Here is a 54,605-nt window from a genome sequence, read left to right as displayed (position 1 = left end):
GCCCGACCGGTGGTCGGGCACCGCCCGTCGGACGGGGCTGCCGCGGCTCAGTGCTCGAGGCGGTCCTTCTCGTCGCCGATGAAGTCCGTCACGTTGTCGGGGAGGTCGTCGCGGTTCATGTCGTTCGTGCGGGCACGCTTCGCGTCCCAGCGCAGCGTGAGCGCGGCGAGCACGGCGGCGAGGGTCGACGCGACGAGGATCGCGATCTTCGCGCCGTCCGTGTGGATCGCGTCGGGGTAGGACAGCTCCGCGATGAGGAGCGACACGGTGAACCCGATCCCGGCGAGGAACCCGACCGGCAGGAGGTCGCGCACACCGATGCCGGCAGCGAGGCGCAGCGGCGTCACGCGCGTGACGAGGGCGGTCACGCCCAGCACGCCGACGAGCTTGCCGAGCACGAGGCCGAGCACGATGGCGAGGACCACGGGCTGGGCCAGGATCCCGGACAGGCCCTCGTCGCCCCCGACGAACGTCACGCCCGCGGCGAAGAACGCGAACACCGGCAGCGCGATCCCCTGCGAGACGGGCCGGATCGCGGCCTCGTACCGGTGCGTGCGGGAATCGGCCTCGCCGTGCACCGCGACCGCCGGCACCATGAAGCCGAGCAGCACGCCCGCGATCGTCGCGTGGACCCCCGACTCGTGCATGAACGCCCACGCGACGAGCGCGACCGGGAGCAGGAACCACCAGCGCGGGCGGCGCGAGCGCACCAGCAGCGCGTACAGCGCGACGGCGGCGAACGACAGGCCGAGGAACGTCCAGTCCAGGTCGGCCGTGTAGAAGATCGCGATGATGATGATCGCGAGCAGGTCGTCGACGACGGCCAGCGTGAGCAGGAACGTGCGGATCGCCGCCGGCAGACCACGGCCGAACACCGCGAGCACGCCGAGCGCGAACGCGATGTCCGTCGCGGTGGGGATCGCCCAACCGTGCAGCGCGGAGGAGTCGCCCGTCACCATGAGGACGACCACGAAGATCAGCGCGGGCACCGCCATGCCGCCCACTGCCGCGAGCATCGGCACGCCCGCCTGCTTCGGGTTGCGCAGGCTCCCCGCGACGAACTCGTGCTTGAGCTCCAGCCCGACGACGAAGAAGAAGATCGCGAGCAGGCCGTCGGCCGCCCACGCCTCCAGGCTCAGGTCGAGGTGCAGCGGGGACGACGGTCCGACGACCGTGTCCGAGAGGGTGATGTAGGCATCGCGCCACGGTGAGTTCGCCCACACGAGCGCGAGGATCGCCGCGCCGATGAGCAACGCGCCGCCCGTCGTCTCACGGCTCGCCCACCGGCGGACGCGCGCCAGGGCGGAGGGCGGGGTGGAAGGTGCAGGGGCGTGGGACATCGTGCTCCTGGGGTCGGGGAGAGCATGGCACGGCCCGGCGTCGCGGGGTCCGTGGCCGACCAGACTTCCCGGCACACCGGTGCTCGATCTTACCGGTCCGACGCCGCCCGCCGCCGACGTGTCCGGCGTCCGCGAGGGAAGACCCTGGTCGCGCGAGGTAGTACCGGGGTTGGCCGGGGGAGTACCGGGGTTCTCGTGCCCGACGGCGCGTGGTCGCCTCGGGTGTCGGGGTGGGTGGGGCGCCGCGTCTTCCCTCCGCCGCTCGTTCCTCGCGGCTCCCGCCAGACCCGCCACGACGCGGCGCCCCACCGACCCCTCCCGGTGCCGTCCCACCCTGGTGACTGCTCGCCGTCGGGCAGGACCGACCAGGGACTGGGCCGTTGCCGGCGCACCTGGGTACTCCCTCGGCGGACTGCGGTGCTCCCTCGCGGGCGGGGGCGGGGTCAGGTGTCGGCGAGCTCGTCGGCGAGGGCGAGGAGGCGGGTGGTGGTGTTCCAGTTGCGGCCGGTGACGGGGGTCCCGGCGGCCCGGGTGAGGGTGGCGGTGGTGAGCGTCGAGCGGCCGACGCCGTCCGGATAGGCGACGTAGAGGACGCCGTTCGCGACGGCGGCTCGCTCCTTCCCCGGGCGCGCGTCGATCGCCGCGGCGGCGTCCGGGTCGACGGGGAACTCGCCGACGTGGACGAGCAGCGCCGCGGGGCGGTCGCGCGCGTCGTCGGGCAACGGGTTGCCGAGCACGACCTTGCGCAGGCGCTCCGCGGTCAGGACGGCGACGGCCGCGTCGACGCCGAAGCGGTCGGCGACGCCGCCGCGGACGAGGCGCGCGACGTCGTCGGGCCCGGTGACGCCCGACGTGCCCGGCGTGACGACGAGGTTGCCGCTGTTGACGACGGTGCGGGCGTCCCCGAGGCCGAGGTCGCCGGCGAGCTCGCGCAGCCTGGTCGACGGGACCTTCCGGCCGCCGACGTTGACCGCGAACAGGAGCGCGACGTAGACGGTCACGGTGTCGGCCCCGGGCGGCGGTCGGCCCACGGTGCGGCGTCCTCCAGTCGCGCTGCGAGGTCGAGCAGGAGCGCGTCCTGGCCGTGGTCGGCGCCGAGCATGACGCCCACGGGCACGGTCCGGCTCGTGTGACCCCGGCCGGCGACCTGCGCCTCGCCGAGGGGGAGGGAGATCGCGGGGCGGCCCGTGAGGTTCCACACGCTCGTCCAGGGCGTGAACGCGGTCTGCGCGGCGAAGTCGGCGGCGGGGTCGGCGTCGTCGCGCTGCGTGCCGACGAGCGCGGGCGGCTGGGCGAGGGTGGGGGAGAGCACGACGTCGAGCCCCTCCCACGCGGCGGCCACGTCGCGGGTGAGCCGCTGCACCTCGACGAGCGCGGTCGCGTGCTCGAGCCCGGTGGCGCTGCGACCGCGCTCGCGCAGCCAGCGGGTCAGGGGGACGAGGAGGTGCTCGCGGTCGGCGGGGACGGGTGCCTGGAGCGCGCCGACGGACCACAGCGCCGCGAAGGCGTCCCACCGGTCCGCGCCGAACGGCGGGGGGATCTCGACGACGTCGTGGCCGAGGTCCTCCAGGAGCGTCGCTGTGGCTCGTGCCGCGCCGGAGCAGTCGGGGTGCACGGGCGCGTCGGCGGAGATGACGGGGTCGAGCAGCAGGCCGACGCGGAGCGGGCGCCCGGCGGGCGGGGCGTCGAGCCGCGCGGTGAAGGTGTCGCCGGGCCACGGCCGGGCGAGGACGTCGAGGAACGCCGCGGTGTCGCGCACGGAGCGGGTGAGGACGCCGTGGGTGGCGAGCCCCGCGCCGTCGACCCCGTGCGGGCCGGGGCTGACGAGCCCGCGGGACGGCTTGAGCCCGACGAGCCCGCACGCGCTCGCGGGGATGCGCAGCGACCCGCCGCCGTCGCTCCCGTGCGCCACGGGGACGACGCGCGCCGCGACGGCGGCCGCGGCGCCCCCGCTGGACCCGCCGGCGGACCGGTCGAGGTCCCACGGGGTGCGGGCGGTGGGGCCGACGTCGGGCTCGGTGTAGCAGGGCAGGCCGAGCTCGGGCGTCGTCGTCTTGCCGACCATGACGGTCCCGGCGGCACGCAGGAGCGTGACCACCCCGTCGTCGACCGGGGCGAGGAACGCGTCGATCGCGGCCGAGCCGGCGCGCATCGGCACGCCCTCGACCATGGTCAGGTCCTTCACCGGGCACGGCACGCCGAGGAACGGCGGCAGGGCACCGGGGCTCGTGGCGGGGGAGCGCCCGACGTCGCCCGCTCGCCGTGCCGCGACGAGCGCGGCTTCGGCGGTGCTCGCCTGCGCGCGGGCGTGCTCGGCGGCGAGGACCGTGAACGCGCCGACGGCGGCGCCCACCTGCGCGGCGGCGTCCAGCGTGGCGTCGAGCACCTCGGTCGGAGAGGTGTCGCCGGTGCGGAGCGCGGCGGCGAGCGCGGTGGCGTCGAGGTCGAGCAGGTCGGTGACGCTCATGTCCGGTGAACCTACGCGCGTGGCGTCGGGGGTGCGAGCGGGGTCGACGGGCCCGCCGTCGCGGGCGTATATTCCGAACTGAATATTCCGCACGGGGCCTTGTGGGACCGTCCGGTCCTGCGCCCCCGCGATGCGCTGGCGCCACCTGTCCTGCCTCGTCCCCCTCCGGAGACCGCCGTGCCCGCCCCTCGCCTCAGCCCCACGGCGACCCTCGTCCTCGCCGTCCTGCGCGAGCAGCCCATGCACCCCTACGAGATGCTGTGCCGCCTGCGCAGACGCCGCGACGACCGCCTCGTTCGGCTCAACCCCGGCGCCGTCTACCACGCCGTCGACCGGCTGGAGCGCGACGGCCTCGTCGAGCGCACCGGGGTGCACCGCGACGGCAACCGGCCCGAGCGGACCGTCTACGCCATCACCGCCGCCGGGCGTGCCGCGCACGAGTCCCGCACCCGCGACCTCGTGCGGCAGACCCCGTCCGAGTACCCCGTGTTCCCCGTCGGTCTCGCGCTCCTGCACGACCTGCCGCGCGACGACGCCCTCGCCCTGCTGCGCGAACGCCGCGCGGCGCTCGCCGCGGCTGTCGACGGCGTGCGCGAACGGCTCGACGCCGTCGTCGCGCGCGGCCTGCCCCGCCGGTACCTGCTCGACGCGTCGTACGAGCTGCACCAGGTCGAGGCGGAGATCGCGTGGCTCGACGCGACCACCGGGGCGGTCGCGTCCGGAGACCTGAGCTGGACCGAGGCGCCCGCCGCGGAGTTCCGCCCCACCCTCGACGCCCTCACGCTCCCCGACGACGCGCCCCACCACGACGCGACGCACGCACGCCCACCCCAGGAGACCCCGTGACCACTCCCACCCCGGGCGCCGAGCCCCGCACCACGGACGCGCCCGGCTCCGGCTCGCGCGTCGTGCCGCTCGTCGACCTGCACGGCCGCAGCGCGTGGAGCGTCCTGCCGCCGCTCATCCTCGGCTTCTTCATGATCATGGTCGACACGACGATCGTGAACATCGCCGTGCCCACCCTCCAGCGCGAGCTCGACGCGTCGCTCGTCGCCGTCGGCTGGGTGAACAGCGCCTACCTGCTCTCGTTCGCGGTGCTCCTGCTGCTGTCCGGGCGGCTCGGCGACCGGTTCGGCCCCGGGCGCGTGTTCGTCGCGGGTCTCGCCGTGTTCACGCTCGCGTCCGCGTGGTGCGGGCTGTCCGGGTCGATCGGCACGCTGATCGCCGCGCGCGTCGTCCAAGGCGTCGGCGCCGCCCTCATGACGCCGCAGACCATGGCGATGATCACGCGCGTGTTCCCGCCGCGTCAGCGCGGCGCCGCGATGGGGCTGTGGGGCGCGACCGCGGGCGTCGCGACCATCGCGGGCCCCCTGCTCGGCGGCGTGTTCGTCGAGACGTGGGGCTGGGAGTGGATCTTCTTCGTCAACGTCCCCGTCGGCGTCGTCGCGCTCTGGCTCGCGCTCTCCCGGCTCCCGCGCCTCGCGACGAACCGGCGACCGTTCGACGTCGTCGGCGTCGTGCTGTCCGTCGTCGGGCTCTTCGCCGTCGTGTTCGGGCTCCAGGAGGGTGAGACGTACGACTGGGGGACGATCGCCGGCCCCGTCACCGTCTGGGGTCTCGTCGTCGTGGGTCTCGTCGTGCTCGTCGGCTTCGTCCTGTGGCAGCGCCGGCTCGGGGACGACGCGCTCCTGCCGCTGCGGCTCTTCCGCTCGCGGAACTTCTCCCTCGCGAACGTCGCGGGCATGTCCGTGTCGTTCGCGATGATCGGCATCTTCTTCCCGCTGACCCTCTTCCTGCAGTCGATCCTCGGCCTGTCGCCGCTGCACGCCGCCCTCGTGAACCTGCCGGGCTCGCTCGTGTCCGGGGTCGTCGCGCCCCTCGCCGGGCGGCTGTCCGACCGGATCCCGCCGAAGTGGGTCGTCGCGACGGGATTCGCGGTGCTCGCCGTGGCGATCGGGTGGCTCGCGGCGGTCGTCGCGCCCGGCGTCGCGGTCACGACGATCGTGGCGCCCATGGCCCTGTTCGGCCTCGGCACCGGGTGCGTCTTCTCGCCCCTCGCGAACCTCGCCACGTCCGGGCTCGACCACGCCACCGCGGGCGCGGGTGCGGGCGCCTTCAACACGACCCGCCAGGTGGGCGGCGTCATCGGGTCGGCGGCGGTCGTCGCGACGCTCACCGCACGCCTCGCCGTCGAGCTGCCCGCCGCTGCGCGCGACGCCGCGGCCACCCTGCCCGCCGCGTTCCGGCAGCAGTTCGTCGACGCCTTCGCGGGCGCCGGGTCCCTGCAGGGCGCCCAGAGCGGGTCGTTCGAGCTCCCGCCCGGGGTGCCCGACGACGTCGCGCGCCAGGTGACCGACGCCGCCACGGTCGCGGTCCACCAGGGGTTCGCCACCGCCGTCGGGCAGACGCTCGCCGTCACCGCAGCCGTCCTCGTCGTGGGACTCGTGTGCGCCCTGGCCATGTCCGCCCGGCGCCCCGAGCACTGAGAGGCCCCCGCCCGACGTCTCCGGCGTGCGTGAACGGCGGGTTAAACCTCGGCGACACGGGCACGCAGGGCTGGTGATCCGAATCACACGGGCGTAGTTTCGCGAGGGACGGACGGCACCACCGCCGTCCTCCGGGAGGCCAGCCGATGGGGTTCACGCTCCGCTCAGGAGGGCCGGCACCGGCGCTGCTGAGCCGCGGCACCTGCGGCTCATCGGCCGGTCGCCTGCCACGCCCTGGAAGAGCACGGCGTTCGCGCGCCGGAGGGGAGCCCCCGTGGTCCACACCTCACCCACCCCCAGCACCACCCCCGACGGCGGTCCGGCCGACGGGCTCCGGACGTTCGTCGTCGACACCTCGGTCCTGCTGAGCGACCCGCGCGCCATCGGCCGCTTCGCCGAGCACGACGTCGTGCTGCCCGTCGTCGTCGTCACCGAGCTCGAGGCCAAGCGCCACCACGCCGAGCTCGGGTACTTCGCCCGCAGCGCGCTGCGCATGCTCGACGACCTGCGGGTGAAGCACGGGCGCCTCGACGCCCCCATCCCCGTCGGCGACGCCGGCGGCACGCTGCGCGTCGAGCTCAACCACACGGACCCCGCCGTGCTGCCCGCCGGCTTCCGCCTCGGCGACAACGACACGCGCATCCTGTCCGTCGCGGCCAACCTCGCGTCCGAGGGTCACGACGTCACCGTCGTGTCCAAGGACCTGCCGATGCGCGTCAAGGCGTCCGCCGTCGGACTGCGCGCCGAGGAGTACCGGCACGAGCTGGCCGTCGACTCCGGGTGGACCGGGATGAGCCAGGTCGACCTCACCGACGAGCAGATGGCCGCCCTGTGGGAGCACGAATCCGTCGAGGTCGCGAGCCTCGACCCCGCCGTCGCGGAGGCGGCCGGCCCGCTGCACTGCCACACCGGCCTCGTCGTCCACTCGCCGCGCGGCTCCGCGCTGGGCCGGGTCACCGCCGACAAGCACGTCCAGCTCGTCCGCGGCGACCGCGAGGTGTTCGGGCTGCACGGGCGGTCCGCCGAGCAGCGCGTCGCCATCGACCTGCTGCTCGACGAGAGCGTCGGCATCGTCTCCCTCGGCGGCCGCGCCGGGACCGGCAAGTCCGCGCTCGCGCTCTGCGCCGGCCTCGAAGCCGTCATGGAGCGCCGCCAGCACCGCAAGGTCGTCGTGTTCCGGCCCCTCTACGCGGTCGGCGGGCAGGAGCTCGGCTACCTCCCGGGCTCCGAGGCCGAGAAGATGAACCCCTGGGCGCAGGCCGTCTACGACACGCTCGGCGCGCTCGTCTCCCCGTCCGTCCTCGACGAGGTGATCGACCGCGAGATGCTCGAGGTGCTGCCGCTCACGCACATCCGCGGCCGGTCCCTGCACGACGCGTTCGTCATCGTCGACGAGGCCCAGTCGCTCGAACGCAACGTGCTCCTCACGGTGCTGTCGCGCATCGGGCAGTCCTCGCGCGTCGTCCTCACGCACGACGTGGCCCAGCGCGACAACCTGCGCGTCGGCCGGCACGACGGCGTCGCCGCCGTCATCGAGGCGCTCAAGGGCCACCCGCTGTTCGCCCACGTGACGCTCACGCGGTCCGAGCGGTCGCCCGTCGCGGCGCTCGTCACCGAGATGCTGGAGTCGATCGAGGTCTGAGACCGGCGCCCCGCCCCGTCCCTCACCCCGCGCCTCGCCCGGCCGTCGCCTCGAGAACGGACCCGCTCGCCGTCGAGCACGAGGTTGCTGTCGTCAACGAGCCGAGAACGACAGCAACCTCGTGGTCGGGGGCGGCCCGGCCGGCGTGGGCGGAGCGGTCAGGCCTGGGGCGGGCGCGTCATCGACAGGACGTCGAGGGCGGCGTCGAGCTGGGCCTCGGTGACCTCGCCGCGCTCGACGAACCCGAGGTCGATCACGGCCTGACGCACCGTGACGCCCTCCTGCACGGAGTGCTTCGCGACCTTCGCAGCGGCCTCGTAGCCGATGACGCGGTTGAGGGGCGTGACGATCGACGGCGACGACCCGGCGAGGGCGAGGGCGCGCTCGACGTTCGCGGTGATCCCGGCGACGGTCTTGTCGGCGAGGACGCGCGAGGCGTTGGCGAGGAGGCGGACCGACTCCAGCACGCCCTGGGCGATGACGGGGATCTGCACGTTGAGCTCGAAGGAGCCGCTCGCACCGGCCCAGGCGACCGTCGCGTCGTTGCCGACGACGCGCGCCGCCACCATGAGGACGGCCTCCGGCACGACGGGGTTGACCTTGCCCGGCATGATCGAGCTGCCCGGCTGCAGGTCGGGGATGAAGATCTCGCCGAGGCCGGTGTTCGGGCCGGAGCCCATCCAGCGCAGGTCGTTGCAGATCTTCGTCAGGGACACGGCGACGGTGCGCAGCGCGCCGGAGAGCTCGACGAGCCCGTCGCGCGAGGACTGCGCCTCGAAGTGGTCGCGCGCCTCGGTGATCGGCAGGCCCGTGTCCTCGACGAGGAGGGCGATGACGCGCTGCGGGAAGCCCGCCGGGGTGTTGATACCCGTGCCGACGGCCGTGCCGCCGAGGGGGACCTCCGCGGCGCGGGGGAGGGCCGCCTGCAGGCGCTCGACCCCGTAGCGGATCGCGGCGGCGTACCCGCCGAACTCCTGGCCGAGCGTCACCGGGGTCGCGTCCATGAGGTGGGTACGACCCGACTTCACCACCGTCGCGAACTCGCTCGCCTTCGCCTCGAGCTCGCCCGCGAGGTGCTCCAGGGCGGGGACGAGGTCACGCACGACACCTGCGGTCGCGGCGACGTGCACCGACGTCGGGAAGACGTCGTTCGACGACTGCGACGCGTTGACGTGGTCGTTGGGGTGCACGTCGCGACCCAGCGAGCGGGTCGCGAGCGTCGCGAGCACCTCGTTGGTGTTCATGTTCGACGACGTCCCGGAGCCCGTCTGGAACACGTCGACGGGGAAGTGCTCGTCGTGGACGCCGGAGGCGACCTCGTCGGCGGCGGCGACGATCGCGGCGGCGACGTCCTCGTCGAGGACGCCGAGCTCGGCGTTGGCGCGCGCGGCGGCCTTCTTCACGCGGGCGAGGGCCTCGATGTGGCCGCGCTCGAGCGGGGTGCCGGAGATGGGGAAGTTCTCGACGGCGCGCTGCGTCTGCGCGCGGTACAGGGCGTGCGCGGGGACGCGCACCTCACCCATCGTGTCGTGCTCGATCCGGTACTCGGGCGTGGCGTCGCCGGCCGCGGCGTCGCGGGCCTCGGGGGTTGCAGTCATGGGGCCATCCTGCCGCACGGCAGGAGGCCGTCCGCAACCCGCCCGGCCCGCGACGGCCGGGACGCTCAGGCGTCCTGGACGGGCGCCTCGCCCACCTCGCCGACGACGTCGACGAGCCGGGCCCGACCCTCCGCGAGGTCGTACTCGACGCCGACGATCGCGCAGCGTCCCTCGGCCACGGCGGCGGCGAGCCCCGCCGAGTAGGAGTGCAGCATGTCGACCGTGTTGCGCACGTGCTCGCGTCGCAGGACGTCGGGGTCGATGCTCTCCAGCGACCCGCCGCCCGCGCTCGTGATCTTCGCGATCGACGGGATGACGCGGTCGACGACGGCACGCACGAACCCGTCCGCCTGCGCCCCCGTGGTGAGCGTGTTCACCGCCGCGCCCACCGCGCCGCACGAGTCGTGACCGAGGACCACGACGAGCGGGGTGCCGAGCACCTCGACGCCGTACTCGATGGAGCCGATGACGGTCGTGTCGACGACGTGGCCCGCGGTGCGGACCACGAACGTGTCGCCGAGGCCCTGGTCGAAGATGATCTCCGCGGCGACGCGCGAGTCCGAGCACCCGAACACGACGGTGTGCGGGTGCTGCCCGGTCGACGTCTCGCGGCGTCGGTCCGCGCCCTGGGAGGGGTGCAGGGGAGCGTCCGCGACGAACCGGTCGTTGCCGGCCCGCAGGGTCGCCCAGGCGTCGGTCGGGGTCAGGGGGCGCTCGTTCGCCGTCGCAGTCATGGTGCCCATCATCGCGCACCGCGACGCCGCAGGTGAGAGCCGTTCGCGTGGCGAGCCGACCCGGTCGGGTGTAGCCATGGGAGGAGCGGCTCCGGCCGCCGAGCCGATGAGCCCGCGACGAAGGGAGCCGCCCGTGCGTCGACGCACCCGCCCGCTCGCCGCCCTGGCGGCACTCGCGGTCCTCGCGCCGCTCGCCGCCTGCGGACCGGGGGACTCCGGCACGCCGGTGCTCACGTGGTACATCAACCCCGACGCCGGCGGGCAGGCCGAGATCGCGGCCCGCTGCACCGAGGAGGCCGACGGCGCCTACCGGGTCACCACGGAGCTCCTGCCGCGCGACGCCGCGTCGCAGCGCGAGCAGCTCGCGCGCCGCCTCGCCGCCAAGGACGGCTCGATCGACCTCATGAGCCTCGACCCCGTGTTCATCGCCGAGTTCGCCGAGGCGGGCTTCCTCGCACCGGTCCCGCAGGACGTCGCGGACGCCACGACGCAGGACGTCGTGCAGGGCGCGATCGACGCGTCGACCTGGAAGGAGGAGCTCGTCGCGATCCCGTTCTGGGCCAACACCCAGCTCCTCTGGTACCGCAAGTCCGTCGCCGAGGCAGCGGGACTCGACATGTCCGGCCCGGTCACGTGGGAGCAGATCACGCAGGCCGCGCAGGACCAGGACGCGCTGCTCGCCGTCCAGGGCGCCAAGGCCGAGTCCCTGACGGTCTGGGTCAACGCGCTCGTCGCGGGCGGCGGCGGCCAGATCATCGAGGACCCGGAGGCCCCCGCGGACGAGCTGCAGCTCGGCCTGGAGTCCGAGGCCGGGGAGGCCGCGGCCGCGATCGTCGGCGAGATCGGCACGTCCGGCGTCGGCGGGCCCGGCCTGCCGAGCGAGGACGAGCCCGCGTCCCTCACCCTCTTCCAGGGGGACCGCGGGTCGTTCATGGTCAACTGGCCGTTCGTGTGGTCGTCCACCGCCACCGCCGTCGACGACGGGTCGCTCGACCAGGGTCTCCTCGACGACATCGGGTGGGCGCTCTACCCGCGGACCGTCGAGGGCGAGGAGTCGCGCCCGCCCTACGGCGGCATCAGCCTCGGCGTCGGGGCGTTCGGCGCGCACCCCGATCTCGCGTACCAGGCGACCGAGTGCATCGTCAGTCCCGAGAACCAGGCCGAGTACTTCGTGACGAACGGGAACCCCGCGTCGAACACCGAGGCGTACGAGGACCCCGACGTCCAAGAGGCGTTCCCCATGTACGACGTCATCCGCGAGTCGCTCGACCAGGCCGCGCCCCGCCCGCAGACGCCGTTCTACAACGAGGTCTCGACCGGCATCCAGCAGACGTGGTACCCGCCGTCCGACGTCGACCCCGACACCACGCCACAGCAGTCCACCGAGTTCATCACCGCCGTGCTGCGAGGGGAGCGACTGCTGTGAGCACCACGATCCCGGGAAGTGCCAGGGACGTCGGGCTCGACGACGGTTCCGAAGAACGCGCCGCCAAGGCTGCGCGCAGCGACAGGGCGCGCGCCGAGGCCCGCCTCGGCTGGTACCTCGCCGGGCCCGCGTTCGTCGTCATGCTCGCCGTCACCCTCTACCCGATCCTCCAGGCGTTCTACGACTCGCTGTTCAACTACAAGCTCACCGCGCCCGACGACCGCGCGTTCGTCGGGCTGAGCAACTACGTCGTCATCCTCACCGACCCCGTCTGGTGGCGGGACCTCGGGGTCACCCTGTTCATCACGGTCGTCACCGTCGCGATCGAGCTCGTCCTCGGCTTCGCCCTCGCGCTCGTCATGCACCGCGCGATCAGGAGGCTGCGCGGGCTCCTGCGCACCGCGACCCTCGTCCCCTACGGCATCATCACCGTCGTCTCGGCGTTCGCGTGGTTCTACGCCTTCGACATCACCACGGGGTACGTCAACAACTGGTTCGACTGGGTGCCTGGCGTCGGGCCCGACCTCAACTGGTTCGCCCAGCAGGGCACCAGCCTCTTCGTCATCATCGCGTCCGAGGTCTGGAAGACCACGCCCTTCATCTCCCTGCTGCTCCTCGCCGGCCTCGCCCAGGTCCCCGGCGACCTCGAGGAGGCCGCCAAGGTCGACGGCGCGACGGCCTGGCAGCGGTTCACCCGTGTCATCGTGCCCAACATGAAGGCCGCCATCATGGTCGCCGTCCTCTTCCGGGCGCTCGACGCGTTCCGCATCTTCGACAACGTCTTCATCATGACCAACGGCGCGAACAACACCGAGGTTCTCTCCCTGCTCGCCTACCGCACGTCCATCGGCCAGCTCCAGATCGGCATGGGATCCGCGATCTCCGTCCTGCTGTTCCTGTGCGTCGTGCTCATCTGCTTCGTGGCGATCAAGCTCTTCAAGGTCGACCTCGCCGGCGCGAGAGGGGAGAAGTGATGGGCAGCGTCCTGAGCACCCGGGCCAAGATCTGGTGGGCCGTCATCACCGTCGTCGTGCTCGTCGGTGCCCTGTTCCCCGTCCTGTCGATCTTCATGACGAGCTTCAAGTCGTCCTCCGACCTCAACTCCGGGACGTTCCTGCCCCCACGGTGGAGCACCGACAACTACGAGCAGATCCTCGCCACCGGAGGGTCCGCGCAGGACCTCTTCCTCTCCGCCCTGCGCAACTCCATCGGCATCTCCCTCATCGCGACCGTCATCGCCGTCGTCCTCGCCACCCTCTGCGCCTACGCGATCGCCCGGCTCGACTTCCCCGGCAAGCGGCTCATCCTCACCACCGCGCTCGGCGTCTCGATCTTCCCCGTCGTGTCGATCGTCACCCCGCTGTTCAACCTCTGGCGCAACATCGGGCTCTACGACACCTGGATCGGCCTGATCATCCCCTACCTGTCGCTCACCCTCCCGATCTCCATCTGGACCCTCGCCGCGTTCTTCCGGCAGATCCCCTGGGAGCTCGAGCAGGCCGCCCAGGTCGACGGCGCCACCCCGTGGCAGGCGTTCCGCAAGGCCATCGTGCCCCTCGCCGCCCCCGGGGTGTTCACCACCGCGCTCATCGCGTTCTTCATCGCGTGGAACGACTTCGTCTACGGCATCTCGCTCACCTCCACCAACGCCGCCCGGCCCGTTCCCGCCGCGCTCGCGTTCTTCACCGGCGCGTCCTACTTCGAAGAACCCACAGGCGCGATCTCCGCCGCCGCCGTCGTCGTGACGATCCCCGTCGTCGTGCTCGTCGTGCTGTTCCAGCGCCAGATCGTCTCCGGACTGACCCAGGGAGCGGTGAAGGGATGAGCACCCCGCACCCGCCCCGCCCCCGCCGACACCGAGGAGAGCCCTGATGGCGTCGATCACCCTCACGGACATCGTCAAGCGCTACGGAGACGGCTTCCTCGCCGTCGACAAGGTCAACCTCGACATCGCCGACGGCGAGTTCGTCATCCTCGTCGGACCCTCCGGGTCCGGGAAGTCGACCGTGCTGCGCATGATCGTCGGCCTCGAGGACATCACGTCCGGCGAGCTCGAGATCGACGGCACCCGCGTCAACGAGAAAGCGCCGCGCGAGCGCGACCTCGCCATGGTGTTCCAGAACTACGCCCTCTACCCGCACCTCACCGTCGCCGAGAACATCGCCTTCCCCCTCCGGCTCGCGAAGGGCAGGCACAGCGAGGAGGAGATCCGCGAGAAGGTCGAACGCGCCGCCGCCATGCTCGACCTGCGCGAGCACCTCGACCGCAAGCCCGCCAACCTGTCCGGCGGCCAGCGCCAACGCGTCGCCATGGGCCGCGCGATCGTCCGCGACGCCAAGGCGTTCCTCTTCGACGAACCCCTCTCGAACCTCGACGCCAAGCTCCGCGGACAGACCCGCACCGAGATCGCCCGCCTCCAGCGCCGCCTCGGCACCACCACCGTCTACGTCACCCACGACCAGACCGAGGCCATGACCCTCGGCGACCGCGTCGCCGTCCTGCGCCGCGGCGTCCTCCAGCAGGTCGCGAGCCCCCGCGGGCTCTACGAGCAGCCCGTCAACCTGTTCGTCGCCGGGTTCATCGGCACACCCCCCATGAACTTCCTTCCCGGCGAGGTCTCCGGAGGACGCATCACGCTCCCCTTCGGCGAGTTCGACCTCCCCGACGCCGTGCGCGACGCCGTCGGCGACCGCGAGCTCGTCATCGTCGGCCTCCGCCCCGAGCACTTCGAGGACTCACGCCTCGTCGACCCGTCGAAGAAGGACCGCGGGCACACCTTCGAGGCGCAGATCGACGTCACCGAGTGGCTCGGTGCCGAGCTCTACGCGTACGTCCCCTTCGACATGCACGAGTCCGTGAAGGGCCAGCTCGAGGAGCTCGACCGCGAGCTCGACGGCGAGGGGCTGCGCACGCAGTTCGTCGTCGCCCTCGACTCCCAGTCCCGGGTGCGCGACGGCGACACCACCGAGCTGTGGTTCGACCCCACCAAGATGCTCGTGTTCGATCCCGAGACGAGCGAGAACCTCACCCGCGACGAGGACGAGGCGCAGCGGATCGAGGACGAGAACGTGGAGGACCGCAAGCGCTCGATGGAGCGGGCGCAGAAGCAGGACGCGCAGGTCTGAGCCTCGTCCGGGCGCGGGCTTGACTGGTTCGGGCCGGGTTCGGGCGCGGGCCGGGTTCGAGGGCGCGGGTCTCCCATCCGCCCGCTCGTCCCTCGCGGGCTCCCGCCAGACCCGCCACGACCCGCGCCCTCGAACCCTGCCCACGCCCTCCGTGACGGCCGCACCTTCTGCGCGTGGTGCTACGACCCGCGCTCGCGCACCCAGCCCACGCCCTCCGCGACGGCCGCACCTTCGCGTGGCGACGCGACCCGCGCCCGCGGCGACCTGCCCTATGGGTCCTCAGTTCATCAGGCTCGGTCGCTGTGATGCCTTACGGGTCGCGGTCAAGCGGGGGGCAGCTCGGCGCGGCGCGGGGGGTTGGCGCCGGCGCGGGAGACCGTGACGGCGGCGACGGCGACGCAGCGCTCCAGGACGGTGCGCAGGGTCGTGGGGTCGACGGCGCGCAGGGCCTCGCGGCGGTCGGCCCCCAGGAGCCCGGCGTCGCCCAGGCCGTCGACGAGGGCACCCATGAAGGAGTCGCCCGCGCCGACGGTGTCGACGACGCGCACGCGCGGCGCGGCGACACGCTGCTCGTCGTTCGCGGTGACCGCGACGGCGCCCTCGCCGCCGAACGTCACGACGACGACGGCAGGGCCGAGGGCGCGCCACGCGCGTGCGACGTCGAGAGGGTCGGTCCCGGGGACGAGCCACGCGAGGTCCTCGTCGCTGACCTTGACGACGTCGGCGAGCGCGACGAGCTCCTCGATCCGTGCGCGGGCCGCGACAGGGTCGCCCATGAGCGCGGGGCGCGCGTTCGGGTCGTAGGTGACCGTCGCCGTCGACCGGGCCTCCGCGACGAGACGACGGACGGCGGACGCCCCGGGTTCGAGGACGGCCGCGATCGACCCGGTGTGGACGGCGACGGTTCCCGTCGGGACGACGGTCGGGTCCGGCAGGTCCCACCCGAGGTCGAACTCGTAGGTCGCCGCGCCGTGCTCGTCGAGGTGCGCGGTGGCGACGCTCGTCGACGGCGCCGCGGTGCTTCCGGGGGTGAGCACGACGTCCGACCCGGCGAGCCAGGTCCGCAGGACGTCGCCGCGGTCGTCGTCGCCGACCCAGGTCGCGAGGCGGACGGGCCGCCCGAGGCGACCGAGGGTGAGCGCCACGTTGGCGAGGCTGCCGCCGGGCAGCTCGTCGACGCTGCCGTCGGCGCGGTGCACGACGTCGATGAGCGCCTCCCCCACGACGAGCACGGTCCCCTCGGGGGCGCGTCGCGGGTCGTCGGTGGTCGTGGTGGTCATCGGTCCGTCTCGGTCCTCTCGTCGGGGGCGTCTGCGGGCTCGGCGTCGCGGGCGCGGGCGGCGTCGAGGCGGTCGCGCGCGCCGTCGAGCCACTCCTGGCAGCGCGCGGCCAGCGCCTCGCCGCGCTCCCAGAGCGCGAGCGAGTCCTCGAGCGGTTCCCCGCCGGTCTCGAGCCGGGCGACGACCTGGACGAGCTCGTCCCGGGCCTGCTCGTACGACAGCGCGGAGACCTCCGGGCTGACAGCGTTGTCGGAGTGAGTCACGGCGTCATTCAACCTCATCTGGACGGGAACGTCGCCCGGCGGTCGCCGGGCGGGACGGGTCGGGCACGGTGGTCGTCTCGACCCGGGCGCCCAGCTCGCCGGCGGCGAGACGCACGCGCAGCGCGTCACCGGCCGCGACGTCGCCGGGCGCGCGGACCACGTGGCCGTCGGCGCGCTGGACCACGGCGTACCCCCGGTCGAGGGTCGACGCCGGGGAGAGCGCACGCACCTGCGCCTCCAGCCGCCCGACGTCCCCGGTCGCCCGGACGAGCCGCACGTCGAGCGCGCGCCGCGCGCGGTCCCGCAACCCGGCCACGCGCTCGGCGCGGTCGTCGAGCATCACGTGGGGCGCGGCGAGCACGGGTCGCGACCGGACGGCGTCGAGCAGGGCCTGCTCGCGGTCCACCCGGGTGGCGACGGCGGTCCGCAGCCGCACCCGGGCCTGGCCCAGCCGGGCGCGTTCCTCCGAGACGTCCGGCACCACCCGCTTCGCCGCCGCCGTCGGCGTCGACGCACGGTGGTCCGCGACGAGGTCCAGCAGCGGGCAGTCCGTCTCGTGGCCGATCGCGCTCACCAGGGGAGTGCGGCACGCCGCCGCGACCCGCACGAGCGCCTCGTTCGAGAACGGCAGGAGGTCCTCGACCGACCCGCCGCCGCGCGCCACGACGATCACCTCGACCTCGGCCCGCGCGTCGAGCTCCCGGATCGCGTCGCCCACCTGCTGCACGGCGTGCACGCCCTGGACCGCGACCTCGCGGATCTCGAACCGCACCTCGGGCCAGCGCGCCCGGGCGTTCACCACGACGTCGTGCTCCGCCTTGGACTCCCGCCCGCAGACGAGGCCGACGACCCGGGGGAGGAACGGGAGGGGGCGCTTGCGGTCGGCGTCGAACAGCCCCTCGGCCGCGAGGACGCGGCGGAGGTGCTCGACCCGGGCGAGCAGCTCGCCCACGCCCACCGGCCGGATCTCGCTCGCGCGCAGCTGGAGCACGCCCCGCCTGCTCCAGAACTCGGGCTTGGCGTGGACGACGACGTGCGCCCCCTCCTCCAGCGGCGTCCCGTCGAGGACGCGCGCGGCCGCGGAGACGGGCAGGGACAGGTCCTGGTCGGTGTCGCGGAGCGTGAGGAACGCGGTGGGCGTGCCCGGTCTCCGGTTGAGCTGGACGACCTGGCCCTCGACCCAGACCGGAGGCATCTTCTCGATGTACTGCTCCATCTTCCGCGAGAGCAGGCGCACGGGCCACGGGTGCTCGGCCGACGTCTCCAGCGCCCGGGCGGGGAGCGCCTGTCGCGCGGGCGCGGCGTCCGCGGGCAGGCCCGCACCGGGCGAGGCGGGGCCCGCGGGCGGGGACGAGGGGAGTGCCACGCCCCCAGCCTGCCCCATGCCGCCCACGCGGGCAGGAGTGTGACGGTCCTGTGCAGGCCGGGGGTGCGTCGAGCACCGGCCGGGACAGCGGGCCGGGCGGGCCGGGCCCGGCCACCTAGACTGGTCGCGTGAGCGCCTCTCCCGCCCCCACGTCCGACGCCGCGACCACCGTCCCGCACCCCGGCGCCAAGCGCGTCCTGCTCGCTGCGCCGCGCGGCTACTGCGCGGGGGTCGACCGCGCGGTCGTCGCGGTGGAGAAGGCCCTCGAGCACTACGGCGCCCCCGTGTACGTGCGCAAGGAGATCGTGCACAACAAGCACGTCGTCGAGACGCTGCGCGAGCGCGGCGCGATCTTCGTCGAGGAGACGGACGAGGTGCCCGAGGGCGCGCGCGTCGTCTTCTCCGCCCACGGCGTCTCGCCCGCGGTCAAGGCCGCGGCCGCCGCGCGCAACCTCGACACGATCGACGCGACGTGCCCGCTCGTGACGAAGGTGCACAAGGAGGCCGTGCGCTTCGCCAAGGACGACTACGACATCCTCCTCATCGGCCACACCGGCCACGAGGAGGTCGAGGGCACCGCCGGCGAGGCGCCGGACCACGTGCAGGTCGTCGACTCCCCGGACCACGTCGACGACGTCGTCGTGCGCGACCCCGACAAGGTCGTGTGGATCTCGCAGACGACCCTGTCCGTCGACGAGACCATGGAGACCGTGCGTCGCCTGCGGGAGAAGTTCCCCACGCTCCAGGACCCGCCGAGCGACGACATCTGCTATGCGACGCAGAACCGTCAGGTCGCCGTGAAGAAGCTGGCGCCGGACGCCGACGTCGTCATCGTCGTCGGCTCCGCGAACTCCTCGAACTCGGTGCGTCTCGTGGAGGTCGCGCTCCAGGCGGGCGCCCGCGCGTCGTACCGCGTGGACCGCGCCGCCGAGGTGGACCCGGCGTGGCTGGACGGCGCGACGAGCGTCGGCGTGACCTCGGGCGCCTCGGTGCCTGAGATCCTCGTCGACGACGTGCTGGCCCTCCTCGCGTCCCACGGGTTCGACACGGTCGAGGAGGTGCGCACCGCGACGGAGGACCTCATGTTCTCCCTGCCGCGCGAGCTGCGCACGGACCTCGCGGGTGCGGGCGGCGCCCGGCCCGCGCGCGGCGGTCGTCGCTCGCTGTCCGTCGAGCCCGTCTGACCGGTCGCCCGGGTTTCCGGTCGCCCGAGGCTCAGGCGAACGCCTGCTGCGGGTCCTCGCGGTCGTCGTCCGAGGACCGGTCGTCGATCGCGACGACGGCGTCCGCGGCCGCCGCGACGAGCTCGGGCTGCGTGAGCGGGCGCGGGACCTCCTCGACGACGCGCACCCGTTCGATGCGCTCCGACTCGTCGACGACGTCGAGGTCCACCATGCGCCGGGCCTGTGGCAGCACCCGGGTCTCGAGCGACCCGACGAAGACGTTGAAGTCCTTCGTCGCCGTGCTCAGGGACCGGCCGAGCTTGGTCACGTGCCGCGCGGTCGTCACGAGCCGCGAGTGGAGCTCCTTGCCCGCGCGCAGGACCTCGTGCGCGTTGTCGGTGACGGCCTCCTGCTGCCACGCGTACGCGACGGTCCGCAGCAGGGCGACGAGCGTCATCGGCGTCGCGACGATGACGTTACTGCGCATCGCGTACTCGAGCAGGTCGGGGCGTCGCTCGACGGCCGCGGCGAGGAAGGGTTCGGCGGGCACGAACATCACCACGAACTCGGGCGTCGGGCTGAACTGCGACCAGTAGCGCTTGGACGCGAGGTCGTCGACGTGCTTGACCATGTGCCGCACGTGCGCGTCGAGGCGCGCCTCCCGCACGGTGGCGTCGGTCGCCTGCTGGGCCTCCAGGTAGCCGAGGAACGCGACCTTCGAGTCGACCACGACGTTCTTGCCGCCCGCGAGGTGCACCACCATGTCCGGTCGCAGGGCGCCGTCCTCGGTCGTCACGTGCGCCTGCTCGGTGAAGTCGACGCGGGAGAGCATGCCTGCGGCCTCGACGACCCGCCGCAGCTGCAGCTCGCCCCACGCGCCGCGGGTCTGGGAGGAGCGCAGCGCGGTGACGAGGTCGTGGGTGCCGGTGCGCAGCTCGGCGCTCGCCTCGGAGAGCTGGCGCAGGTGCTCCGAGAGCGCCGAGTGGCCCGCCGCGCGCGCCTTCTCCGCGGCCGCCACCTCCGTGCGCATCTGCTCCAGGGTGCGTGACAGCGGCTCGACGAGGGTGCGCACGGCCTGCTCGCGCTTCGCGAGCTCGGCCGCGCCGGTCTCGTGGCTGCGGCGCAGCCGCTCCTCCGCGTGCACGAGGAACTGCTCCGAGGTGGCGGCGAGCGCACGCTGCGACAACGCCTCGAACTGGGCCTCGAGCCGGCGGTGGTCGCCCGTGACCTCGGCGACCCGCCGCTCCGAGGCGCGGCGCAGGTCCTCGAGCTGCTGCTCGTGGGCCGCGCGTGCGGCGTCCAGGCGTTCGTCGGCGCTGCGCTCGGCCGCGGCGAGCTGGCGCACGAACGCCTCGCGCTCCGCGCCGATCTGGCGCTCGTACCCCTCCCGCTCGGCCTCGAGCCGCTGGGCGAGGCCCGCACCGCGCGCGGCCTCGTCCTGCGCCCGCCCCAGCAGGTCGGTGAGCCGGCGGACCTCGGCGGTCGCGGCGTCGGGCGACGCGCGGCGGACGGCGAGGACGAGCACCGCGCCGACGACGAGCCCCAGCACGAGTCCCACGGAGAAGAGCGCCCAGGAGTCCATGTCGGCACCCTCCCACGGCGCACCGACACGACCGCGGCACCCACGCCGGGACGGTCCGTGACAAAACGCACCCCGCGGCGTCGGACCTCACCGTTAGGTTGGACGCCATGGCCGACCCCACGCACGTCCCACCGGGCACGCCGCCGACCTCCCCGGTCGCGGGCGCGGTCCCCGCCCCCGCGGCCCAGGTGCCCGCAGCGGCGCCCGGCGCAGCGCCCGCCGCCCCGCCGGACCTCGCCGCCGCCCTGTCCCTGCGCGGGCTGTGGAAGCGGTTCGGCGAGAAGGTCGCCGTCTCGGGGGTGGACCTCGACGTCCCGGCGGGCTCGTTCTACGGCCTCGTGGGGCCCAACGGCGCCGGCAAGACGACGACGCTCTCCATGGCGACGGGTCTCCTGCGCCCCGACTTCGGCTCGGCGCACGTGCTGGGCACGGACGTCTGGGCCGACCCGGCCGCGGGCAAGCGACGCCTCGGCGTCCTCCCCGACGGGGTGCGCCTGTTCGACCGTCTCACCGGCGCGCAGCTCATCACCTACGCGGGCCTGCTGCGCGGCATGGACCGCGACACCGTGGCCGAGCGCACGACCGAGCTGCTCGCCGCGCTCGACCTCGCGAAGGACGCGAACACGTTCGTCGTGGACTACTCGGCGGGCATGACGAAGAAGATCGCGCTCGCCACCGCGCTCATCCACGCGCCGCAGGTGCTCGTGCTCGACGAGCCGTTCGAGGCCGTCGACCCCGTCTCCGCGGCCAACATCCGCGACATCCTCGCCGACTACGTGCGCTCCGGCGGCACGGTCGTCGTGTCGTCGCACGTCATGGACCTCGTGCAGCGCATGTGCGACCACGTCGCGGTGGTCGCGGGCGGGCACGTGCTCGCCGCGGGCACCGTGGACGAGGTGCGCGGAGCGCAGAGCCTCGAGGACCGGTTCGTCGACCTCGTCGGCGGTCGCCAGAGCACGGAGGGGCTCGCATGGTTGCGCAGTTCGTCAGGCTCAAGCTGACCCTCATGGCCAACGCGTTCCGCCGGAGCGCGTGGCAGACGATCGGGTTCGTCCTCGGCGCCCTCTACGGGCTGTTCGTCGTGGGCATGGTCGTCGTGGGGATGGTCGTCCTCGGGACCGAGGACCCCGTGCTCGCGGGCGCGGTCACCGTCCTCGCGGGCGCCGTCGTGGTGCTCGCGTGGTGGGTCGTCCCGCTCTTCGCGTTCGGCGTCGACGCGACGCTCGACCCGCAGCGGTTCGTGCTGTTCGGCATCCCGCAGCGCCGGCTCCTCGCGGGCCTCGCCGTGGCGGGCACGATCTCGATCCCGGGCATCGCGACCGGGCTGTCGGCCCTCGGCGTCTCGCTCGCATGGTGGCGCACGCCGCTCGCGCTCCTCGCGGCGCTCGTCGGCGCGGTGCTGGCGCTCGCGCTGTGCGTGGTCGGGTCGCGCGCCACCACCACGGCGCTCGCGCCCCTGCTCGAGTCGCGCCGCTACCGCGAGGTCGTGACGATCGCCGCGTTCGTGCCGCTCGTGCTCGTCGGCCCCGCGTTCGGGTGGTTCGCGTCGCGGATGGGCGACGGCCCCGTGGACGGCGACGCCGTGCGCGAGCTCGTCCTCGGTCTCGCGGACGTCGCGGCCTGGACGCCCTTCGGCGCACCGTGGGGGATCGGGGCCGCGGTGCACGACGGCGCGTGGGGCCTCGCGCTCGCCCGCCTCGCCGTCGCGCTCGGGACCCTCGCGGTCGCCTGGGTCGTGTGGGACCGCGCGCTCGCGCGCGCCCTCGTGACCCCGCCGACCTCGGGCGGCGGAGGCCGGGGCAAGGGCCTCGGTCTCTTCTCCCGGTTCCCCGCGACGCCGACCGGCGCGGTCGCCGCGCGGACGGCCACCTACTGGTTGCGCGACCCGCGCTACTCCGGCTCGATCGCCGTCGTCCCGCTCATCCCCGTCGTCCTCTTCGTCCTCGGCGGTGGCTCCGGGTCGGACGTGCTCCTCGTCCTGGGCCCCCTCACGGCATGGATCCTCGGGTTCGCCATCTCGGCCGACGTCGCCTACGACCACACCGCGTTCGCGCTGCACGTGTCGACGGGCGTGAGCGGGCGTGCGGACCGCTGGGGTCGTGCGATCCCCGTGCTCGTGGGCGGTGTCCCGGTGACCGTGGCGTTCGCCCTCGCGTCGGTCGCGGTCGCGGACCGCTGGGACGCGCTGCCTGCCCTGCTCGGGCTCACCCTCGGCACGCTGCTCGTGTCCACGGGAGTCTCGAGCGCGTCGTCGGCCCGCCTGCTGTACCCCGTGCCGAAGCCCGGCGACAGCCCGTTCAAGCAGCCCCAGGGCGCGGCGATGGCGACGCTCGTCGCCCAGGGCGTCGCCATGGTCCTCGTCCTCGCCCTGACCCTGCCGTTCCTCGTGCCCGGCGTGCTCGCGGTCGTGCTGCCCCAGGCGGTCCTCGGCTGGGTGACGCTCGTCGTCGGCCCGGTGCTCGGGGTCGTCGTGCTCGTGCTGGGCGTGCGCTGGGGGGCACGGGTCTACGACCGACGCGCGCCCGAGCTGCTCCAGCGCGTCGTGTCCTACGCCTGAGTCGATCGGGGGCCCGGTCGCCGGGCCCCCGTAGGATGGTGGCCCGTGGCTCTCACTATCGGCATCGTCGGCCTGCCCAACGTCGGCAAGTCCACCCTCTTCAACGCCCTCACGCGCAACCAGGTCCTCGCGGCGAACTACCCGTTCGCCACGATCGACCCGAACGTGGGCGTCGTGCCGCTGCCCGACGCGCGGCTCGACAAGCTCGCGGAGATCTTCGGCAGCCAGAAGATCCTGCCCGCGACGGTGTCGTTCGTCGACATCGCGGGCATCGTCAAGGGCGCGAGCGAGGGGGAGGGGCTCGGCAACAAGTTCCTCGCGAACATCCGCGAGGCCGACGCCATCTGCCAGGTGACCCGCGTGTTCTCCGACCCGGACGTCGTGCGCGTCGAGGGGTCGGTCGACGCCGAGGGCGACATCGAGACCATCAGCACCGAGCTCGTGCTCGCCGACCTCCAGACGCTCGAGAAGACGCTGCCGCGCCTCGAGAAGGAGGTCAAGATCAAGAAGGGCGACGCCGCGCTGCTCGCCGCGGCGCAGAAGGCGCAGTCGGTCCTCGAGCAGGGCACCACCCTCTTCCAGGGCGCGGCAGCCGCCGGGCTCGACCTCGCGGACGTCGCGAGCCTGCAGCTCCTCACCGCCAAGCCCTTCATCTACGTCTTCAACACCGACGACGCCGGGCTGGCCGACGACGCCATGCAGGACCGGCTGCGCGCGCTCGTCGCGCCCGCGCACGCGATCTTCCTCGACGCGAAGTTCGAGTCCGAGCTCGTCGAGCTCGAGCCCGACGAGGCGCGCGAGATGCTCGCGGAGACGGGCCAGACCGAGGCCGGGCTCGACCAGCTCGCCCGCGTCGGCTTCGACACCCTCGGACTCCAGACCTACCTCACCGCCGGCCCCAAGGAGTCCCGCGCGTGGACCATCCGCAAGGGCTGGACCGCCCCGCAGGCGGCGGGCGTCATCCACACTGACTTCGAGCGCGGCTTCATCAAGGCCGAGGTGGTCTCCTTCGACGACCTCGTCGAGACAGGGTCCGTCCAGGCCGCCCGCGCCGCGGGCAAGGCGCGCGTCGAGGGCAAGGACTACGTCATGGCCGACGGTGACGTCGTGGAGTTCCGCTTCAACGTATGACGCTGCCGCTCCGCTCCGAAGCCGTCGCCGGTGGAGCCGGGTCGGTGGGCGCGTGACCACGACCCAGACGCTCAGAGCGCTCCTCTCCGCCGGCCAGCGCGACGAGCTCGTCGCTGTCCTCGTGGCTGCCGACCCGCACGCGCGCCCCACGCTCTGCGCGCCGCTCGTGGCGCAGGCCCGAGCGATCCTGAGCGTGCAGTTCGGGTCGACGGCGTCGGGCTGGCTCCGCACCCTTCGCGAGGACTACCCCGGCGGCCACGCGCAGTTCGTCGACGCGTGGGACGGTGCGATCACCATGGGGCACTGGGATTCCGCGACGACAGTTCTGCTCGCAGCACGACCACCCGCCCGGGCAGCGAAGGTCTGGCCGATTCCTCTGGGCAAAGGCTTCGCCCGGTCGGTGTACCCGGCGCTGTTCCGAGAGGACCTGTCGGTGTTCCTCGAGCAGTGGTCGGCGGACTTCCGGTCCAACCCGAAGCACTGGGACCGCAACGCCGGTCGGGGAGTGATGTACGAGTGGGTCGAAGAAGGTCTCGTCGATCCTCCGCGTCACGACGGCGCGGTCCTCATGCTCTTCAGCGGCTTGACGGCCGATCCGGGCCGGCCGTTGCTTCGATGGCTGCTCGCGCGGCCGAAGGTGACGGATGAGCTGTTTCGCCGCATCTTCACCACGCCGGGCGTCGACGGAGCGTCGCTGGCCCAGCGTGATCGACACGAAGGCGACCGTCCGCTTCGAACCGTCGTCGTTCCCGGGCTCGTGACAGCGGGCGTATGGAGCCGCGACTTCGTCGTGCAGGGCACCGAGTTCGCACTGCGAAGCGACCTGCCCGAGTATCAGAAGCGTTGGTTCGAGGGGCTCGCGCGCGACCTGGGGCTCTGATCAGGTCCCGGCCTCCTTCGACTGCGCGCACACTGCCGCACGCCGACGCGATCCGGTGAATGAACCCCCACGTCCTCGGGACCGGCGCCGGGGTCCGCAGGGCTCCCGAGCGCTCGTCGCATGGTGAGACGTGAGGTGGGTCACGCCGCCGCGGGGGCCGCGTAACCGCGCTGTTTCGGCCGGATATCCGCTCGGAAACGGCCCGTACCGGCCAGTATCAACTCGGTAACGATCGACCTCCGCAAGGGGGCACTCCGGAGATCCTTCGCAAGTTGGTAGGTACCGTTGCCTGAAACCGTGGTGGGCGTGCCCGACCGCGTGCGCCGGCTCACATCCGGGACGTGCGCGTCGGGGCGGGCGGGGGGCGATCTGACGCCCTGCGACCGTGCCCACCATCCCTTGGAGGAGGAACATTGAAGATCAGGCGCACGAGCGCCGCCATCGCGGTGGCGGCCACGGGGGCACTGCTGTTCTCAGCGTGCACGAGCCCCGCGGGCAACGACGAGGAGCCGGAGTCGACGGAGACCACCTCGGCTGCCGAGGCGGACCCGGACGACCCCTGCAAGCAGGACACCGGTGTGACGGAGACGGCGGCGGACACCGTCTCGTTCTCCGTGGGTGAGGACGAGTTCCTCGGCTACAACACCGTGACCCCCGAGACGTACTCGACGTACAACAGCGTCGTGACCGAGCGCATCCTCGGCGGTTTCTGGTACTTCGGTGTCGACGGCACCATCTGCCACGACGAGTCCTTCGGCTCGTACGAGGTCACGAACGAGGACCCGCTGCAGGTCACCTACACGATCAACGACGACGCGAAGTGGTCCGACGGCACCGACGTCACCGTGGCCGACTTCGTGCTGAGCTGGGCCGCCCAGGCCGTCCCCACCGAGGACGACGAGGCGACGCCGCTGTTCAACCACGTCTCCGGCCTGACCTACGGCGAGTACGTCCCCGAGGGCCCGCAGGGTGACGCCGAGGGCAAGCAGTTCACGCTCGACTACCCCGTCGTGTACGCGGACTGGGAGATCCAGGTCGAGGCGCCGATGCCGGCGCACGTGGCCGCCGAGCAGGCGGGCATGACGACCGAGGAGCTCGTCACGGCCGTCCGTGACCTCGACTACGCGAAGCTCGGCCCGCTCGCCGAGTTCTGGAACACCGGCTGGCTGTCGCCGACGCCGGGCGAGCTGCCCGACGCGGCGCTCGTGCCGTCGTCCGGCCCGTACACGTTCAAGGAGAACGGCTGGACCGCCGGCCAGTCCCTGACCCTCGTCGCGAACGAGAACTTCTGGGGCACCCCTGCCGCGACGAACGAGCTGACGTTCCGCTTCACCGCGGCCGACACGCACGTCCAGGCCCTGCAGAACGGTGACCTCGACGTCATCGAGCCGCAGGCCACGGTCGACACGCTCGGCCAGCTCGAGGCGATCGGCGACTCGGTCACCGTCGTCACGGGTTCGTCGCTCACGTGGGAGCACCTCGACTTCAACTTCCGCGAGGGCAACGTCTTCGCGGACAGCCTGCCGCTGCGCGAGGCGTTCGCCATGTGCGTGCCGCGCCAGCAGATCATCGACAACCTCATCGCGCCGATCAACCCCGACGCCGAGGTCATGAACGCCCGCGAGGTCTTCCCGTTCCAGGAGGACTACGCCGAGGTCGTCGAGGCGTCGTACGACGGCCGCTACGACGAGGTCGACATCGAGGGTGCGCAGGCGAAGATCGAGGAGGCCGGCGTCGAGACGCCCGTCCAGGTCCGCATCGGCTACTCGGCGCCGAACCCGCGCCGCAGCGACGAGGTCGCCCTCATCAAGTCGAGCTGTGACCAGGCCGGCTTCGAGATCCAGGACATCGGCGCGGAGGACTTCTTCGACAACGTCCTGCCGAACGGTGACTACGAGGTCGCGCTCTTCGCGTGGGCCGGCTCGGGCCAGATCGCGTCGGGCCAGAACATCTACGCGACGGGTCAGCCGCAGAACTACGGCGAGTACAGCGACCCGGTCGTCGACGAGGCGTGGGACGCTCTCGCGTCGTCCGTCGACCCCGAGGTGCACCTCGAGCAGACGAAGATCATCGAGAAGCAGCTCTGGGACACGCTGTTCGGCATCCCGGTGTTCGCGCACCCGGGTGTGGTGGCGTACAACTCGCAGCTGCAGAACGTCCGCGACACCGCGACGCAGAGCACGGTCGTCTGGAACGCGGAGCAGTGGGTCCGCGCCCAGTGAGCGTGACCCGCTCCCGGTAGCACACGCTCCGTGAGCTCGTCCTGAACGGGCACCCTGTGGGGCAGGAGGCCAGTCCTCCTGCCCCACAGAGGTGCCCGGACAGGACGTGATGCAGGAGTCCGTCATCCGGTGGCATACAGTGATCTGCTGTCCCACACGGAGCAGGCGCCCGACCGGCGCCAGGCTTGAAGGGTTAACCCGTGCTCAGATTCATCCTGCGGCGCATCGGGATCTCGTTCCTGGTGCTCCTCGGCGCGTCGTTCCTGCTGTACTTCATGGTGGTCCACTCGGGTGATCCCCTCGAGGACCTCCGGGAGTCCAACGCGCAGAACCGCGAACAGCTCATCGCGTCGCGCATCGAGTTCATGGGGCTCGATGACCCCTGGTGGGTCCGGTACTGGAACTGGCTGCGAGGTGTCGCAGGGTGCTTCGCCCTCAACTGCGACCTCGGGGTCGACCGGACCAACCGTGACGTCGGAAGCCTCCTCACCCAGGCCGCAGGCTCGACGCTGCGCCTCGTCGTCCTGGCCACCGTCCTCGCGATCGTCGTCGGCGTCGCGCTGGGCATCCTCACCGCGATCCGCCAGTACTCCGGCTTCGACTACACCGTCACGTTCGGTGCCTTCCTCTTCTTCTCGCTCCCGGTCTTCTGGGCCGCGGTGCTGCTCAAGGAGTACGGCGCGATCCGCTACAACGACTGGATCGCCGAGGGCTGGGTGAGTCCACCGGCCATCCTGCTCATCGCCGCGCTGCTCGGCTTCGTCGTGCAAGCGGTCCTGGGTGGGGACGCACGACGCCGTCTCCTCACCGCGGGCGCGACGTTCGTCTTCGCCGCCGTCGTGATGTTCGTCTTCAACGCGCTCGACTGGTACCGCAACCCCTTCATGGGTCCGGTCCTCGTGACGCTCTTCGGCGCCGGCGCCGCGGTGCTCGTCACGTCGCTCGTCACCGGTCTGGCGAACCGTCGCGTGCTCTACGCGACGCTCACGACCGTGGTGGTCGGCGTCGTGTCGTACTTCGCCTTCGCCGGGGTGCTCGCCGAGCCCAGCGGCTGGTGGGTGCTCATCGGCCTCTTCGCCCTCGCGATCGGGCTCTCGCTGCTCGTCGGCTACCTGTGGGGCGGGTACTCGCGCCGACAGGCGATGTTCGCCTCGACGATCACGGGCGTGCTCATGAGCCTCCTCATCGTCGCGGACATCGCGATGGCGCACTTCGCGAGCTTCCTCGACCTCAAGCCGCGCCCGATCTCCACGATCGGCGCCGAGACGCCCAACTTCACCGGCGGGTTCTGGGAGTCGTTCCTCGACAAGGGCGCGCAGCTCATCCTCCCGACGATCCTGCTCACGCTCATCTCGGTCGCGTCGTACAGCCGTTACACGCGGTCGTCGATGCTCGAGGTCATGGGACAGGACTACGTGCGCACCGCCCGGTCGAAGGGCCTGTCGGAGCGCGCGGTCATCACGAAGCACGCGTTCCGCAACGCGCTCATCCCCATCACGACGATCGTCGCGTTCGACTTCGCCGGCCTCATCGGCGGCGCGGTCATTACGGAGACGGTGTTCGGCTGGAAGGGCATGGGTGAGCTGTTCAAGACGGGCCTCGACAACGTCGACCCCAACCCGGTCATGGCGTTCTTCCTCGTGACGGGCATCGCGGCGATCATCATGAACATGCTGGCCGACATCGCGTACGCCTACCTCGACCCGCGGATCCGGCGGTGACGGGGATGAGCGACACGACCCGGGCCCGTACGCCCCAGCCGGCGGACGCCGGCACCCAGACATCGACGAGCGCGACGCACGACCTGCACGAGCGCGCAGCGACTCCCGGAGGCGGGGATGAGTAACGACGACAAGCGCACCCAGCAGGGTGACGAGTCCTTCGAGCCGATCGTCGGCCCGACCGGCACCGACCCGGTGGGCGCGAAGCCGACGGGCATCGCCGTCGAGAACGAGCCGAACGACGACAAGTCCTACAGCCAGGGGCAGCTCGTCCGGCGCCGCTTCTTCCGCCACAAGGGCGCGATGGCGTCGCTCGTGGTGCTGGCCGTGATCACGGTCGTGGCGTTCACGTCGATCGGCATCGGGCCGATCCCGGGGTGGTGGCCGCACGACTACACCCTCGCCGGGAACGTGGTCAACGGCGGCCGCCCCTCGTGGGAGCACCCGTTCGGCCAGGACACGATCGGCAAGGACTACTTCGCGCTCGTGATGCGCGGCACGCAGCAGTCGCTGATCATCGCGATCGGCGTGGGGATCGTCTCCACGTTCCTCGGCACCCTCATCGGCGCGCTGGCGGGCTTCTACCGCGGCTGGCTCGAGGCGCTGCTCATGCGTCTGACGGACCTGTTCATCATCATCCCGCTGCTCGTCTTCGCGGCGGTGCTCGGCGCGATCGCGAGCGACTGGGGCATCTGGGGCCTGACCCTCGTCCTCGGTGCGGTGACCTGGACGGGCCTGGCGCGTCTCGTGCGCGGAGAGGTGCTGTCCCTGCGCGAGCGCGAGTTCGTCACGGCCGCCCGCGCGGTCGGCACGGGCGCGAGCCGCATCATCACCAAGCACATCCTGCCGAACGCGATCGGCGTCATCATCGTCTCCGCGACGCTCGCGATCGCGCAGGCGATCCTCCTGGAGACCTCGCTGTCGTACCTCGGGTTCGGCGTGCAGGCGCCGGACACGTCTCTCGGCCTGCTCATCTCGCAGTACCAGAACTCGTTCACGACGCGACCCTGGCTCTTCTGGTGGCCGGGCATCATGATCCTCGCGATCGCCCTCGCGGTGAACTTCCTCGGCGACGGTCTGCGCGACGCGTTCGACCCCCGCCAGAACAGGAGCAAGGCCTGATGACGACGGTCGACATCACCACCGAGGACGGGGCGGGCTTCCGCTCGGACGCCGTGCTCGCGTTCGAGGACCTCGACGTGCGCTTCGGCACGGAGTTCGGCACGGTCCACGCGGTCAAGGGCATCACCCTCGACGTGCGGCCGGGCGAGGTCGTCGCGCTCGTCGGCGAGTCCGGCTCGGGCAAGTCCGTCACCTCGATGACGGCGCTCGGGCTGCTCCCGAAGAACGCGACGGTGTCCGGCACCGTACGCGTGGGCGACAAGGTCGTCGGGTCGCTCGACTCGCGCGGCCTGCGCCGCATGCGCGGCAACGACGTGGCCATGGTGTTCCAGGAGCCCATGACGGCGCTCAACCCGGTCCTCACCATCGGCGACCAGCTCACCGAGGCGCTGCAGCTCCACGGCATCGCGTTCGGCAAGCAGGCCGACGCCCGTGCGGCCGAGCTGCTGCGCATGGTCGGGATCCCGGAGCCCGAGCGACGTCTCAAGCAGTACCCGCACGAGCTGTCGGGCGGCCAGCGTCAGCGCGTCGTCATCGCGCTGGCGATCAGCTGCGACCCGAAGGTGATCATCGCGGACGAGCCCACGACGGCGCTCGACGTGACGGTGCAGGCCGAGATCCTCGACCTGCTGCGCTCGCTCAAGGACAAGCTCGACACGGGCATCCTGCTCATCACGCACAACATGGGCGTCGTCGCCGACATGGCCGACCGCGTCGCCGTGATGCTCAAGGGCGACCTCGTCGAGATGGGCACCGCGGACCAGGTGCTCAACCACCCGCAGCACGAGTACACGAAGCGCCTGCTCGGCGCGGTGCCGCACCTCGGGTCCGGTCCGGGCCAGTTCGGCACGGCGACCGAGGACGTCATCGACCACCCCGACGTCGCCGAGGCGCCCGCGCTCGACCTGCGCAACCTCGTCATCGAGTACCAGCGTCTCGGCAAGCCGCCGTTCCGCGCGGTGGACGACGTGTCGTTCCAGGTGCGCAAGGGCGAGATCGTGGGCCTCGTGGGCGAGTCCGGGTCGGGCAAGTCGACCATCGGTCGGTGCGCGCTCGGGCTCATCCCGGCGGCGAGCGGCTCGGTGTCGATCTTCGGGAACGACTTCGGGGCGCTGCGCAAGAAGGAGCTCAAGGACCTGCGCAAGCGCATCGGCGTCGTGTTCCAGGACCCGGCGGCCTCGCTCAACCCGCGCATGCCCGTCGGTGACTGCATCGCGGAGCCGCTGGTGGTCCACCAGGTCGGTGACGCGAAGTCCCAGCAGGCGCGCGCGTACGAGCTGCTCGACGCCGTCGAGCTGCCCCGCAGCGCCTTCAACCGGTACCCGCACGAGCTCTCGGGCGGTCAGCGCCAGCGCGTGAGCATCGCCCGTGCGCTGACGCTCGACCCGGAGCTGCTCGTCGCCGACGAGCCGACGTCGGCCCTCGACGTCTCCGTCCAGGCGGCGGTCCTGCAGATGTTCACGCACCTGCAGGAGCGGTACCAGTTCGCGTGCCTGTTCGTCAGCCACGACCTCGCGGTCATCGACCTGCTGGCGCACCGCGTCGTCGTGCTGCAGAACGGCAGGATCGTGGAGCAGGGGCTGCGGGCCGACGTGCTGCACGACCCGCGCGAGGAGTACACGCGCCGGCTCATCGCCGCCGCGCCGGTGCCCGAGCCCGGTGAGCAGCGGCGTCGCCGCGAGGCGCGGTACGCGCTCCTCGCGGAGCTCGGCGACCAGCGCACCGAGCTGCAGCTGCAGGACCCGCTCCCGCGCGGCTAGCCGGGCGGGAGTTCGGCAGAGGGGCGGCGTGCCACCGGTGCGCCGCCCCCGGCCAGGGCCCAGGGCCGGGCCCCGGCACGTCCACGCGTCCGAGGGGGGAGGCACCGGGCAGTGAGACCGACGGTGCTCGCGCTGCGTCGCTCGGGCGCGCAGACCGGTCTCCTCGTGACCGTCCTCCTGCTCGCGGCGACGATCGTGGCGACGGTGGGGGCGACCGTGGGCTACGTGCAGTCCGCAGCGACGACGGGCGCCCGGGACGCGCTGGGCTCGGCGGCGACGACGGCGCGTGCCGTGCAGGTGCAGACGCGTCTCGCGGACGACGCGCAGGCGCAGGACGCCCGGGTGCGCGAGGTGGTCGAGGCCGAGCTTCCCGGCGTCCCGCTGGACGTGCACCGCACGGTGCGGACGGAGCCGTTGCGCCTGGAGGTCCCGGGCTCCCCGGACGCCGCCGCGGCGGCCGACCGGGCGGTGCTGGAGGTGGACCCGTCGGTCGCGGAGGTCGCCGAGGTCGACGGCGCGTGGCCGACGGCGGGCGGCGAGACCGCGCTGCAGGCGTCCGCGGCGCAGGCCCTGGGCGTCGCCGTGGGCGACGTCGTCGTGGTCGACCGGTCCGCGAGCGACCCCGAGGACGCACCGGGGACGGAGCTCACGGTGGTCGGCACGTGGCACCCGACCGGCCCGGACGACCCGCGCTGGTTCGACGACCCGCTCACGACGGCGGGGTCGGACGGCGGCGTCGCGGGGCCCTTCCTCGTGACGGACGCGACGCTCGCGGGACTCGACACCGACCCGTTGGTCCGGTGGACCGTCGTCCCGGACGCGGCACGCGTCGACGCGGCCGACCTCGACGCCGCGGCCGGTGCCGCGTCGGTCCGTGACCGGCTGCGCCAGGACGACCTGGTCGCGGTCCGCGGGATCACCGTCGCGGGGGACCTCGCGACGACGGCGACCGAGGCGCGCACGGCGTTGCGGGCCGCCGCCGCGGTGACGCTCGTCCCGGTGGCGCTGCTCGTCGTCGTGAGCGTCGTCGCGCTCGTCCAGGTGGCGCGGCTCCTCGCGCAGACGCGCGCGTCGGAGGTCGCGCTGCTCGTCGCGCGCGGGGCGCGCACCGACCAGCTCGGCGCCTGGGCCGCCGCGGAGGGCGCCGTGGTCGTCGGCGCGGGGGCCCTGCTGGGGGCCGGGGGCGCACAGGTCCTGCTCGCCGCGACGGCGAGCGGTGTCCGTGAGGTCGCGGTGCCGTGGCTGGTCGCGGGGGCCGCGGCGGTCGTGGGGACGCTGCTCGTCACGGCGGTCGCGTGGCACCAGGCGCGGACGGTCGCCCGTCGTCAGGTGTCGGACCGCTCGGGTCGTGCACGGACCGCGGCGGCCGTCGGCACGCTCGTGCTCACGGCCGCGCTCGCGGGGCTGTGCCTGTGGCAGCTGCTGCGGTACGGCTCCCCGGTCGTGACGACGGGCGGGGCGGCGCAGGTCGACCTGCTCGCGGTGCTCGCCCCTGCGACGGTGCTCGTCGTGCTCGCCCTCGTCACCACCGCGGTGCTCGGCCCCGTGTCCGCGCTCGCGGAGCGGCTGGCGGCCCGCGGTCCCCGGCTGACCGCGGTGCTCGCCGCGCGGCAGGTGGCGCGGCGCCTCGTCGTGGTCGCGGTGCCCGTCGTCCTCGTGGTGCTCGCCGCGGGGTCGGGGACCCTCGCGGGCGTGTACGCGGGCACCACGGTCGCGTTGCGCGACGCGGTCGCCGAGCTGCGCACGGGGGCGGACGTCCGCGTGGTGGTCGGGGGCCCTGTCGGCGTCACGGGCACGGCGGACCCGCCGGTCGTCGCCCGGTACGCCGACCTGGACGGGGCCTCGGGGGCGACGACCGTGCTCGACCGTCCCGCCGTCCTCGGGGAGGATCCCGTCGCGCTCCTCGCCCTCGACGCGGGCGCGGCGCAGGACGTGCTCACGGCCCCGGCCGGCACGGTCGACGAGCTCGCGGACGGGCTCGCCGGAGGGACGACCGACGCCGGCACCGCCCTGCCCGACGACACGACGGGCATCGTCCTGGACGTCACGGCGTCCGCGGCGCTCACGGTCGAGGTGACGCCCGACATGCCGTGGTACTGGTACGACGTGCAGCAGCCGCGCACGCTGCGGACGGTCGCGTGGGTCGCGGACGAGGCGGGCGCGCTGAGCCGGGTTCCCCTGACCGCCCTCGACCTGTCCTACGCTCCCGACGGCGACGCGCAGGTGGGCGCGGCGCCGTCGTCGCACAGGGTCGAGGGAGAGCTCCCGGGGCCCGGACGCTGGCGGCTCGTGGGGTTCGACGTCGAGGCCGGGACGCCCGCGATGCCCGCCCGGGTCGAGCTCACGGTCGACGCGGTGGCCGCCGCGACGGCGTCGGGGGAGGAGCAGGTCGGGCTCGGGGACGGCTGGGGCCCGGTCGCGGGTCTCGTCCGCGAGGAGCTCGCGGTCGTGGAGGGGGCGGGCGGCGCCGGGTTCGCGGCGGACCTCACGGCGAACGGCCTGCCGCTCACCTTCCGGGTGCTGCCCGCGACCGAGGCGGGCGAGCCGGTCCCGGTCTCGCTCCCCGCCCCCCTGGCCGAGCGGTACGACCTCGCCCCCGGCGACGAGACCGAGCTGACGCTCGCCGGGGTCGACGTCCCCGTGCGCGTCTCCGCCGTCGTCGACGCCCTGCCCGGCGCGGTGGACCGCCCGGCGGTGCTCGCGGACCAGGGCACGCTCCTGCAGCACCTGCTCCGCACGCTCCAGGCGGTCCCGCGCCCGGACGAGGTGTGGCTGGGCGCGCAGGACCCGACGGGGCGCGACGCGCTCGGCACGGCGGCGGCAGGGCTCGCGCGCGACGAGGGCGCGCAGGACGTCGAGGTCACCGTCGCGGGGGCCGACGCCGGCCCCGACGTCTCCGCGCCGGTGCGGGTCGCGTTCTGGCTGGCCGCGGCGGGCGCCGTCGTCCTCGCGCTCGCGGGGGTGCTGGCGGTCGCCTCCGCCCTGCTCCGGTCGCGCCGCGCCGAGGTCATGGTGCTGCGCGCGCTCGGCACCCCGGCGTCGGCCCAGGCCCGCGGGCGCGCGCTCGAGCTCCTGGCGGTGACCGTGGCGTCGCTCGTGCTCGGCGTGCTCGTCGGGGCGGGGGTCGCCGCGCTCACCGTCCCGGCGCTCGCGCGCGCGACGCTGGGCGAGGCGGCGCAGGTGCTGCCCGTGCCGCTCGCCGCGGCGGTGGTCCCGACCGCGATCGTCGTCGTGGCCCTCCTCGTGGGGCTCGTCGCCGTGGCGGGCGTGGTCGCGGGGCGCGTGCGCGCGCAGGCGCTGGACGGCGAGTACCGGGAGGAGACCCGATGACGCTCGCACGCCTCGCGGCGCGCCAGTTCGCGGCCCACCGCTCCGTCTCGGTCGCGCTCGCCGTGGTGGTGCTGCTCGTCGCGGCGGTGGTCACCGCCTGGCCGCGCGCGGTCGCCGCGACGGACACGGCGCAGGTGGAGCACGTCCTGTCGACCTCCACGGCGCTGCAGCGCGACGTCGTCGCCGTGAGCCAGACGGTGCCCGACGTCGGCCCCGCCGACCCCGCGGGCGTCACCGGGCTCGACCCGGACGTCGAGGCGACGTGGGGAGCCTTCGCGCAGGGACTCGCGCAGCTGCGCGACGACCAGGCGGAGCCGCTGCGCACCGCGCTCGGGGACCCGGCGTTCACGGTCGAGGACGAGGCACGGACCCTGCCCGAGATCCCGGGCAACGACGTCCGCTTCCCCTCCGGGGCGCTCAAGGTCGACCCGCACCTCGCCGAGCACGTCACCCTGGTCGACGGCGCGTGGCCGGGTCCGGTGACCGAGGCGTCGGCGACACCCGGGGCGGCGGCGGGCGTCGACGCGTCCGGCGAGGTGCGCGCCGTGACGGCCCAGCAGCTCGACGTCGTGACGTCCGCCGAGGCGGCCGAGGTGCTCGGCTGGTCGGTGGGCGACGTGCACGAGATGGACGCGCTCACCGCGGTGCGCCTCACGGGCGTGTTCGAGGCCGACGACCCGGAGGCCGAGTACTGGCAGCACAACCCGTACTCGGCCGCGCCGCAGGTCGTCGACGACCTCAACCTGGGACGGTCCGCGCGCACCGCCCTGTACCTCGACCCGGCGTCGGCCGACGCCGCGTTCCTCCTCGACCCGACGACGCGCGTCTGGTACCCGGTGACGGGCGCGGGCGTGGAGGCGTCGGACGTGTCCCTGCTGCTCGCCCAGCTCCGCGGCTTCACCGCGACGCCCCACCCCGTCGTCGAGGGGGGTGCGTTCACGCTCACCCCCGCGAGCGAGATGACGGACGTCCTCGAGTCGCTGCTGGCCCAGCAGCGCGCGTCGTCGGCGGTGCTGGCGGTCGTCGCGGTGGGACCGCTCGGCGTCACGGTCGCCGTGCTCGCCCTCGGAGCGCGGCTCGTGGTCTCGCGACGGCGACGCTCGCTCGCCCTGCTGCGGGCGCGCGGCGCGTCCGGGGTCCAGCTGCGCGGCCTCATGGGCGGCGAGGGGCTGGCGCTCGGCCTGCCCGCGGCCGCGCTGGGCGCGGTGCTCGCGGTCGTCGCGACCCCGCCGTCCGCCGGGGGCGGCGCGGTCGGACTCGCGACGTTCGTCCCGGCCCTCCTCGCGGCGCTCGCGCCCGCGGCGGCGTTCGCGCTGACGACGTCGCCCGCGGGCCTGCGCGAGACCCGTTCCGACCTGGGGACGTCGCCCGGGCGCCGGCGGGCCCTCGTCGACGTCGTCGTGGTCGCCGCCGCGGCCGTCTCGGTCGTCCTGCTGCTGCGCCGCGGCGTGCTCCTCGGCACCGACGCGCAGGCCGCGGGCGCGGGCGTCGACCCGCTGCTCGCCGCCGCGCCGCTCCTGCTCGCCCTCGCGACCAGCGTCGTCGCGCTCCGCCTGTACCCGTGGCCGGTGCGGGCCCTCGAGCGGGCGTTCCGCGCGCGGCGCGACCTCGTCCCGTTCCTCGGCGCGGCGCGGTCCGTGCGGGACCCTGCGGGCGGCGTCGTGCCCGCGCTGGCGCTCGTGGTCGGCGTCGCCGTCGCCGTGTCCAGCGGCGTCCTCTTCTCGACGGTGCGCTCGGGCGTGCAGACGCTCGCATGGGACACCGTCGGTGCCGACGTGCGCGTGAGCGGGCCCGTCGCCGACGACGACGCGGTGGAGCGGCTGCTCGCGGTCGACGGGGTCGAGCGGGTCGCGACGGTCACGGACGCGGGCGAGCTGCCGCTGCGCCGGGGCGTCTCGGGCGAGCGCGTGACCGTCCTCGCGGTCGACGCCGCCGAGCTCGCCGCCGTCCAGGACGACGTCCCCGGGGCCGTGACGCTGCCGGGGTCGCTCGCCGACGACGGGTCGACCCTGCCGCTCGTCGTGTCCGCCGACCTGGGCGTCGCCCCGGGCGCGAGCGACGTCACGCTCGTCGCGTCGCAGTCGGCCCCCGTGGACGTCGTCGCGACCACCGGGCCCGTGCCCGGCCTCGGGCCGACCCGCCAGTTCGTCGTCGTCGACCGCGCGCTCGCCGCCGAGGCGCTCGACGTGACGTTCCGGCCCCGCGTCGCGCTGCTGTCCCTGGAGGACGACGCCGACCCGGCCGCCGTGCGGGCCGCCGTCGCCGACGTGCTGCCGCCGTCGTCGATCACGAGCCCGGACGAGATCTCCGCCGAGCTCGTGGACTCGCCCGCGGCGCGCGGGATGAGCACGGCCTTCGTCGTGGCCGTCCTGCTCTCGGCCCTGCTGTGCGCGGGAGCGGTGGTCATGACGCTCATGATCGGGGCGCCCGCGCGCGCCGCCCTGGTCGCGGTGCTGCGCACCCTCGGGCTCGACGCGCGCCGCACGCGCGGGCTCGTGGCCTGGGAGATCGGCCCGTGGGCGGTGACGGCGCTCCTCGTGGGCGGTGTGCTGGGCGTCGCCGTCCCGGCGCTCGTGCTCGCGAGCGTCGACCTGACGCCGTTCACCGGGGGCGCCGCCCAGCCGGCGCTCGCCGTCGACCCGCTCCTGCTCGGCGTGGTCGTGGGCGCCTTCGTGGTCGTGGTGGCCGCCGCCGTCGGCGTCTCCACGGCGCTGAGCAGGCGCACGAACGTCGCGGCCCAGCTGCGCATCGGTGAGGAGAGATGACATGACGGCCAGCACCCCCGCGCCGGCGACCGAGCCGGACATCCGCTGCCAGGACCTCGTGCGGATCTTCTCCGCCGACGGCATCGAGGTCCAGGCGCTCCAGGGCCTGAACCTGCGCGTCGACCCCGGCGAGCTCGTCGCCGTCGTCGGCGCGTCCGGGTCGGGCAAGTCGACGCTGCTCACCATCCTGTCCGGGCTCGACCGGCCCACCGGGGGCTCGGCCGTCGTCGCGGGGACCGACCTGCTCACCATGGGGCGGTCCGAGCGCGTGCGCTACCAGCGCCACACGGTGGGGTTCGTCTGGCAGCAGACGAGCCGCAACCTGCTCCCGTACCTCACCGCCGCGGAGAACGTGGCGGTGCCGCTCACCCTGGCGCGCGACCTCGGCACGCGCGAGCGCCGCGCCCGCGCGGATGCGCTGCTCGAGCTGCTCGAGATCGGCCATGTGCGCGACCGTCGCCCGGACCAGATGTCGGGGGGCGAGCAGCAGCGCACGGCGCTCGCCGTCGCCGTCGCGAACTCCCCGCGCGTGCTGCTCGCGGACGAGCCGACGGGCGAGCTGGACGAGGCGACGTCGGTCGAGGTCCTGGAGGCGATGCGGGGCGTGAACGCCGAGCTCGGGGTCACCACGCTCATCGTCACGCACGACCCCACGGTGTCCGACCACGTCCTGCGCACGGTCCAGATCCGCGACGGGCGGACCTCCACGGAGGTGCTGCGCCGCACCGAGGTCGACGAGCACGGTTCGGAGCGGCACGTCGCGGAGGAGTTCGCGGTCCTGGACCGGGTGGGGCGCCTCCAGCTCCCGCCCGACTTCGTCGCGAGCCTCGACCTGCGCGACCGCGTGCGTCTCGCGCTGGAGACGGACCACGTGGGCGTGTGGCCGGACGCGCCGCGGGCGCAGGACGAGGGGAGCAGGCAGTGAGCGCCACGAACGGCACGGACCCGTCGTCGACGACGGCGTCCGGGGCAGGGACCTGGGCGCTGCGGGCGGTCGGTGTCGGGCGCGTGTTCGGCGACGGGGCGACCCAGGTGCACGCCCTGACCGAGGTGAGCCTGGAGGCCTACCCGGGGGAGCTGCTCGTCGTGCGCGGCCCGTCGGGCTCGGGCAAGACGACGCTCCTCAACATCCTCGGCGGGCTGGACCGGCCGACGACCGGCCGCGTCCACCTCGCGGGGGAGCGGGAGCTGTCGACCATGCCGGAGAAGGACGTCCTCGCCGTGCGGCGGAGCGAGATCGGCTACGTGTTCCAGTCGTTCGGGCTGGTCCCGGTGCTCTCGGCCGCGGAGAACGTCGAGGTGCCGCTGCGGCTGCAGGGCGTCGACCCGGGCGAGCGGTCGGAGCGCGTCGAGCGTGCTCTCGAGCTCGTCGGGCTCGACGGGCACGCCGCGCAGCGCCCGTACGAGCTCTCCGGCGGGCAGCAGCAGCGCGTCGGGATCGCCCGCGCGCTCGTCGCCGAGCCGGCGATCCTCGTGGCCGACGAGCCCACCGGGCAGCTCGACAGCGGGACCGCGGCCACCGTGATGGACCTGCTGCGCGACGTCGTCCACCGGCGCGGCGTCGCGGCCGTGGTGTCCACGCACGACCCGATCCTCATGCAGCGCGCGGACCGCGTCGTCGAGCTGCACGACGGCAGGGTGGTCCCCGCGACCTGACGGGCCACGAGTTGCCGCGTGGCACCGACGGGGGAAGCCTGGTCGCATGACCAGCACCGACGGTACTGCTCCTGACGACGGCCCGACCTCGACGGCGACCGCACCGCACGAGGGCGCGGCGCCGAGCGGCGGCCGGACGCCCCGCGAGGAGTCCGAGCGGTCGGGCCGGCCGTACGGACCCGTGTTCTACCCGGCGGCGGGCCTCATCCTGCTCTTCGTCCTCACGACGGTGCTGTTCACCGATGCCGTCACGTCCGTCATGGAGACGCTCCAGCAGGACGTGATCGGGGTCTTCGGGTGGTACTACGTGCTCATCGTCGCGGCGTTCGTCGTGTTCTCCGTGTGGATGGGGGTGAGCCGGTTCGGTGACATCATCCTCGGCAAGGACGAGGAGGAGCCGCTGTTCCGGCTGCCCGTGTGGTTCGCGATGCTCTTCGCGACGGGCATGGGGATCGGGCTCGTGTACTGGGGCGTCGCGGAGCCGCTCTCGCACTACGTCAGCCCGAAGCCCGGCGTCGAGGGCAGCGACGCCGTGCTCGCCCAGGCGGCGATGGGGCAGAGCTTCCTGCACTGGGGCATCCACGCGTGGGCCATCTACGTCGTGGCCGGGCTGGCGCTCGCGTACGCGATCCACCGCAAGGGACGCCCCGTGTCGATCCGGTGGGCGCTCGAGCCGCTCCTCGGCGACCGGGTCAAGGGGTGGCTGGGCAACGTCATCGACGTGGTCGCCATCATCGGGACCGTCTTCGGCGTCGCGACGTCGCTCGGGTTCGGCGTGCTGCAGATCGCGGCCGGCCTCGGGTACCTCGACGTCGTCGAGCCGGGCCTCGCCCTCGAGATCGGGCTCATCGCGGCGATCACCGCGGTCGCCACGCTCTCCGTGGTCTCGGGCCTCGGCAAGGGCATCAAGTGGCTGTCGAACGGCAACATGATGCTCGCGGGCGCCGTCGCGGTCGTCGTCCTGGTCCTCGGGCCGACGCTCTTCCTCCTGCGCGAGTGGGTCCAGTCGCTCGGGTACTACCTGCAGAACTTCGTGCGCCTCACGTTCGACACGACCGCCTTCCAAGGGGACGTCGGTCTCGAGTGGCAGTCGTCGTGGACGATCTTCTACTGGGGCTGGTGGATCTCCTGGGCGCCCTTCGTCGGTGTCTTCATCGCGCGGATCTCCCGAGGACGCAGCGTGCGCGAGTTCGTCCTCGGCACCCTGCTCGTCCCGACCATCGTCACGACGCTGTGGTTCGCGATCTTCGGCGGCTCCGGCCTGGAGCGGGAGATCACCGAGCCGGGATCGATGCTCGACGACGGCGCGGTCAACCAGGACACCGCGTTGTTCCAGCTCCTCGGGGACCTGCCGCTCGGCACGCTGCTGTCCGTCGCCGCGATCCTCCTCATCGTCGTGTTCTTCGTCACGTCCTCCGACTCGGGCTCGCTCGTCGTCGACATGCTCGCGTCGGGGGGGAACCCGAACCCTCCCACCTGGAGCCGGGTCTTCTGGGCCGTCGTCGAGGGCCTCCTCGCCATCGCCCTCCTGCTCGCGGGTGGGCTCGAAGCCCTCCAGACCGCCGCGATCCTCATCGCGCTGCCGTTCTCCGTCGTCCTGATCGGCATGGCCGTGTCCACCATCAAGGCCTTGCGCGTCGAGCACGCGGCGATGCTGCGCGTCGAGAGGCGCCAGGCCCGCGCGGCCCTGGCCGAGCAGGTCACGGACCGCGTCACCGAGACCTTCTCGGAGCAGTGGGAGGAGCTGTACCCCGACCGGCCCAACCGGTGGAGGGCGCTGCGGCGCCGGCCCGGCGGACGGGGCGGCCAGGCGCCGCACTGAGGGGCCGTCGCGACGAGGACCCGCGCCGACGGGCGGGGCCCGTGCGGTGCCGACGGGCGGGACCCTGCACCCGACCCGGTAGGATGGTCGCGCCCGGGCGAGACCCGTGCGTCGAGCAGCGCCCGCGACCCGTCCGGTCGCGGCGTCGCCGAGACGCCGGACGCACGTCGCCCCCGTCGACCCCATGAAATGAGAACCGTAGATGTCTGTGCGCTCCGACCTGCGCAACGTGGCGATCGTCGCCCACGTCGACCACGGCAAGACCACGCTCGTCGACGCCATGCTGCGCCAGTCCGGCGCGTTCTCGGCACACCAGCAGGTCGACGACCGCGTCATGGACTCCGGTGACCTGGAGCGCGAGAAGGGCATCACGATCCTCGCGAAGAACACCGCGGTCCGGTACGCCGGGCCCGCGGCGGCCGCGGCGGGCGAGCCCGCGGGCATCACCATCAACGTCATCGACACCCCGGGTCACGCCGACTTCGGCGGCGAGGTCGAGCGCGGCCTGTCCATGGTCGACGGCGTCGTGCTCCTCGTCGACGCGAGCGAGGGCCCGCTCCCGCAGACCCGCTTCGTGCTCCGCAAGGCGCTCGCGGCCAAGCTGCCCGTCATCATCGTCGTCAACAAGGTCGACCGCCCCGACTCGCGCATCACCGAGGTCGTCGCCGAGGCGACGGACCTGCTGCTGGGTCTCGCGAGCGACCTCGCCGACGAGGTGCCCGACCTCGACCTCGACGCGATCCTCGACGTGCCCGTCGTCTACGCCTCGGCGAAGGCGGGCCGCGCGTCGCTCGACCAGCCCGTGGACGGCCAGCTCCCGGCGAACGAGGACCTCGAGCCGCTGTTCACCACGATCCTGTCGACGATCCCCGCGCCGACCTACGACGACGGCGCGCCGCTCCAGGCGCACGTGACGAACCTCGACGCGTCGCCGTTCCTCGGGCGTCTCGCCCTCCTGCGCGTGTTCAACGGGACGCTGCGCAAGGGCCAGGTCGTCGCGTGGGCGCGCCACGACGGCTCGATCCAGAACGTGAAGATCACCGAGCTGCTCGAGACGAAGGCGCTCGACCGGGTCCCGACCGACTCGGCGGCGCCCGGCGACATCGTCGCCGTCGCAGGCATCGCCGACATCACGATCGGCGAGACGCTCACCGACCCGGACGACCCGCGCCCGCTGCCGCTCATCACGGTCGACGACCCGGCCATCTCCATGACCATCGGCATCAACACGTCGCCGCTCGCGGGCAAGGGCGGCAAGGGCCACAAGGTCACCGCCCGCCAGGTCAAGGACCGCCTCGACTCCGAGCTCGTCGGCAACGTGTCGCTGCGCGTCCTGCCGACGGACCGCCCCGACGCGTGGGAGGTCCAGGGCCGCGGCGAGCTCGCGCTCGCGATCCTCGTCGAGCAGATGCGCCGCGAGGGCTTCGAGCTCACGGTCGGCAAGCCGCAGGTCGTCACGCGCACGATCGACGGCAAGACCCACGAGCCGATGGAGCGCATGACGATCGACGTCCCCGAGGAGTACCTCGGCGCGGTCACGCAGCTCATGGCGCAGCGCAAGGGCCGCATGGAGACGATGGCCAACCACGGCACCGGCTGGATCCGCATGGAGTTCATGGTCCCGGCGCGCGGGCTCATCGGCTTCCGCACGCGCTTCCTCACGGAGACCCGTGGCACCGGCATCGCGTCGTCCATCTCGGAGGGCTACGAGCCGTGGGCCGGCCCGATCGAGACCCGCACGACGGGCTCCCTCGTGGCCGACCGCGCGGGCAAGGTGACCCCGTTCGCGATGATCAACCTCCAGGAGCGCGGCTCGTTCTTCGTCGACCCCACGCAGGAGGTCTACGAGGGCATGATCGTCGGCGAGAACTCGCGCAACGAGGACATGGACGTGAACATCACCAAGGAGAAGAAGCTCACGAACATGCGGTCCTCGACGGCCGACAACTTCGAGAACCTCATCCCGCCGCGCCACCTCACGCTCGAGGAGTCGCTGGAGTTCGCGCGCGAGGACGAGTGCGTCGAGGTCACCCCGGAGGTCGTGCGCATCCGCAAGGTGCTGCTGGACCAGACCGAGCGCGCCCGCGCGGTCTCGCGCGCCAAGCGCGCCTGACGGTCCCGGTGGCGGCCCGGGGCGGCGTCGGCGCCGCGGACGGCACGTGGGGGGCGCTCGCGGGCGCCGTCGCCGTCGTGCCCGACGGCGGCCTGCTCGCCGTGCACGCCCACCCGGACGACGAGACGCTCGCCTCGGGCGCCCTCCTCGCGACGTGGGCGGCCGCCGGCCAGCGGGTCACGGTCGTGACGTGCACGCGGGGGGAGCGGGGCGAGGTGATCGACACGCCCGCGCACCCGACCGGCGTCGGGCACCTGGAGGGCGACGGTCCGCGGCTCGCCGCGCACCGCGAGGGCGAGCTCGCCCGCGCGCTCGCCGCCCTGGGCGTGCGGGACCACGTCTTCCTCGACACGTCGGCCGCGCGGGAGCACCCCGCGGCCGACGGCGTCCCGGCCGCGCGGTACACCGACTCCGGCATGGCGTGGGCGGCGCCCGGGATCGCCCGCGCGGCCGCGGAGGCCGAGCTGCCGGACGGCGCGTTCGTCGCGGTCCCGCTCGACGAGGCGGCCCGTCGACTGGCGGCGGTCGTGCGCGACCGGCGACCGGCCGTCGTCGTGACCTACGAGTCCGGCGGCGGGTACGGGCACCCCGACCACGTGCGCGCGCACGAGGTGACCGTCCGGGCCCTCGCCCTGCTCGTCGCCGACGGCACCGCGGTGCCGCCGCTGTGGACGGTCGTCGCGCCCGAGGGTGCGGTCCGCGCGGCCCGCCGTGCCCTGCCCGGTCTCGCGGGGGTGCGCGACCTGCTCGCCCGCGCGCCCGTCGCGCTCCCGGACCCGGACGAGCAGCTCCCGCCGCTGGTCGTCCCGGACGCGGCCGAGCGCGCACCGGGCGCGCGCCAGGTGCCCGTCGCGCCCGTCCTCGACGCCGTCGTGGCCGCCCTGCGCGCGCACGCCACCCAGGTCCAGCACGTCGGCGTCGCGGACGAGCCGGCCGACGCTCTCGTCGGGTGGTACGCCCTGAGCAACGACGTGCTGGCGCCCCTGCCTTCACACGAGTTCTACCTCCCCTCCCGAGCGGCTCTCCCTGGCTCCCCGGATCCGGGCCCACCGGGGCAGTAGCCTTTCCCGGTGGACACCAGCACCGGACGCCTCGTCGCCCGAGCCGTGACGTGCGGCCTCGTCGGGTCCGTCGTCGGACTCGTCGGCACCGTCGCGCACCGCGCGCCGGTCGTCGACCTGCGGGTACTCCACCTGGGCCTCGTGCTCGCGCTGCTCGCCGTCCTCGCGGGCGGGGTGCTCGCCCGCGCCTGGTCCGGCCTCGCCGGGCTCGTCGGCTACGGCGTCGGATGGGTCGCCGTCGTCCAGCTCCTCGCGCTCGAAGGGCCGGGCGGGGACGTGCTCGTGCCCAGCCAGGTCGTCGGCTACGTCTGGATCTACGGCGGGATGCTCGTCGTGGCGGTCGCCGCGTTCCTGCCGCGCTCGTGGTTCAGCGAGCGACCGGTCCGGACCGCGCTCCACGAGCGGCCGGCCGGGCAGAGCGGACATCAGGTATAGATCGGCCCGGATAGACTGGGCCCGCGGGCCACCGCACACCCCACTCGTCGTCGCGCGGACGCCGCGCGCCTGTCGTCACGGAGACTGTTGGATGGGTCAGCCGACCGAGCGAGACGAAGCTCTCGACACGACCGCAGAGGTCCCCGGGGAGACCCCTGCGGTCGACGCGTCCTCGGCGGAGGACCGGACGACGGCACCCGACCCGGCGACGGACGCCGGACCCGTGGAGGAGACCGCGGCCCCCGGAGCTGCGGCACCCGAGGGGCGCGACGACGCGGACCTCCCCGACGAGGCCGACCAGAACTCCGCCGACGAGAACTCTGCCGACGAGAACTCTGCCGACGGGACGCCTGACGACGAGACGCCGTCCGACGACCCGGGTGCTGCCGGGGGCGACTCCGGCTCCGACGGTGTCGACGCTCCGACCGCCACCACGACCGCCACCGCGGCCGTCGAGACGGCCGGGGAGCCGGAGACGGACGAGCCCGCCGAGCGTGCGGCGACCGGTGCGCCGGTCGCCTCCGACGACGCAGCACCGAGCGGTCCGGACGAGACCGCCCCCGTCACGAGCGAGGGCGACGAGTCCGCGCCGGCCGAGTCCGCGCTGGCCGAGACCGCGCCGGCCGAGACCGTGGCGGCCGACACTGCGTCCGCCGCGAGCGAGCCGGGTGACACCGAGCCTGCCGACGCTGCGCCCGACGAGACGGAGCCTGCCGACACCGAGCCTGCCGTGGACGAGCCCGCCGACGCCGGGGCTCCCGCGGGCGAGGGTGCCGGGCACGGACAGGGCGTGCCCGCGGCGTCGGGCACGGACGGGGACGACGACGCGCCCTACGTCCCGCGCGTCTTCGCGTTCGACCCGAGCGTGTCCGCGGTCGTGCGCCCGGACGACGCGGACGGACCGCGCGACCCGCAGGCCGAGGCCGCCGCGACGCCGCCCGACGTGGACGAGGCGGACGAGGCGGACGAGGCGGACGACGACACCCGGGTGATGCCTGTGGTGGCGCTGCCCGACGGCGAGGCCGCGCCCGACGCCGCGGAGCCGGCCGCCCCCGTGACGTCGCCCGACGGCGGCCCGACCCCGGCACCCGCGGACCCCACGCCCACCGACCCCGCACCCTCCGAGCCCGCACCCACCGAGCCCGCACCCACCGAGCCCGCACCCACCGAGCCCGCACCCACCGGTCCTGCGCCCGCGGACGAGACGCAGGTGCTGCCGCCGGTCGCGCCGTGGGAGCGGCCTGCTCCGGTGCGGGTGTCGACGCGCGAGGGCGCCGCTCCGGCCGCCGCCGCTGCCGCCGCACCCGGCGACGCTGCGCCGTCCGCCGGGGGCTTCGGTCCGGTCCCGCCGGACCAGGAGCGGGTCACGTCGCCGTTCGACGGGTTCGAGGAGGACCCGCCGCGCCGCGGCTGGGTCCGCGGGCTGCTGTGGACCGGCGTCGGCGTGCTGGTGCTCGGCGGCCTGTACACCGGCGCCCAGTGGTACTACTCCGACAAGGTGCCGAGCGGCACCACGGTGGCGGGCGTCGACGTCGGCGGCATGACGCGGACCGCGGCGCAGGACGAGCTCGAGGCCACCCTCGGCGCGCGCGCCGCGGAGCCCGTGACCCTCGCCGCGGGCGAGGCGACGACGACGCTCGATCCTGCGACCGCCGGGCTGACCTTCGACGCCGCGGCGACCGTCGAGGAGCTCACGGCCTTCTCGATGAACCCGGTCCGGCTGTGGCAGCACCTGACGGGCGGACGGGACGAGGTCCCGGTCGTCGAGGTCGACGACGCTGCGCTCGACGCCCAGGTGGAGACGCTGCGGGGCAGCCTCGAGGCCGAGCCGGTCGACGGCACGGTGCAGTTCGTCGACGGCGAGCCCACCGCCACCCCGGCGTCCGACGGCACCGCGCTGGTCGCCGACGCCGCCCACGACGACATCGTCGCGGGATGGCTCGTGACGGAGGGGCCGATCGAGCTCGAGACGGAGCCCGTCGCGCCGACCATCACGCAGGAGGAGACCGACGCCGCGCTCGCCGAGGCGCAGCAGGTCGTGTCCGCACCCGTGGTCGTGTCCGTCGGCGGCCAGTCGCCCGAGATCCCGGCCGAGGTGCTCGCCGCGACCGCGTCGTACACGCCCACGGACGGCGCGCTGGCCCTCACGTTCGACGGGCCCGGCCTCGTCGAGGCGGTCGTCGACCGGACGAACGACCTGCTCACCACCCCGGACGACGCGCACTTCGTGTTCTCCGGCGGCGTGCCCGTGATCGAGGGCGGCGAGCCCGGCACGACGATCGACCCGGAGGAGATCGCGGCGGCGGTCGGCACCGCGGCGACCGGCGACGAGCGCACCGCGGCCGTCGAGCTCGTCGAGAGCGACCCCGAGCAGTCGCGGGCCGCGCTCGAGGAGCTCGGGGTGAAGGAGAAGGTCTCGGAGTTCTCCACCCCCCTGACGGCCAACGCGCTGCGGACGGAGAACCTGCGGGTCGGGGCGAGCAAGGTGAACGGGCAGCTCGTCCGGCCGGGAGAGACGTTCTCGCTCACGGAGGCGCTGTCCCCGATCACGCTCGCGGGCGGGTACCACTCGGCGGGGATCGTCCAGAGCGGCATGCACACCGAGGGGGTCGGCGGCGGCCTGTCGCAGATGGCGACCACGACGTACAACGCCGCGTTCTTCGCCGGCCTCGACGACGTCGAGCACCGCCAGCACAGCTACTGGTTCTCGCGCTACCCCGCGGGCCGCGAGGCCACCATCTTCGTCGGCTCCATCGACCTGAAGTTCAAGAACGACACCCCGTACGGTGTCCTCATGCAGTCGTGGGTCGGCGGTGGCCAGCTCCACGTCGCCGTGTGGAGCACGAAGTACTACGAGGTGGAGACGACGTCGAGCGGGAAGTCGAACGTCGTCGAGCCCACGACGGTGACCCACTCGGGCCCCGACTGCGAGCCGACCCCGGCCGGCAACCCCGGCTTCTCCATCACGACGTACCGCAAGGTCTACCGCGACGGCGAGCTCGTGAAGGACGAGGCCGACCACTGGACCTACAAGCCGGACAACGAGGTGGTCTGCGCTCCGTGAGCGCGGACCGACGAGGAGGGCACGTGCTCGGACGCAGCGAACGGGAGTCGGGGTCGCAGGCCCTGCTCGCGGCGACGGCCGCGGGGTGGGTCGAGGGGCCGGCGTCGGACGCCGAGGCGCTGCTCGACCTCGGTTCGACGTCGGCGACGCTCGCGACGGTCGCGAGCATCGACGGTCTCGCGGCCGTCGTGCACCTCGGGCACCCCGCGCAGCCGTCGCACGAGCTGGAGCGCGCGCTCCTCGCCGCGCCCCGCTCGCTCGTCCTCACGTCGGCCGTCGCCGTCCCGGCCCAGTGGGTGTGGGTCGGGAGGTCGTCGGGTGCGCACGACGCGTCCGGCCCCGTGGTGGTCGACGAGGCGGGCATGCGCGACCGCCGCCACGTGCTCCGCACGATGGGGATGAGCCCGCGTCTGGTCCCGAGCCGGACCACGCTCGACGAGCGGGTCGCGCTCGCGGGGCCCGACGGCACGCTGGTCGTCGAGCGGTCGGTGGCCCCGGCGCTGGACGTCCTCGGATTCGCGGAGCTGCCCGGGAGCGAGGCGCTCGCCCAGGGCTCCCCGGTCTGGTACGGCCTGCTGGAGTCGGCCGACGCGCCGCCGCGCGTCGCGGGAGCGGCGCAGGTCTGGCTCGCCTTCGGGCCGCGCGACGACCACCGCGGGTCCCTGCAGCAGACCCTCGGGCTCGTCGCGGAGGCGGGGATCGACCTCCAGCACCTGCGCTCGCACCGTTCGCAGGCCGGGCCGCACATCTTCTTCACCGCGTTCTCCTGCCCGGACGCGGAGGTGCTCGACGCGCTGGTCGGCGGGTTCGACGAGCGTGGTGTCGCCCACCGCGTCCTCGCGGTCCTGCCCGGCCACGAGTTCGTCCCCGGCCCGGACGCCCTGGCACCGCGCTGGGCCGAGGCGACGGCGGACGCGCCCCGCCCCGTCCCGGTGGCCGAGCCCGACCGCGCGCCGGCGTGAGCGGCGTCGGCTACCTCGGCCCGCAGGGGACGTTCACGCACCAGGCCGCCGCGGGCTGGGCGGTCCGCCACGCGGGCGACGCCCCGCTCGTCGCCCTCGGGTCGGTCGCCGACGTCTTCGCCGCGGTCGCCGACGGGTCGCGCGCGCACGGCGTGGTCGCGATCGAGAACACCGTCGAGGGGTACGTCGTGCCGTCGCTCGACGCGATCGTCGGCAGCGACGCCGTCGTGGCGGTCGACGAGGTCGTGCTCGACATCTCGTTCGACGCGTTCGTGCGGCCGGACCACGGTGCGTTGACGGAGGTGTCCGCGCACCCGCACGGACTCGCCCAGTGCCAGGGCTTCGTCACGCGCTCCGGCCTGCGCCCGGTACCCGCCGCGTCGAACGCGGCGGCCTGCCGCGACGCGGGCCCGCACCAGGTGGCGCTCGGCCCGAGCATCTGCGGCGAGCTGTACGGCCTGCAGACCCACGAGCGCGCGGTGGAGGACTTCGCGGGCGCCCGGACCCGCTTCCTCGTCCTCGCGCCGCGCGCCGCGGCGCCCGGGCTGCTCGCCTCGGCACGCGACCGGCACGACGGCGCGTGGCGCACGATGCTGGCCGTCACCCCGGTCGTCACGGGCCCGGGTGTGCTCGCCCGCATCACGCGGTCGTTCGGCGAGCGCGGCGTGAACATGTCCAGCCTCATCACGCGCCCGCTCAAGCGGGTCCACCGCGTCGCGGGCGCCTACGTGTTCGTCCTCACCGTCGACGGCGCGCCGTGGGAGCCGCCGGTCCGCGCGGTCCTCGCGGACCTGCTCGCGGCGGGCGACTCGTTGAAGACGCTCGGCGTCGTCCCCGTGCGCGGCGAGCTCGACGAGCCGGTGCACGCCGACGTGGACGCCGCGCACGTCCCCGTGGGGAGCGTCGCCGGGTCGTCGTCCCACGCCGAGGTCGCGCGAGGCCTGCTGTGGTGACCGACGCGCGGCCGACCGTCGGCGTCGTGGGGCTGGGGCTCGTGGGCGGGTCGCTCGCCCGCCTGCTGCACGACCGCGGCGTCCGGGTGACGGGCCACGACGCGACGGACGCGACCCGCGCCGCCGCCCGGACCGCGGGCCTGCGCGTCGCGCCCGACCTCGCCGCGCTGTGCGCCCAGGAGCCGGACGTGCTCGTGCTGGCCGTGCCGCTGCGCGCGATGCGGACCGTGGCGTCGGAGGTCGCCCGGCACGTGCGGGGCGGCACGGTCGTCTCGGACGTGGGGAGCGTCAAGGGCGCCGTGCGCGAGGCGGTCCGGGCGGCCGGCCTGGACGACCGGTACGTCGGTGCGCACCCCATGGCGGGGACGGAGCGCTCCGGGTTCGCCGCCTCGGACGCGGCCATGCTCGACGGCGCGCGGTGGGCCGTCACGGTCGACGCGTCGACCCGGGCCGACGCCCTCGCCACGGTGCTGCGGCTCGTCACCGGTCCGCTCGGCGGCACGGCGCACGTCGTCACGGACGACGTGCACGACGAGTCCGCCGCCCTCGTCAGCCACGTGCCCCACGTGCTCGCGACCGAGCTCCTCGGGGTGGTCGCCGACGCGCCCGTGCGCGACGTCGCGCTCGGCCTGGCCGCCGGGAGCTTCCGCGACACGACCCGGGTCGCCCGGACCGACCCGCGCCGCACCGAGGCGATGGTCACGGACAATGCGGCGTGGGTGGCCTCGGCGCTGCGCGTCGTCGTGCGCGACCTCGAACGGCTCGTCGAGGCGCTGGAGTCGAACGGCCCGGTGGGGGAGTTCTTCGACCGCCCCGACCCGGTGCGGGTCGACCGGTCGGAGCAGCACGAGCCGCAGGACGTCGTGCTCGACGAGCAGGGCCGGTGGCGCCGGACGCTCACCGACCTCGGGGCGCAGGGCCGGGTCGTCGTCGCGGTCCGTGACGACGCGGTCGTCGTGCGCTGACCTCAGTCCGGTCGGCGTGCCGGGCGGGGCGGGACGACCTTCCCCGCGACGACGTCCGCCCACGGGACCTCGACGAGCACCGGCCCCGGGTCCGCGGGGCCGTGCCCGGGGTGCGGCAGGCCCCCGCCCGCGTCCTCGTGCAGGACGAGCAGGTCCGGCGTCGTGCGGACCACGACGCCGATGACGTCCGTGAGCGTCCTGCCCTCCGCGGCCGCCACCTCGGCGTGGCCGAGGCGCCGGCGCACGACGACGCGCGTGCCGGGCTCCCAGGCGGACCGGGGCCCCGTACCGGCGTGCTGCCCGGCCGGTCCTGATGCGTGGGTCATGTCACGTCCGTCCACTGGCTGGTCCTCGGTGGTCGACCACCGCCCGACCTGAGCGATACTAGACGGGCATGCCCTCCGTGCCCGCGAGCGGGCGCCGCCGGGGGCACGTGCCCCCCACGTGACCCGGCAGCCTCGCCGCACCGGGCTCGAACGCCGCCAGAAAGGTTCTCGGTCGTGACCTACGTGATCGCCCAGCCGTGCGTCGACGTCAAGGACAAGGCGTGCATCGAGGAATGTCCCGTGGACTGCATCTACGAGGGCAAGCGCTCGCTGTACATCCACCCGGACGAGTGCGTCGACTGCGGTGCGTGCGAGCCGGTGTGCCCCGTCGAGGCGATCTACTACGAGGACGACGTCCCCACGGAGTGGAGCGACTACTACCGCGCGAACGTCGAGTTCTTCGACGACCTCGGGTCGCCGGGCGGTGCCGCGAAGATGGGTCAGATCGAGAAGGACGACCCGATGATCGCCGCGCTCCCGCCGCAGGCCTGACCGGCCGCACGATGGGGCTCGCCGACCTCTCCGGCCTCGCCTACCCGTGGGACACGCTCGGTCCGTACGCGGCCCGTGCGCGGTCGCACCCCCGCGGCCTCGTCGACCTGTCGGTCGGCACGCCGGTCGACCCGACGCCCGCCGTCGTCCGCGACGCGCTCGCCGCGGCGTCCGACGCGCACGGCTACCCGACGACGCACGGCACGCCCGCGCTGCGCGAGGCGGTCGTCGACTGGTTCGCCCGACGCCGCGGCGTCGTCGGTCTCGACCCCGACGCCGTGCTCCCCACGGTCGGCAGCAAGGAGCTCGTCGGGCTCCTCCCGTCCCTCCTGCGGCTCGGGCCCGGGGACGTCGTCGTGCACCCGGCCGCCGCGTACCCGACGTACGACGTGGGCGCACGCCTCGCCGGCGCCGTCGCGCTCGCGACGGACGACGTCGAGGACTGGGCCGGGCGGCCCGACGTGGGTCTCGTGTGGGTCAACTCGCCGAGCAACCCCACCGGAGGCGTGCTCGACGCCGCGCACCTCGCCCGCGTGGTGGCCGCGGCCCGGGAGATCGGTGCCGTCGTCGCGAGCGACGAGTGCTACGCCGAGCTCGCCTGGGCCGAGCCGTTCGCGTCGACGGGCGTCCCGAGCCTGCTCGACCCGGCCGTGTGCGGGGGGTCGCACGACGGGCTCCTCGTCACCTACTCGCTGTCGAAGCAGTCCAACGTGGCGGGCTACCGCGCCGCGTTCGTCGCCGGCGACGGGCGGCTCGTCGCCGACCTGCTCGCGACGCGCAAGCACCTCGGCATGATCGTGCCGGCCCCCGTGCAGGCCGCGACGGTCGCGGCGCTCACGGACGACGCGCACGTCGCCGCGCAGCGCGCGGTGTACGCGCGACGGCGCGAGGCGCTGCTGCCGGCGCTGGAGCGCGCCGGGCTCGTCGTCGACCGCTCCGAGGCCGGGCTGTACCTGTGGTCGCGCCCGGCCGGCGACGAGCCGGTCGACTGCTGGCGCACCGTGTCCGCGCTCGCCGACCTGGGCATACTGGTCGGACCGGGATCGTTCTACGGGACCGCGGGCGCGGGCCACGTCCGGGTCGCGCTCACCGCGACCGACGAGCGCGTCCGCGAGGCCTCGGCTCGACTCTCCGACACCGCGCTCGTGGTGTGACCTCCGTCACCATCAGGTGGCGGTCTCGTGACGGTTCCGGATTGGTCACGTGCGGGTGACGCGGGGTACGGTCGACCGCGCGGCAACGGCGCGAGCAGCAGCAGGAAGGGAACCATGACCACCACATCCCAGGCGACGGTCCGCCTCCTCGTCGACGACCAGGCCCAGGACCTGCCCGTGGTCGAGGCCTCCGAGGGCAACGACGGCATCGTCGTGTCCTCCTTGCTCAAGTCCACCGGGCTCGTCACGGTCGACCCGGGCTTCATGAACACCGCGTCCTGCGAGTCGAGCGTCACGTACATCGACGGCGACGAGGGCATCCTGCGCTACCGCGGCTACCCCATCGAGCAGCTCGCCGAGCAGTCCAGCTTCCTCGAGGTCGCCTACCTCCTCATCCACGGCGAGCTGCCCGACGCGCCGACCCTCGACGCGTTCGTCGAGCGCGTCAACCGGCACACGCTCGTGCACGAGGACTTCCGCACGTTCATGGGCACGTTCCCGCGCGACGCGCACCCGATGGCCGTGCTCTCCTCGGCGATCAACGCGCTGTCGACCTTCTACCCGGAGTCGCTCGACCCGTTCGACGACGAGACCGTCGAGCTCGCGACCGTCCTCCTGCTCGCCAAGACGCGCACCATCACGTCCTACCTGCACCGCCGCCGCGTCGGGGAGCCGCTGCTCTACCCCGACTACTCGCGCGGCTACGTCGACGACTTCCTGCGCATGACCTTCGCGACGCCGTACCAGCAGTACGAGGCCGACCCGGTCGTCGTCGACGCGCTCGACAAGCTGCTCATCCTCCACGCCGACCACGAGCAGAACTGCTCCACGTCGACCGTGCGCGTCGTCGGCTCCTCCCACGCGAACCTCTACGCCTCCGTCGCCGCCGGCGTCAACGCGCTCTCCGGCCCGCTCCACGGCGGCGCCAACGAGGCCGTCCTCACGATGCTCGACAAGATCGCGAACGCCGAGTACGACGTCGACACCTTCATGAAGAAGGTGAAGAACAAGGAGGACGGCGTCCGCCTCATGGGCTTCGGCCACCGGGTCTACAAGAACTACGACCCGCGCGCCGCCATCGTCAAGAAGTCCGCCGACGCCGTCCTGTCGACGCTCGGCAAGAAGGACCAGCTCCTCGACATCGCCATGCGCCTCGAGGAGATCGCCCTCGGCGACGACTACTTCGTCGAGCGCAAGCTCTACCCCAACGTCGACTTCTACACCGGCCTCATCTACAAGGCGATGGGCTTCTCGCCCGCCATGTTCACGCCCCTCTTCGCGCTCGGCCGCATGCCCGGCTGGATCGCGCAGTGGCGCGAGATGATGAAGGACCCGCAGACGAAGATCGGCCGTCCGCGCCAGGTGTACGTCGGCGCCACCGAGCGCGACTACACCCCCGTCGCCGACCGCTGAGGTCCGCCGCACCGCTTCCCGACGACGCGCGCTCACCCCCCGGGGTGGGCGCGCGTCGTCGTCTGCGTCGGCGACGTGGGCGTGACGGGGTTCGGGTTCGGGTGTCGGGTTCGGGTTCGGGTGTCGGCTCGGCTCCGGGAGGCGGTGGGGGCGTGCGGCGCCGGTCTCCCATCCGCAGGCTCGTCCCTCGCCTGCTCCCGCCAGACCCACCACGACCGGCGCCGCACAC

General features: G+C 73.8%; 41 protein-coding genes. 31 read left to right on the top strand and 10 right to left on the bottom strand.

The features are described from left to right. Nucleotides 1-47 precede the first annotated feature (47 nt). The 3 genes from nhaA to LGQ04_RS08315 form a co-directional block, all read right to left on the bottom strand. The gene (nhaA, locus tag LGQ04_RS08325) at nt 48-1,340 is read right to left on the bottom strand and encodes a Na+/H+ antiporter NhaA (protein ID WP_229243230.1); all 1,293 of its coding nucleotides are present in this window, start codon (nt 1,338-1,340) and stop codon (nt 48-50) included. A gap of 443 nt (nt 1,341-1,783) precedes the next feature. Next, nucleotides 1,784-2,371 (bottom strand): DUF1697 domain-containing protein, encoded by a 588-nt coding sequence (locus LGQ04_RS08320; RefSeq protein WP_229243229.1) that lies wholly within the window; start codon nt 2,369-2,371, stop codon nt 1,784-1,786. Further along, complete coding sequence (locus LGQ04_RS08315; RefSeq protein WP_229243228.1) at nt 2,338-3,807, bottom strand: amidase; 1,470 nt, start codon at nt 3,805-3,807, stop codon at nt 2,338-2,340. Before LGQ04_RS08315 ends, LGQ04_RS08320 begins: the two co-directional genes overlap by 34 nt. Before the next feature lie 177 nt (nt 3,808-3,984). On the opposite strand from LGQ04_RS08315, the gene LGQ04_RS08310 reads away from it, so the two are divergent. The 3 genes from LGQ04_RS08310 (at nt 3,985) to phoH2 (ending at nt 7,935) form a co-directional block, all read left to right on the top strand. Next, entirely contained in the window at nt 3,985-4,653 is a 669-nt protein-coding gene (locus LGQ04_RS08310; RefSeq protein ID WP_229243227.1) for a PadR family transcriptional regulator, read from the top strand. Between the two features lie 62 nt (nt 4,654-4,715). After that, complete coding sequence (locus LGQ04_RS08305) at nt 4,716-6,293, top strand: MDR family MFS transporter (protein ID WP_229243521.1); 1,578 nt, start codon at nt 4,716-4,718, stop codon at nt 6,291-6,293. Nucleotides 6,294-6,567: 274 nt separating this feature from the next. Beyond that, nucleotides 6,568-7,935 (top strand): RNA 5'-3' helicase PhoH2, encoded by a 1,368-nt coding sequence (phoH2, locus tag LGQ04_RS08300; protein WP_229243226.1) that lies wholly within the window; start codon nt 6,568-6,570, stop codon nt 7,933-7,935. Between the two features lie 158 nt (nt 7,936-8,093). Here the strand turns inward: phoH2 and LGQ04_RS08295 are convergent, their stop codons facing one another. After that, on the bottom strand, nt 8,094-9,533 hold the full coding sequence (locus LGQ04_RS08295; RefSeq protein ID WP_229243225.1) for a class II fumarate hydratase: 1,440 nt from the start codon (nt 9,531-9,533) through the stop codon (nt 8,094-8,096). Between the two features lie 65 nt (nt 9,534-9,598). Further along, nucleotides 9,599-10,267 (bottom strand): carbonic anhydrase, encoded by a 669-nt coding sequence (locus LGQ04_RS08290; protein WP_229243224.1) that lies wholly within the window; start codon nt 10,265-10,267, stop codon nt 9,599-9,601. Nucleotides 10,268-10,400: 133 nt separating this feature from the next. Between LGQ04_RS08290 and LGQ04_RS08285 the strand changes: the two genes are divergently transcribed. The 4 genes from LGQ04_RS08285 to LGQ04_RS08270 are packed head-to-tail and all read left to right on the top strand — an operon-like array spanning nt 10,401 to nt 14,818. Then, nucleotides 10,401-11,693, top strand: coding sequence for an extracellular solute-binding protein (locus LGQ04_RS08285; RefSeq protein WP_229243223.1), 1,293 nt, complete (start codon nt 10,401-10,403; stop codon nt 11,691-11,693). Continuing rightward, the gene (locus tag LGQ04_RS08280) at nt 11,690-12,667 is read left to right on the top strand and encodes a carbohydrate ABC transporter permease (RefSeq protein WP_372470018.1); all 978 of its coding nucleotides are present in this window, start codon (nt 11,690-11,692) and stop codon (nt 12,665-12,667) included. Before LGQ04_RS08285 ends, LGQ04_RS08280 begins: the two co-directional genes overlap by 4 nt. Continuing rightward, nucleotides 12,667-13,518, top strand: a complete 852-nt coding sequence (locus tag LGQ04_RS08275) for a carbohydrate ABC transporter permease (RefSeq protein ID WP_229243222.1) — start codon at nt 12,667-12,669, stop codon at nt 13,516-13,518. Before LGQ04_RS08280 ends, LGQ04_RS08275 begins: the two co-directional genes overlap by 1 nt. A gap of 46 nt (nt 13,519-13,564) precedes the next feature. Then, entirely contained in the window at nt 13,565-14,818 is a 1,254-nt protein-coding gene (locus LGQ04_RS08270) for an ABC transporter ATP-binding protein (RefSeq protein ID WP_229243221.1), read from the top strand. 323 nt (nt 14,819-15,141) lie between these two features. Here LGQ04_RS08270 and LGQ04_RS08265 read toward each other — a convergent pair whose 3' ends face one another. Genes LGQ04_RS08265 through xseA form a run of 3 tightly spaced genes read right to left on the bottom strand, consistent with a single transcriptional unit; the run spans nt 15,142 to nt 17,727 of the window. Then, nucleotides 15,142-16,098, bottom strand: coding sequence for a carbohydrate kinase family protein (locus tag LGQ04_RS08265; RefSeq protein WP_229243220.1), 957 nt, complete (start codon nt 16,096-16,098; stop codon nt 15,142-15,144). Then, complete coding sequence (locus LGQ04_RS08260) at nt 16,095-16,379, bottom strand: exodeoxyribonuclease VII small subunit (protein WP_372470016.1); 285 nt, start codon at nt 16,377-16,379, stop codon at nt 16,095-16,097. Before LGQ04_RS08260 ends, LGQ04_RS08265 begins: the two co-directional genes overlap by 4 nt. Next, on the bottom strand, nt 16,366-17,727 hold the full coding sequence (xseA, locus tag LGQ04_RS08255; RefSeq protein ID WP_372470014.1) for an exodeoxyribonuclease VII large subunit: 1,362 nt from the start codon (nt 17,725-17,727) through the stop codon (nt 16,366-16,368). Before xseA ends, LGQ04_RS08260 begins: the two co-directional genes overlap by 14 nt. Before the next feature lie 128 nt (nt 17,728-17,855). On the opposite strand from xseA, the gene LGQ04_RS08250 reads away from it, so the two are divergent. Next, nucleotides 17,856-18,911, top strand: a complete 1,056-nt coding sequence (locus LGQ04_RS08250; RefSeq protein WP_229243218.1) for a 4-hydroxy-3-methylbut-2-enyl diphosphate reductase — start codon at nt 17,856-17,858, stop codon at nt 18,909-18,911. A 31-nt stretch (nt 18,912-18,942) separates the two neighbouring features. Here the strand turns inward: LGQ04_RS08250 and LGQ04_RS08245 are convergent, their stop codons facing one another. Next, a complete protein-coding gene (locus LGQ04_RS08245) occupies nt 18,943-20,472 on the bottom strand; it encodes a DNA recombination protein RmuC (RefSeq protein ID WP_229243217.1) in 1,530 nt (509 codons plus the stop codon). Nucleotides 20,473-20,579: 107 nt separating this feature from the next. On the opposite strand from LGQ04_RS08245, the gene LGQ04_RS08240 reads away from it, so the two are divergent. From LGQ04_RS08240 to LGQ04_RS08145, 20 genes are all read left to right on the top strand, one after another. Next, on the top strand, nt 20,580-21,473 hold the full coding sequence (locus LGQ04_RS08240; protein ID WP_229243216.1) for an ABC transporter ATP-binding protein: 894 nt from the start codon (nt 20,580-20,582) through the stop codon (nt 21,471-21,473). Beyond that, nucleotides 21,443-23,029, top strand: a complete 1,587-nt coding sequence (locus LGQ04_RS08235) for a hypothetical protein (protein WP_229243215.1) — start codon at nt 21,443-21,445, stop codon at nt 23,027-23,029. Before LGQ04_RS08240 ends, LGQ04_RS08235 begins: the two co-directional genes overlap by 31 nt. Before the next feature lie 45 nt (nt 23,030-23,074). Continuing rightward, entirely contained in the window at nt 23,075-24,160 is a 1,086-nt protein-coding gene (gene ychF / locus LGQ04_RS08230) for a redox-regulated ATPase YchF (protein WP_229243214.1), read from the top strand. 52 nt (nt 24,161-24,212) lie between these two features. After that, nucleotides 24,213-25,040: a hypothetical protein gene (locus LGQ04_RS08225; protein WP_229243213.1), complete on the top strand. Its 828-nt coding sequence runs from the start codon at nt 24,213-24,215 to the stop codon at nt 25,038-25,040. A gap of 413 nt (nt 25,041-25,453) precedes the next feature. Further along, nucleotides 25,454-27,262 (top strand): ABC transporter family substrate-binding protein, encoded by a 1,809-nt coding sequence (locus tag LGQ04_RS08220; RefSeq protein WP_229243212.1) that lies wholly within the window; start codon nt 25,454-25,456, stop codon nt 27,260-27,262. Between the two features lie 200 nt (nt 27,263-27,462). Beyond that, nucleotides 27,463-28,983 (top strand): ABC transporter permease, encoded by a 1,521-nt coding sequence (locus tag LGQ04_RS08215; RefSeq protein WP_229243211.1) that lies wholly within the window; start codon nt 27,463-27,465, stop codon nt 28,981-28,983. A gap of 117 nt (nt 28,984-29,100) precedes the next feature. After that, a complete protein-coding gene (locus LGQ04_RS08210) occupies nt 29,101-30,105 on the top strand; it encodes an ABC transporter permease (protein WP_229243210.1) in 1,005 nt (334 codons plus the stop codon). Beyond that, on the top strand, nt 30,105-31,865 hold the full coding sequence (locus LGQ04_RS08205; protein ID WP_229243209.1) for an ABC transporter ATP-binding protein: 1,761 nt from the start codon (nt 30,105-30,107) through the stop codon (nt 31,863-31,865). Before LGQ04_RS08210 ends, LGQ04_RS08205 begins: the two co-directional genes overlap by 1 nt. Nucleotides 31,866-31,976: 111 nt before the next feature. Continuing rightward, on the top strand, nt 31,977-35,195 hold the full coding sequence (locus tag LGQ04_RS08200) for an FtsX-like permease family protein (protein ID WP_229243208.1): 3,219 nt from the start codon (nt 31,977-31,979) through the stop codon (nt 35,193-35,195). Next, nucleotides 35,192-37,960, top strand: a complete 2,769-nt coding sequence (locus LGQ04_RS08195; protein WP_229243207.1) for an FtsX-like permease family protein — start codon at nt 35,192-35,194, stop codon at nt 37,958-37,960. Before LGQ04_RS08200 ends, LGQ04_RS08195 begins: the two co-directional genes overlap by 4 nt. 1 nt (nt 37,961) lies before the next feature. Beyond that, nucleotides 37,962-38,885 (top strand): ABC transporter ATP-binding protein, encoded by a 924-nt coding sequence (locus tag LGQ04_RS08190; protein ID WP_229243206.1) that lies wholly within the window; start codon nt 37,962-37,964, stop codon nt 38,883-38,885. Next, the gene (locus LGQ04_RS08185) at nt 38,882-39,616 is read left to right on the top strand and encodes an ABC transporter ATP-binding protein (RefSeq protein WP_372470013.1); all 735 of its coding nucleotides are present in this window, start codon (nt 38,882-38,884) and stop codon (nt 39,614-39,616) included. Before LGQ04_RS08190 ends, LGQ04_RS08185 begins: the two co-directional genes overlap by 4 nt. A 46-nt stretch (nt 39,617-39,662) precedes the next feature. Beyond that, on the top strand, nt 39,663-41,438 hold the full coding sequence (locus LGQ04_RS08180; protein ID WP_229243205.1) for a BCCT family transporter: 1,776 nt from the start codon (nt 39,663-39,665) through the stop codon (nt 41,436-41,438). 202 nt (nt 41,439-41,640) lie between these two features. Further along, entirely contained in the window at nt 41,641-43,551 is a 1,911-nt protein-coding gene (typA, locus tag LGQ04_RS08175; protein WP_229243204.1) for a translational GTPase TypA, read from the top strand. Between the two features lie 8 nt (nt 43,552-43,559). Continuing rightward, entirely contained in the window at nt 43,560-44,612 is a 1,053-nt protein-coding gene (locus tag LGQ04_RS08170; protein WP_229243203.1) for a PIG-L family deacetylase, read from the top strand. A gap of 9 nt (nt 44,613-44,621) precedes the next feature. Further along, entirely contained in the window at nt 44,622-45,047 is a 426-nt protein-coding gene (locus LGQ04_RS08165; protein WP_229243202.1) for a DUF6113 family protein, read from the top strand. Nucleotides 45,048-45,138: 91 nt separating this feature from the next. Next, nucleotides 45,139-48,111 (top strand): VanW family protein, encoded by a 2,973-nt coding sequence (locus LGQ04_RS08160; protein ID WP_229243201.1) that lies wholly within the window; start codon nt 45,139-45,141, stop codon nt 48,109-48,111. Nucleotides 48,112-48,134: 23 nt separating this feature from the next. Next, the gene (locus LGQ04_RS08155; RefSeq protein ID WP_229243200.1) at nt 48,135-49,073 is read left to right on the top strand and encodes a hypothetical protein; all 939 of its coding nucleotides are present in this window, start codon (nt 48,135-48,137) and stop codon (nt 49,071-49,073) included. Then, the gene (locus LGQ04_RS08150) at nt 49,070-50,026 is read left to right on the top strand and encodes a prephenate dehydratase (protein WP_229243199.1); all 957 of its coding nucleotides are present in this window, start codon (nt 49,070-49,072) and stop codon (nt 50,024-50,026) included. The genes LGQ04_RS08155 and LGQ04_RS08150 overlap by 4 nt, the downstream gene beginning before the upstream one ends. After that, complete coding sequence (locus tag LGQ04_RS08145; protein WP_229243198.1) at nt 50,023-50,991, top strand: prephenate dehydrogenase; 969 nt, start codon at nt 50,023-50,025, stop codon at nt 50,989-50,991. The genes LGQ04_RS08150 and LGQ04_RS08145 overlap by 4 nt, the downstream gene beginning before the upstream one ends. 2 nt (nt 50,992-50,993) lie before the next feature. On the opposite strand, the gene LGQ04_RS08140 is transcribed toward LGQ04_RS08145, so the two are convergent. Continuing rightward, complete coding sequence (locus LGQ04_RS08140) at nt 50,994-51,317, bottom strand: hypothetical protein (RefSeq protein ID WP_229243197.1); 324 nt, start codon at nt 51,315-51,317, stop codon at nt 50,994-50,996. Between the two features lie 174 nt (nt 51,318-51,491). Here LGQ04_RS08140 and fdxA point away from each other — a divergent pair, with 174 nt between their 5' ends. The 3 genes from fdxA to LGQ04_RS08125 all read left to right on the top strand — a co-directional run bounded on the left by fdxA (nt 51,492) and on the right by LGQ04_RS08125 (nt 54,376). Next, nucleotides 51,492-51,809: a ferredoxin gene (gene fdxA / locus LGQ04_RS08135; RefSeq protein ID WP_229243196.1), complete on the top strand. Its 318-nt coding sequence runs from the start codon at nt 51,492-51,494 to the stop codon at nt 51,807-51,809. An 11-nt stretch (nt 51,810-51,820) separates the two neighbouring features. Then, on the top strand, nt 51,821-52,963 hold the full coding sequence (dapC, locus tag LGQ04_RS08130; RefSeq protein WP_229243195.1) for a succinyldiaminopimelate transaminase: 1,143 nt from the start codon (nt 51,821-51,823) through the stop codon (nt 52,961-52,963). 114 nt (nt 52,964-53,077) lie between these two features. Continuing rightward, nucleotides 53,078-54,376, top strand: coding sequence for a citrate synthase (locus LGQ04_RS08125; RefSeq protein WP_229243194.1), 1,299 nt, complete (start codon nt 53,078-53,080; stop codon nt 54,374-54,376). The last annotated feature ends 229 nt before the right edge of the window (nt 54,377-54,605 follow it).

Source organism: Cellulosimicrobium marinum, from assembly GCF_020551945.1.
Lineage (GTDB): Bacteria > Actinomycetota > Actinomycetes > Actinomycetales > Cellulomonadaceae > Cellulosimicrobium > Cellulosimicrobium marinum.
The sequence above is the reverse complement of the archived record's forward strand: the minus strand, read 5'-3'. Positions and strand labels throughout refer to the sequence as shown.

Coding starts and splice junctions, on each gene's coding strand:
- nhaA (WP_229243230.1), bottom strand. CDS start 1,340: ATGTCCCACGCCCCTGCACCTTCCACCCCGCCCTCCGCCCTGGCGCGC.
- LGQ04_RS08315 (WP_229243228.1), bottom strand. CDS start 3,807: ATGAGCGTCACCGACCTGCTCGACCTCGACGCCACCGCGCTCGCCGCC.
- LGQ04_RS08295 (WP_229243225.1), bottom strand. CDS start 9,533: ATGACTGCAACCCCCGAGGCCCGCGACGCCGCGGCCGGCGACGCCACG.
- LGQ04_RS08290 (WP_229243224.1), bottom strand. CDS start 10,267: ATGACTGCGACGGCGAACGAGCGCCCCCTGACCCCGACCGACGCCTGG.
- LGQ04_RS08275 (WP_229243222.1), top strand. CDS start 12,667: ATGGGCAGCGTCCTGAGCACCCGGGCCAAGATCTGGTGGGCCGTCATC.
- LGQ04_RS08270 (WP_229243221.1), top strand. CDS start 13,565: ATGGCGTCGATCACCCTCACGGACATCGTCAAGCGCTACGGAGACGGC.
- LGQ04_RS08265 (WP_229243220.1), bottom strand. CDS start 16,098: ATGACCACCACGACCACCGACGACCCGCGACGCGCCCCCGAGGGGACC.
- LGQ04_RS08260 (WP_372470016.1), bottom strand. CDS start 16,379: ATGAGGTTGAATGACGCCGTGACTCACTCCGACAACGCTGTCAGCCCG.
- LGQ04_RS08245 (WP_229243217.1), bottom strand. CDS start 20,472: ATGGACTCCTGGGCGCTCTTCTCCGTGGGACTCGTGCTGGGGCTCGTC.
- LGQ04_RS08240 (WP_229243216.1), top strand. CDS start 20,580: ATGGCCGACCCCACGCACGTCCCACCGGGCACGCCGCCGACCTCCCCG.
- LGQ04_RS08235 (WP_229243215.1), top strand. CDS start 21,443: ATGGTTGCGCAGTTCGTCAGGCTCAAGCTGACCCTCATGGCCAACGCG.
- LGQ04_RS08210 (WP_229243210.1), top strand. CDS start 29,101: ATGAGTAACGACGACAAGCGCACCCAGCAGGGTGACGAGTCCTTCGAG.
- LGQ04_RS08205 (WP_229243209.1), top strand. CDS start 30,105: ATGACGACGGTCGACATCACCACCGAGGACGGGGCGGGCTTCCGCTCG.
- LGQ04_RS08195 (WP_229243207.1), top strand. CDS start 35,192: ATGACGCTCGCACGCCTCGCGGCGCGCCAGTTCGCGGCCCACCGCTCC.
- LGQ04_RS08190 (WP_229243206.1), top strand. CDS start 37,962: ATGACGGCCAGCACCCCCGCGCCGGCGACCGAGCCGGACATCCGCTGC.
- LGQ04_RS08180 (WP_229243205.1), top strand. CDS start 39,663: ATGACCAGCACCGACGGTACTGCTCCTGACGACGGCCCGACCTCGACG.
- typA (WP_229243204.1), top strand. CDS start 41,641: ATGTCTGTGCGCTCCGACCTGCGCAACGTGGCGATCGTCGCCCACGTC.
- LGQ04_RS08160 (WP_229243201.1), top strand. CDS start 45,139: ATGGGTCAGCCGACCGAGCGAGACGAAGCTCTCGACACGACCGCAGAG.
- LGQ04_RS08140 (WP_229243197.1), bottom strand. CDS start 51,317: ATGACCCACGCATCAGGACCGGCCGGGCAGCACGCCGGTACGGGGCCC.
- dapC (WP_229243195.1), top strand. CDS start 51,821: ATGGGGCTCGCCGACCTCTCCGGCCTCGCCTACCCGTGGGACACGCTC.
- LGQ04_RS08125 (WP_229243194.1), top strand. CDS start 53,078: ATGACCACCACATCCCAGGCGACGGTCCGCCTCCTCGTCGACGACCAG.